Origin of the sequence: Photorhabdus sp. CRCIA-P01 (assembly GCF_003545805.1) — a bacterium.
In the GTDB taxonomy this organism is placed as follows: domain Bacteria; phylum Pseudomonadota; class Gammaproteobacteria; order Enterobacterales; family Enterobacteriaceae; genus Photorhabdus; species Photorhabdus antumapuensis.
Map to the genome: position 1 here is coordinate 173,014 of NZ_NMQR01000002.1, position 57,671 is coordinate 230,684.

Here is a 57,671-nt window from a genome sequence, read left to right on the forward strand (position 1 = left end):
ATGCTGATTCAGCGACGCCGGATCGCCTTTGACCGGGCAAAACAGCGGCGGGCAGAAATTCTGGCTCAACGAGCCAAAGGAGAGGACGATTCAACCGGTTCAAGCAGTATCGAAGGTGCCATTGAAGTTGAGGAACCCATTATTGATCTGGATGCAATCAGTGCTCAATCACTGGGATTAGTCCGTTCAATTCTCACTCTGCTTGCCTTGGTTTCACTCATTTGGCTCTGGTCAGAACTCCATTCCGCTTTCTCATTTCTAGAAAATATCCGACTATGGGATGTCACCACGACAATAAACAACGTAGAAACTGTTCAACCTATCACCGTAGGTTCTGTCTTGATTGCTATCTTGGTGATTATTATCACCACTCAACTTGTACGTAACCTACCCGCACTGCTTGAGTTGGCCTTATTACAGCATTTAGAGCTTACACCAGGCACCGGCTTTGCCATCACCACACTCACCAAATACACCATTACTTTGATTGGTGGTCTGGTCGGTTTCTCTCTGATTGGTATTGAATGGTCAAAATTGCAATGGCTTGTTGCTGCGCTAGGGGTTGGGTTGGGCTTTGGCTTACAAGAAATCTTCGCTAACATCGTTTCTGGCCTGATGATACTGTTTGAAAAACCCATTCGTATCGGCGATACCGTTACTATCCGCAATCTGACCGGTAGCATCACCAAGATCAATACACGAGCAACAACCCTTTCAGATTGGGACAGAAAAGAGATCATTGTTCCTAACAAAGCATTTATTACTGAACAGTTTATTAACTGGTCATTATCTGACACCATCACCCGTATCGTGCTGACAATTCCTGCTCCGGCAGAAGCTAACTGTGAAGAAGTCACCCAGATCCTGCTAACTGCGGCTAAACGTAGCACTCTGATCCTTGATAACCCGGCACCTGAAGCCTATCTGGTTGATCTTCAACATGGTATTCAGATATTTGAATTACGTATTTATGCCGCTGAAATGGGGCATCGCATGCCTGTCCGCCACGAAGTCCATCAGCTTATTTTGCAAGGATTCCGCGAACACGGCATTACTCTGCCATTCCCACCATTTCAAGCGAGTATTGATGTTATTGGTCGGGATATTCGCAGTGCGACGACAAATAGGTCAGGCCGCAATCCACCACGTCAACCGGGTAGTTTGTAAAAAGATAATGAAGCACTGAGCACCCATACTTGAATCAACTAACCCTATTTCAGGCAAAATATGGCCTTTTACCGCCATCCTATGCTTGAAATAGGCTTTGCGAAGCAATCAATGTCGCGCCACAAGAGGTTTTCATTCCCTCCAGTGCGTACATTTGTCTATACACGGATGTGGTGATCAGTCCTTATCCCAATGGTCTGATGATCCAGACCGGTCAATACCCAGATCTGACACCGCAGCCGGGTAGTGTCCCGGACAGGGCAGAACCGGATGCAACGGTCTGGCATCTGATTCGGGAAACGGAAAACAGAAAGAATTAAAAGAACGAGAAACAGTAAATGAATGAAAAAACAGCGCCAATAGCGCTGCAATTACAGTAGATAATAAATTAACCCTGATACATTTTGCACAAATAGTGGGAAACCGCATCATCAGCGTTTGAGCCAATCACTTCCATATCTGGCAGGATATCTTTCAAGCGCTGGTGAGCATCTTGCATAATACAGCCCTTACCTGCTACCGTCAGCATTTCAAAGTCATTCATGCCATCGCCAAAAGCAATACAATCACTCAGCTTATAGCCCATAGCTTGAGCTACCTGCTCAAGTGCATGACCTTTCGAAACACCACCCGCCATAACCTCCAGGCAATTGCGCAACGAGAAACTTACATTGACTCTATCACCCCAACGCGTTTTGATTTTCTCTTCCAACGTAACTAATAGATCATGATCTCCGCAGGTAAAATAAACTTTACATACATCATCGGTTTTAAAGTTGTTACGCTCAAAAAGTTGATAGTGGAACACTGATTCCTGAAAAAACTCTTTCTGCTCAGGGCATTCACGATTCATATACCAGTGATCATGGCAATAATAATTCGTCAGAATATCAGCGTTATCAAACTCCATTAGACACAAGTCATGCACAATCTCAGGATCAACATTGTGACTGAAAACCAATTCACCCATAGCATTGTGTACCCGAGCGCCATTGGAAGTAATCATATAGGCATCAATACCAAGAACATCTCGGATTTGCGCAACATCCACATGATGACGACCGGTCGCAAAAATAAAATGAATACCTTTATTGGTCAGTAAATTAAGGGTTTCCTTGGTGTAAGAAGTTAATTTGTGATCAGGAGACAGCAAAGTGCCATCTAAATCTGAAGCAACAATGTGATACATGGTTATCATTCCTATAATTGAATCAATTCTGGTCAAAAAAATCACAAATGGCGTTGAGTGCCTGGCTACGTAATTTATCTTTTTCAAATAGGATTTCATGATGCGCTCCCGGAATAATTAACGGTAACGGCCCTTCAATGAAACTCCTCTTTCTCCTACGTAATTCACAAAAAGCCCGTATTTTCTGATTATTAATGACTTTATCCTCACTGGCTTTTAAGACCATCAATGGTGTCTCAATTTCTCCGGCTTTTTCTATCAGCATATCACCAATCCAGATACTTTCCCGTATCCAGTGATATGTTGGGCCACCTATGCGTAATTCCGGATAATCCGCGTAATAGCGGAGGTAACGGTTATAACGCTCATAACTGTGCGTTAGGAGGTTAAATAAATAAGGCAACGGGTGCCATTTCCCAGTTAGTACTGCATAATGGTTGCGCATATCTGGCCGCTTTTCAGCCCGATTCACCAAGAAAGTTGCCAACCAACGCGGCATAGGAAAGTTAATACCAAACATAGGAGCACAAAGGGCCGCTGCATCAAAAACCTGGCTGTGACGTAATAAAAATCCCCCTAATATTGCCGCCCCCATTGAATGGGCTAATGCATAACAGTGAGAATAATGACGAGGAAGAATTTCTCTTTCTATAAATATCTCAACGTCAGTAATATAGTCATCAAATTTTTCTACATGTCCTTTTTGTGAATCTTCGAGCATCCTACTGGATCGTCCTTGTCCACGATGATCAATAATAAAAACATCGTAACCAAGGTGATAAAAATCAAATGCCACTTCCGAGTATTTAATATAACTTTCACTACGGCCAGGAAAGATAACGACCGCTCTATAATTTTTTATTGTTGTGCAAAAACGGACATAACGTATCAGGACATTATCGACACCGATAAAATCACACTCCTTCCTGACTTGCCAAAAATCTAACAGAGGCCCATTGGCAAAAGCAGAGAACTGTGTCTCACGATTGAGCCAACTTTCTTTTAGCATTTCTGGCGTCATAAGTTGCCCTCTGACTATCCAAACTCCTCTAGATGTTCACGAATTAAAGCCATAAAGACATTACCAAAACGTTCAAGTTTCCGTTGCCCTACCCCGTTGATTAATAACATTTCACCCTCCGTAACCGGGCATTGCTCTGCCATTTCAATCAGTGTGACATCGTTAAATACTACAAAAGGAGGGATATTTTCTTCGTCAGCAATAGATTTCCGTAATTTGCGTAGCTTGGCAAACAGTTTGCGATCATAATTACCGCTATACGATTTACTTTGCTGAGTGCGCCCTTTTAAGCTCTGTATTCGTGGAACAGCCAATTTTAGTGAAACTTCACCACGCAATATTGGACGTGCCGCCTCTGTTAATTGTAATGCAGAATAATTAGCGATGTTTTGACTGATAAAGCCTAAATGAATAAGCTGCCGCAATACACTCACCCAGTGTTCCTGACTTTGCTCTTTACCAATACCATAAACCGGCAAATGATCATGTCTCATATCACGGATACGCTGATTATTCGCGCCTCTAAGCACTTCAACAATATAGCCAATACCAAAGCGCTGCCCAACCCGGTAAATACAAGAGAGCGCTTTTTGGGCATCCACCAAGCCATCATAATTTTTTGGTGGATCAAGGCAGATATCACAGTTACCGCAAGAGGTTTGTTTGCTTTCACCAAAATAGTTCAATAACACCAGACGACGGCAAGTTTGCGCTTCGGCAAAAGCCCCCATTGCATTGAGCTTATGCCGTTCAATATCCTGCTGTGTACCCGCCTCTTTCTCTTCCAGACAACGACGAAGCCATACCATATCAGCAGGATCATAGAACAACACCGCTTCCGCCGGCAGACCATCACGCCCGGCACGCCCAGTCTCCTGATAATAGGATTCGATATTACGCGGAATATTGAAATGCACCACAAACCGAACATTGGGTTTATTAATTCCCATACCAAATGCCACAGTTGCCACTACAACCTGCAAATCATCACGCTGAAATGCATCCTGCACCCGCGCACGCTGGCTGTTATCCAACCCAGCATGGTATGGAGCAACACTCAAGCCACGTTTTTGTAAACGCTCTGATATCTCTTCAACTTTGCTGCGGCTGTTGCAGTACACAATGCCACTTTTACCTTTCTGACCGCGAATAAACAGCCACAGTTGATCTAATGGCTTATATTTTTCTATCAAGGTATAGCGAATATTGGGACGATCAAAACTGCTGATATGGATAAGCGGATTATTAAGATTCAGTAGTCGGACAATATCATTGCGGGTCGTTTCATCTGCGGTGGCCGTCAACGCAATGACAGGTAATGTCGGAAAGCGTTGCCTAAGCTGCCCCAACGCCCGATATTCCGGCCTGAAATCATGGCCCCACTGTGAAATACAGTGAGCTTCATCCACAGCCAGCATTGCAGGTTGCCATTCCAGAAGTTGCTCAAGGAAGTTATCCATCATCAAGCGCTCTGGGGCGATATACAGCAATTTAATCATGCCCTGACGGCAACGCCGAATCACATCAATCTGCTGTTCGCGGGCCTGAGTTGAATTCAAGCAATCCGCAGCAACACCATTTGCCCGCAATTGATCCACCTGATCTTTCATTAAAGAGATCAGCGGGGAAACAACCAAAGTGACCCCTTCCTGTACCAGCGCTGGGATTTGGTAGCACAATGATTTACCGCCACCAGTCGGCATAATGACCAGACAATCACGCCCTTCAAGAATGGTATTGATGACCTGTTGCTGACCAAGACGGAATTGCAGATAACCAAAGGTTTCCCGCAATACCTGCTCTGTCAGTGATATCGTATTAATGACCTCTGCGGTAGACACGCTTTTCCTCAATATTAAAAAATCACAGACGCCATGCAAAACGCCTGTGCATTATGCTATCTCACTCTCGAAATAATTACAGCATGTCATTGAACATCATCTCGATACAAAAGCAGGTTTACTCAAAGGTTATAGCCGATCAAAAATCCGCCCCTCATTTACCTTACTCATCCCAATGCCGCACCATAATGCCCCATTTTTGCCTGTAATTTAAACAAAACCAGAGCAAATCCCTACACTTACACAGTTGTTAATGATAATAATTTGTATTAATGTTATCAAAATTGAATACCCCAAAAGTTACCTGTCTAAGAGAACCGGAATGAATATCTGGAAAAAGGATGCTTATATTCGAAAATTTCAGAATTAAGCGTACCGATTTGTTTCCAGTGTACAACGACTATGTTGGATATGATTTTTGATTATGAATAGGGATTGTTATCACCATGAGTTCACTACATATTAACTCTGATAATCACACTCTGCATCTTAACGCAGAGAACTGGCTCCGTGCCAATCGCCATCTGGTGACAAAAATATTACGTGAGCTATGTCACGAAAAATTAATTAATCCTACCTATCATGGACAGCAGCAGTATTCTCTGACAATAGGTGACTACCAATACCATTTTCAAGCGGAAACTTATCAGCTCGATCATATTGATATTGATGCCGCTTCCGTAACCAAATTCAGGGATAATCAATCTCAGCCACTTGATGCTATTCAACTGATTATTGAGTTGCATCCGCAGTTGGAAATCCCGGAAAAAATGCTGCCGATTTATCTCGACGAGATATCCAGTACGCTCTACGGTCACGCTTTTAAATATCAGTACAACCGATTTACAGCCCAAGATTTAGCTCATGCCGATTATCAAGTCGTTGAAACGGCAATGAGTGAAGGTCATCCAGTCTTTATCGCCAATAATGGTCGAATTGGTTTCGATGCCGATGATTATCAGCGCTATGCGCCTGAAAGCGCCAGCCCCGTGACTTTAATCTGGATTGCGGTACATAAGAATAAAGCTACTTTCTCTGCACTATCCGATCTTTCATACCAACAATTAATAGAAGAAGAACTAGGGAAATACCTGCCAGCGCAATTTGAACGCCACCTTAATATGCTGGGATTATGTCCATCAGATTATTATCTGATGCCTCTCCATCCTTGGCAGTGGCAACACCGTATTGCTATCAGCTTTGCAGCAGATATTGCCAATAATCATATTATTTATCTTGGAGAAGGTCATGATCGCTACCTCGCACAGCAATCTATCCGCACTTTCTTCAACATTACTCAACCGAAAAAGAACTACGTTAAGACTGCCCTATCCGTATTGAACATGGGCTTTATGCGCGGGCTTGATCCACACAGCATGGTCAAAACCCCATCAGTCAACGAATGGCTCGGCAACTTAGTCCATAGTGACAGTTTCTTCCAACAGAAAGGTTTTACCGTATTACGGGAACGTGCTGCTCTCGGTTATTTCAATAACTACTTTGAATCAGCCATTAAGAAGGACAGCCCCCATAAGAAAATGTTGTCAGCACTGTGGCGCGAAAGCCCAATGGCACTGTTGAAAGATAACCAACGCTTGATGACAATGGCTTCGTTATTGCATGTTGATTATCAAGGTCATTCCGTCGTCGCGGCTTTGGTAAAGGATTCAGGATTAAATGCAGAAGAGTGGGTATCACGCTATCTTGATGCTTACCTTTCTCCATTACTGCGCTCTTTCTTCACCTATGATCTGGTATTTATGCCACATGGCGAAAACCTGATGTTGGTATTGGATAATAACAGCCCGACAAAAATGTTGATGAAAGATATTGGTGAAGAAATTGCTATTTTGAATGGTGATCTCCAATTGCCTGAAGAGATTAATTTCTTGCACGTCACTATCGAAGACGACATGAAAATTAACTACATCTTCCTTGATATCTTCGATTGCTTCTTCCGCTACCTGATTCCGCTGCTGCAAAAAGATCTCAATCTACCCGAAGAGCGTTTCTGGCTACTGGTTGCCCGTTGTGTCCATAATTATCAATCACAACATCCGCATCAGATTGAAAAATTCCGCAAGTTCGACTTGTTTAAGCGGGAATTTATTCGTACCTGTCTGAACCGTCTGCAAATGGCAAACAATCAACAGATGATCGATCTCGACGACCGTGAAAAGAATCTTAAATTCGCCGGAACTCTAGTTAATCCGCTATACGCTTTACGCCATGAATACTCGGTTGCTCTTCATCAGGCAGAGCAGCAATAAATAAAAATATCAACATAGATAAGTACTAAAAGACTTAATTTGGGGATGGGATGAATAATAAGAAAGTGATGTATCCGTTTTTGCAAAAGGATTCCATGATTAAAAAAACAACTCTTGCAATGACTATACAGTTAGTACTGATGGGAAATAGCTATGCAATCGCGGAAAGTGCACAGAGCAAAAGCGATAAAACCGCTACCCAAAATGAAAGCACGATTATTGTCACCGCTTCACGATCAGAAAATGAAGGGGTGACCGAAGATACCGGTATGTACAATACCACTTCGATGGTCACCGCCACCGGCCTAAATCTTTCAGCTCGTGAAACGCCACAAACCGTCAGTGTCATAACCAAACAACGTATGCTTGACGAAAATCTGGACAGTGTTAATAGCGTCATCGATAGCACAACCGGTATGAGCGTACGCCAGTTTGATAGCGATCGTTTCGGGTTTACTTCTCGTGGCATGTCCATCAATAACATCCTGCGTGATGGGGTTGCTACCTACTACGACACCCGCTTTAACTATGGCGACAATCTCCTAGACACTGACCTGTTTGATCGTATTGAAGTGGTACGTGGAGCGGCTGGTTTGATGGTTGGCCCAGGCAATCCTTCGGCAGCGGTTAACCTGACTCGTAAACGACCAACCCGTGATTTCCGTGGCGAATTCTCTGCCGGCGCCGGTTCTTGGGATAAATGGCGCACTGGCCTTGATCTCTCTGGCCCATTAAACGACAGTGGCAACCTACGCGGACGTTTTATCACAGCTTATCAAGGAGCCAATTCCTTTATTGATCGCAATAATCACGAAAAATACCCGTTCTATGGCATTCTTGAAGCGGATTTGACAGAAAATACGTTGTTGACTATAGGCGCTGATTATCAACGTAATCATACTCGTGGCGGTATGTTTGGCGGTTTTCCGATCTACTTTGCAGACGGCAGCAAAACAGATTATAAACGCAGCGACAGCTATGCACCTGATTGGACTTTTTCAAAGGTTCGGACCTTCTCTACTTTCACCAGCCTGCAACATAACTTTGACAACGGCTGGAGTGTGAAAGGCACCTTTACTTATGATAATAATACTCTGGACCAAAAAGTCCTGTGGGCAACAAGTTTTCCTAACCGCAGCACCAATATCGGTATGGTACCGGGTAACATGACACTTATTGATGGCAGTCGACGCCAGAAGAACTACGATCTACAAGTGAACGGTGACTACCAGTTGTTTAACCGAACTCATCATGTCAGCTTCGGTTTGAACCATCAGCAACAGGATTTCCAAAACGATTATTTTTATGCCACCTGTATGCTCAAGCGTAACTGCTCTGGACTAGGTGATTTCACCGCTTCTGGCTGGCAATATCCAGAGCCAGACTGGAGCAAAACACGATCCAATGGTTCAAAAGGCCGTAATGAACAGACCGCAGGTTATGCAGTCACTCAGATTTCTCTGGCAGATCCGCTGACACTGATCCTCGGTGGCCGAGTCACCAGTTGGCAAACACGCGGTGACAATTTCAATACTCCACAGAATGCCAGCTACAGTGACGAATTTGTTCCTTACGGTGGGTTGATCTACAACATTACTCAAGATCTGTCGGTTTACACCAGTTACACCGGGATATTCAACCCAGAAAACCGCCGTGACCGCAATAATCAGTTACTTGCCCCAGTATCTGGACAAAACTACGAAGCGGGTCTAAAAGGTGTTGCTTTCGATAACGGTATTGATTACTCGCTATCGGTGTTTGAAATCCGTCAGGATAATCTGCCACAGGCAGGTACCGTGAAGTTACCGGACAACTCCACTGCTTACTATGCAGTAGATGGCACCAAAACTCGCGGGTTTGAAGCAGAGATCAGTGGTCAACTGACGGATAACTGGCGTCTTTATACTGGTTACACGCAATTCCGCGCAACAGATCCTAATGGTGTGCGAATCAATACCAATACGCCAAACAGGTTGTTTAAACTGTTTACCACCTACACCCTGCCAGGTGCGATGAGTAACCTGACCATCGGTGGTGGTGTTAACTGGCAGGATAAAACCTGGTTGACTGTTGATGGGCCTAGGAAGACATCAATGCAAGCGGAACAAAACAGCTTTGCTGTGGTTAACCTGATGAGCCGTTATCAATTCACACCGGATCTCTCTTTGACGGTTAACCTGAATAACGTCTTTGATAAGACCTACTACACTCAGTTCGGCCAATATTCTCAGTATTACTATGGCGCACCTCGCAACATCGAAGCGATCCTGCGTTATAAGTTCTGAGTTTGTTATAGCACTACATAGCACTACGGGCGGCAAACCTTATGTTTCTATTTATTTGAAGGAAAGCAAACAATGAAATCGAAGCGTTACAAAGGGTTTGCCGTACTGTCAGTGCTGTTGGTCAGTCTGCTGGCTGGCTGTGATAAGCCAGTCAGCACAGACAATGTATCGTCAGATAAGCTTGGTTATCCTAAAGAAATAACTACCGCATTGGGTACGGCGGTGATTCCACATCAACCCCAACGTGTTGTTGCCTTGGGCGCAGGAGCGGAAGATATCGTACTGGATCTTGGTATCGTCCCCGTCGGGATTGAATCCCATCGTTGGGGCGGGGATGAACAAGGCTATCTGCCGTGGTTCAAACAAGCGATACAACAGCGTGGCGAGACTTTGCCTGCTGTGATAGATATGTACCCCGAATTAGACATTGAGAAAGTCATTAGCCTTAAACCTGATCTGATTGTGGCAACCCAATCAGGCATCACCCAAGAGATTTATGACCATTTATCATATTTCGCCCCAGTGATCGCTTATCCATCTGCCCCTTGGCTCACAACACCACAACAACAGATTGAATTAATTGCTCGTGCGCTAGATAAACAGCCGCAAGGAGCGCAACTCGCTACTGAACTGGATGTCATATTACGCGAATCAGGTAATACCATCCCGCATATCAGTGGCTACACTTTCGCCTATATCAAAGCAGGTATCAGCAGTAACATGCTATCGGTATACGTCAGAGGCGATCCTCGCGTCGATACTTTAATACACCTCGGTTTGACGCTATTACCATCAGTCAGCACATTAGCCGATCCCTTCGGCAGTTTCGCCGCTAATATAGGACTGGAAAATGCGGATTATCTTAATGGCGCTGATATCTTAGTAACTTGGTTCAATAATGAACAAGAACGTAAAGCCGTGGAAGCACAGCCACTGTTTCAATCCATCCGTGCCGTGCATCAGGGAGGTTATATCCCGCTAACTGACCAATCATTAGTTGTTGCTATGTCTTACGGTACACCACTTAGTTTGCGCTGGGGCTTATCGCAATTCATGCCCGTGCTGGCAGAGGCAATTAAATCATCATGACAAATCCTAAACGGCGATTCGTACTGCTACTTGGCTTGGGTCTCATGATACTGCTGACCTTGATTTGTATTACTGCCAGTCTGAGTCTGGGCGCAAAAACGTTACCGCTATCAACCATATGGCATCACTATTGGTTAGGCGACAGTGGTAGCTATAGCGATCTGGTCATCAATGCCCGCAAACCACGCACATTAATTGGCATCATGGCCGGCGCAGCCCTAGCGCTTTCCGGTGCCATAACACAGGGATTGCTGCGTAATCCACTAGCCGAGCCGGGTTTACTGGGTGTTAACGCCGGGGCTGCTGCGGTGGTTGTCAGTTTCTCTTTCATACCCATATTGGATGAGCTTCCGCGCTTCTGGACAGCATTTATTGGCGCTAGTCTGGCTACATTGCTGTTCTACCTGCTCAGTGGAGGACAACGTAATAGCAATCCAGCACGCATGGTATTGACTGGTGCCGCCATTAACGCCTGCCTATTTGCTTTTGTGCAAGGTTTCGTATTAATGAATGCGCATATACTGGATAGTTATCGCTTCTGGACAATTGGATCACTTAGCGCAATGTCTCTGGCAGAAGCGAGTTCACTGATACCCTATCTGTTATTTGCCTTAATATTGGCCCTTTCACTCAGCTCTTCCCTAAATGTGATGGTATTTGGTGAAGGCATTGCCAGCTCACTTGGCGCTAATGTTGCCCGCACCCGCGTGTTGTCGCTTATTACTGCTACTATGCTAGCGGCAGTGGCTACCGCGATGGCAGGCCCTATTGCCTTTATTGGCTTGGCTGCCCCCCACTTGATGCGGGCTTTAGTTGGCAGCGATTTCCGCTGGCTATTACCCTATTGCCTGTTCGCCGGGCCGTGCCTCTTGCTCACTTCCGATATACTGGCGCGGTTGGTGATAGCACCCGGGGAGATCATGGTGGGAATTATCACCGCAGGAATTGGTGGACCTTTGCTCTATCTGGTTATTAAAACCTATCGTGGAGTTAATTATGTCGCAGATTAACCCATCTAGACCGGCAAAAACTCGAACCTTCATGTTGGGAACTGCTGTTTTTCTTGTACCTCCACAACGGACCCAAAGAGCCATCTTAATGATATTACTACTGCTCGCTGTGCTGTTTTATCTCTCTCTGGCACTGGGTAAGCAAGGTATCGATAACCCCTGGCTAACAACCTCAACCCCTTATCAGGAATTTATTTTCACACAGCTACGTTTACCCCGCGCATTAGTGGCTATCGGGGCGGGTGCAACGCTGGCGCTCTCCGGTTCACTTTTTCAACTGACGACCCGCAACGCACTCGGGAGCCCGGATATTATCGGCGTCAATGCCGGTGCTGCCGCAGGTATCGTCACCACCCTGCTCATCTGGCCTGGAGTACTCCCCGTTGCTTTAGGTGCGCTGCTAGGAGCTAGCTTCGCTGTACTACTGGTATATGCCGGAAACATTAGCAGCTCCGGGCAGATGCAGACAACCAGAATTGTCATCTCTGGCATTGCTATCGCCGCTCTTTGTATGGCATTTGTTAATTTTGCTATCTCGAATGTGCGCCTTGAGCAGGCGCAACAACTTGCTTCACTGCTGCACGGTAGCCTCGCCAACCGACGCTGGCAAGATGTTGGGTTAATTTATGGAACGATGATACTGTTTGTCCCCTTTCTACTCTGGCTAGGCCGACAATTAAACTACGTCAATCTCGGCTATGAAGTTGCTAATACACTCGGTGTATCAGTACGTATAATTCAGCTTATGAGTTTGTTACTGGCGGTCATACTGGCCTCAATGGCGGTACTGGTTATCGGGCCGGTGGCTTTTATCGCACTTTCTGCTCCGCAAATCGCCCGCCGCTTAGTACGGGCCAAAGGCACTGCACTGTTCTGCTCAGCACTGGTGGGAGCATTACTACTGCTTGCTTCCGATTTAATTACTTTGCTACTTCCTACTTCGGCGCGTCTGCCAATAGGAGTTATCACCGCAGGGGTAGGCGGTGTCTATTTGATGTATTTGCTGTACGCTGAATTAAGGAGAACAAAGTCATGTCATTCGATATAAATTCCTCAACCACCATCTCACGACTAACAGCCCAAGCGCTTTCGCTAGCATACGGCAAGAAAACGATTGTTGAGTGCCTAAATATTTCTATTCGTGATGGTGAATTCAGCGTCATCATTGGCCCGAATGGTTGTGGAAAATCGACCCTACTACGCGCCATTAGCCGAGGTATAACGCCACAGCACGGTGAAATCCTGCTTGATGGGAACAATATTCGACATTACAAGCCAAAAGCGGTAGCACGTGAGCTGTCTCTGCTAACACAAGGGGCAACCATCACCGAAGCGTTGACAGTATACGATTTGGTTTCACGTGGACGTTACGCTCACCAATCCTTTTTACGACAGTGGTCAGCAGAAGATGAACGAGCAGTTAACGACGCTTTATATGCGGTCGAACTCCAGGAGATGTCGCAACGGTTAGTGAGTGAGCTTTCCGGTGGTCAGCGCCAGCGCGCCTGGTTTGCCATGACATTAGCACAACAAACACCCATTGTACTGTTAGATGAACCAACCACTTATCTGGATATCACTCATCAGATTGAAATGCTCGATCTCTGTCAGCGTCTACATTTACAGGGGAAAACGTTGGTGCTAGTACTACACGATATTAACCTGGCACTACGTTACGCCTCACATTTAATTATGATGAAAAATGGCAAAATTTACGCCGAAGGTGTGCCAGAAGAGATTATCAACGAGCAGAGTATCACTGATGTGTTTGGTCTGGCCTGCCGTATTATTTGCGATCCAGAGTCTGGTAAACCATTGATTATCCCAAGATACAATCCTATCTGAACGGGAAATAAGCTGCCTATGGTTTTGTCGTATTAACAAGCAATATAGGCACCCAAAAGACTTACTACTTGATAATAACAATGATAATAATAATAATTATCATAATTATATTTACAATGATTAGTCATATGTAAGATACTACAATCAGCTAGTATGAACATGTAAACAGGGAGTTGGTGGTGTCAAATACAAAGCATTCAGTTACCCCTTTAACCACAGTGGTAATTGAAGATATCATCCAGTTATTTGAACAAACATTTAGTCATTTTACTGCCACAATGAGAGTAAATGCAGATAATATCCCTGCTACCAGCATGAGTTTTCCCCAGTGGTCAGATACAAAGAAGTTTCCAGTATTAATTCAGCGCTACCAAGATGAATATTACGGTACCAATGATATAAAGCCTAACCAGAAAGCTCTTTATTCCTTATGGACACAATGGTATTTTGGTTTGGTTATTCCCCCGATGATGCTAATGTTACTAGAATATCCACAAGCAGTGGATACCCATTACAATCTTTTTCAAGTTGAATTCCATGACAGCGGCAGGCCAGATATTTTTTACTATAATTTAACCTGGCTGAATGAAACACCTTCATCATTACTGCATCGCCATTATTCTCTATTAGATCGCCATATCATTCCCGTATGCGAGAAGATTGAATCATATCAAAGGATAAATGGACGACTCCTGTGGAATAACATCGGTTATCTCATGTATTGGTATCTTGCCGAATTTAGCTCAAGAATAAATAGCAAATTATATCAAGAAATTATAAATGGTCTTTTTATGGAACCACAACTCCCTGATGGTAGAAATAATCCACTTTACCGTACTGTTATTTTGCGGCATAACAATATGCAACGTCGCAGTTGTTGTCAAAGGAATAAACTACCTAGCGTCGGTAATTGCCATGATTGCCCTTTGGAATCCAAAGCAGAAATAAAAAATTAACATTCTATTCCATGAATTTTAATTCTTATCTGCTCCAGCAGAAAGAGATTATTATGATTTAATCCAAACAAATATTACACATAATAAAATCAATTATATTGGGCAATAACCAAACTATAACCTATATATGAGATGACAAGGATATATAATGTACGGCGACACTCTGCTATTAAACCATGAACTCACAGAAAATAATCATATCACGGACGAAGATTTTTCCAGATATTTCTTAAATATGAATAGTGCTGAAAATTATCTTGATGACGCTTATAATGTCATTACTAGGATAAAGAGAATATTACAACGGGTAGATAGACCTTTCAGTGGGATATTACCCCATGAATTATCTCCACTATTTTCTAAAGTGAATTTAGATCTTCCTCTGACCTCTTTAAACCTGGCCTTAGATGAGCTACAGCAACTTTATCTTAAAGATGCTGTTTATTTTCATCATCCAAAATATGTTGCTCATCTTAATTGTCCACTAGTATTACCTGCTGTTCTGGCAGAAACCATTATAGGAGCGATTAACTCATCATTGGACACCTGGGATCAAAGTGCTGGTGGGACATTAATAGAGCAGAAGGTTCTCGACTGGACACGAGATAAAATGGCATTGGGTACAAATGCCGACGGTATCTTTACCAGCGGTGGTACTCAGTCAAACCTGATGGCAATGTTACTGGCAAGGGACCATTTTTGTCATCAACGCGATCCTGAACATAAAAATCAGTTACATGGTCTGCCGGCGGATTTCCATAAACTGCGTATTTTTACCTCGACAGTCAGCCATTTCAGTACACAAAAAGCCGCTGCTATCCTTGGTTTGGGATATAACGCCGTTGTCTCTGTTCCTCATGACAGTGAGTTCCGCATGGACCCTGAAGCATTGGAACAATGCATTAACCAATGTGTCGCACAGGGCAACATTCCTTTTGCCGTTGTCGCTACGACCGGTACCACGGATTTCGGCAGTATTGATCCACTTCATCCTATCGCTGCTATCGCCAAACAGTATGGCACCTGGCTACATGTGGATGCGGCATACGGATGCGGTTTACTGGTTTCACCTCGTCGCTCTCATCTACTGGAAGGCATTAATTTGGCGGATTCTGTCACTGTGGATTACCATAAATCATTTTTCCAACCCGTCAGTTGCAGTGCTTTCTTTGTCAAAAATAAGAAGCATTTATCCCATCTGACTTATCATGCCGAATATTTAAATCCACTCAGTGCCTCACAAGAGGGTACACCCAATCTGGTCAATAAAAGTATCCAGACAACTCGCCGTTTTGATGCATTGAAAATGTGGCTGACATTACGAATTATGGGCGCAAAACAACTTGGAAAAGCTTTTGATAAAGTTGTCGATACAGCTCAAGATGCCTATCGATTAATGGCACAGAATCCCTATTTTGAACTGATTCATTATCCAGAGTTAAGTACTTTAGTTTTCCGTTTTATTCCTACACAAAAATTACCTGATGCAGATATTGATGCCGTCAATGCAGCCATTCGTAAATCGCTATTCCGTGAAGGTAATACCGTTATTGCGGGTACCAAAGTCAATGGCCGACAATATTTAAAATTTACGTTCCTTAACCCAACAACGAGCCAACAACACCTACAAGAAATTGTGCATAACATCGTAATGCACGGAAATGATTTTCTGGCAACCCATAATAACAATTAATGAGATTAATACTGTCTACCAGGAGAAACTTTTATGACAACTCGCCCTTATGATTTTATCGCCATTGGAATAGGTCCTTTTAATCTCGGACTGGCTTGTTTAACTCAACCACTAAAAGATGTTCATAGCCTGTTCATTGATCAAAAACCGGGCTTTGATTGGCATCCGGGAATGATGTTGGAAAATTCCACCATGCAGACCCCTTTTATGTCAGATCTGGTGACCTTGGCATCACCCACTCATCCACTCAGCTTCCTTAATTACATTAAGCAAAAAGGAAGAATATATTCCTTTTATATCCGGGAAAGTTTTTTCCTGATGCGTAAGGAATACAACCAATATTGTCAGTGGGCGGTAGAACAGTTATCCAATTTACGCTTTAACACACGCGTTGACAGCATTAGCTATGATGAACATGCCTCGCTATATACATTACATTGTTCAGATACGTTAACTGGGCAGCAACACCAATTTGTTTGTAAAAAATTGGTATTGGGTACCGGACCTGCACCTTATATTCCAAAGTGCTGCCAACCCTTCTCTGATCAGATGGTGACATCTGGTAATTACTTGAAGAACAAAGCAGCCTTACAACAAAAGCAATCCATTACTGTTCTGGGTAGTGGACAAAGTGCCGCAGAGATTTTCTACGATTTGCTCAGTGATATTGACAGATTCGATTATCAACTTAATTGGCTTACTCGTTCACCACGTTTTTTCCCGCTGGAATATACCAAGCTGACATTAGAAATGACCTCACCAGAATATGTAGATTATTTCTATAACCTCCCGGAAGAAAAACGGGATGCATTAAATCTGTCCCACAAACAGCTTTATAAAGGCATTAATAGTTCATTAATCAACGATATTTTCGATTTAATGTACACCAAAAGGTTAAACGGCAAATTAAACGTTAACTTATATACCAATAGTGAATTACGACAAATTAGCCATGCTAAAAATGAGCGCGACCTGACATTAATGTTATTCCAACATGAGCAGGAGCAACCATTTTCTCTGGATACCGAAGGGGTCGTTCTGGCAACTGGCTATCAGTATCAGGCTCCAACTTTTATTGAAGGTGTACGTCACCTTATCCGTTGGGATGAAAAAGGACGTTATGGTGTACAGCGTAATTACAGCATTGATCGCAACAATACCATTTTCATACAGAATGTGGAATTACATACCCACGGTTTTGTTACACCGGATCTGGGGATGGCCTGTTATCGCAATTCCTGTCTGATTTATGAAATTACCGGTATTGAACATTATCCGATTGAGAAAAGTATCGCTTTCCAGCAGTTCAGCGTTGACACCGAAGGAGCATACTAATGTCCGTCTTTAATCCTACGCTGTTTGAAAAATCCTTACCTGAAATAGGTACCTTTGCATTACGTCCATTGGATCTGGAACGGGACATTCCCGTATTAACTGACTGGGTTAATCGGGATTACGCCCATTATTGGGGAATGCAAAACAATACTGAGCAACAAGTATGGAAATTTTATCATGATTTAGCATCCCGCCATCCGGGAAGTGTATTTATTGGAATATATCTGGGGCAACCTGCTTTTCTATTAGAGTGTTATCGTGCACAAGATGATCTGATTGGAAAATATTATCCGGCACACCCAGATGATATGGGAATGCATATTCTGGTTGCACCACCGCAAGAAAAAATAAGGCATTTCACCTGGGGAATTTTCCAAACCATCATGGCCTTTATTTTTAGCGATCCTACTGTGGCTCGCATTGTGGTTGAACCCGATATACGTAATGAGAAAATTCACAAGCTTAATTTGCAGGCAGGTTTTGTTTATCAGAAGGCATTGGTATTACCTAATAAAACCGCCAAATTAGCTTTTTGCACCAGAGAGCAACATCAGATCGCGTTACAGCGGGAACACCAAGCGACAACATCCACCCCCTCAGGCTCATTGATGACAAACTCTACACACTTACAACCGGCGGTCTGGCAGAAAGTTAATCGTCTGCACTTGTGTAAAGCTATTTCTGAATTTTCACATGAATGTTTACTCGCGCCTCAGCAGTTAACTGAAAAAGCAGATAGTGACGGATATCACCATTACCGTTTGGATAGTGCTGACCACCTGGTCAGCTATACTTTCCGGGCACGGCGTATGGCACTGGATCACTGGCTGATTGATGCCAATTCGTTACAGAAAAATGCCAGCGGAGGAGAAGCAGCTCTCGATTCCTTGCTATTCATTATTGAGTTTAAACAACAACTTGGCATTAGCGACGTCGTGATGCCTACCTATCTGGAAGAAATTACTAGCACTCTCTATAGCAGCGCTTTTAAGCATAACAGAGTCGGTATCAGTGCAATGGATCTGGTGAACACTGATTTTCAAGCGCTGGAAGGGGAGATGATGGAAGGACACCCTTCTTTCGTCGCCAACAATGGCCGGATTGGTTTTGATATTGGTGATTTTCAGAACTTTAGCCCCGAAGCCGCCTCTGCCATGCATTTAGTATGGCTGGCCGCACATAAGAGCAAGGCACATTTTGCTTGTATAGAGCAACTCAATTATCAACAGTTGCTGGAACAGGAGCTAGGCACAACCACAATGGCTGAATTTGACCAACGGTTGATCGCGCTTAACCTTAATCCAGAGGATTACTTACTGATGCCTGTTCACCCTTGGCAATGGCAGAACAAGTTAGCATCAGTGTTTGCGCCTGATATCGCTAATCAGAAATTGGTCTACCTTGGTATTGGTGCTGATACCTATCAGGCACAACAGTCAATCCGCACCCTATTCAATCGCAGTCATCCTCAGCGATATTATGTAAAAATGGCGCTATCCATTCTGAACATGGGATTCATGCGCGGTTTATCACCTTACTACATGGCAACGACGCCAGGCATTAACGATTGGCTATTCGATTTGGTAACACAAGATCCCATCTTGCAACATTATCGTTTTAAAATTTTACGAGAAGTCGCCAGCGTTGGCTTCAAAAACAGCTATTACGAACAAGCAATCAGTAGCGATACGCCTTATAAAAAAATGATGGCGGCACTATGGCGAGAAAACCCATTGCAATTAATTGAGCCTGGGCAACAAGTGATGACAATGGCTGCGTTATTACACAGTGATCAGCAAGGGAATGCCCTGTTGCCCGCGTTAATTTCAGCATCCGGCCTGTCTACTCAAGAATGGTTACATCGCTATTTAGAGCGTTATCTTGCTCCGCTGTTACACTGTCTGTACGCTTATGATCTGATGTTTATGCCACACGGCGAAAATATCATCCTGGTATTGGAAAACCATGTTCCACAGCACATCTTTATGAAAGATTTAGCAGAAGAAATTTTGGTCATGAACCCCGATGCCGATTTACCAGAAAAAGCCAGTCGAGTCAAAGTAGACATGCCAGAAGATATGAAAACACTAACCATCTTATCTGATGTGTTTGACGGTATATTCCGCTATCTGGCTGCAATACTGGATGAACAGGATAACTACTCACAGGATCTTTTCTGGCAAGCCGTAGCAGATTGTATTTTAAACTATCAGCACAACCATCCCGAATTGAGTGAGCAATTTGTGCGTTACGATCTGTTTACACCGGAGATTAAACGCTGCTGTCTAAATCGTCTGCAAATAGCGAATAACCGCCAGATGCTTGATTTAGCTGATCCGGCTCAAAGTTTACAGTTTGCTGATAATCTGACTAACCCAATTGCCAAATTTAGTCATTTGTAAAATAGAGCTATACCTAATAGATTTCGAGTTGCAGCGCGGCGGCAAGTGAACGAATCCCCAGGAGCATAGATAAACTATGTGACTGGGGTGAGTGAAAGCAGCCAACAAAGCAGCAGCTTGAAAGATGAAGGGTATAGATATGAATGGAGAATAGTGAGTAACATACTCACCATTCTATAAGGCAGCACTGACTACAGTACTACCTTCTTTTTTACATATATACGCGATTTCAATCCCTTGAGGATGAAATAACCTACTTTCAGTACGTAAAATTCCAGCACAAATATTATTTCCCGTTTCAACTTACCTATAGTTGTATTCAATTATCCATTCAGATTATTGCCAGAAATTCCTTACAAGCTGGCAAGATTAGCAACAAAAGCACAACATTAACAATCTATTAACTATATAAAGTCACATTGATAACACATACCTTTATTTGGGAATAAAATTAAATGTCCACAACGCTATTAACCTTGGAAGAAGCCCGACAAGTGATCGGTAATGCTTTTGTTCACGATATGCCCTTTAACCAATTATTAGGACTTGAACTAATCCGATTTGAACCGGATTACGTAGAAATACAATTTCGTAACCAAAGTAAATTAGTAGGTAATATTGCACAGGAGATTCTACATGGCGGCGTAGTTGCATCAGTGCTGGATGTATGTGGTGGATTAGTCTGTATCGGTAACGCCTTGCCCCGTCTGGTACCCGCATCACGAGAAGAATTAGCAAAGCGATTATCAACAATGGGGACGATTGATTTGCGAGTGGATTATCTACGCCCCGGCCGGGGTGAATTATTCACTGCCACCAGTAGTATTATCCGCAATGGCAATAAAGTTTCTGTCGCTAGAGCTGAACTTCATAATGAGCAGAGAGCCCATATCGCCAGTGTAACAGCGACCTATCTGGTAGGATGACAATATAATTTTAATCGCTTGCGTAATATTCAGCCCGGTGACATATTATTTTCATGTTAACGGGCTAAAAACCCGTAACACTTTTTCCACCTTCTATTTAACATCAGGACAATATGAACAAGCCACAAACGACTAAAGGAGTTTTGTACGCCTTCGGTGCCTGTTTTATCTGGGGAATCGCGCCAGTTTATTTTAAACATATCCAGCAAGTACCTGCTGACGAAATCCTGACCCATCGGATTATTTGGTCATTTTTCTTTATGTTGCTACTGCTAACATTGAACCGTCACTGGTCACAGGTAGTCAAAGTTTTCCATCAACCTAAGAAAGTGCTATTACTGGCAGTGACGGCTACTATCGTTGCCAGTAATTGGCTGATTTACATCTGGGCGGTAAATCACGGCCATATGCTGGAAGCCAGCCTGGGTTATTTCATTAGCCCACTGGTTAACGTTTTGTTTGGTATGTTGTTTTTGAGTGAACGTTTCCGCCGTACGCAATGGGCAGCTGTTATTCTGGCCTTCACCGGTGTGTTAATCCAATTATGGCAATTTGGTTCTATACCGGTCATTGGATTAAGTTTGGCGGTCACTTTTGCCCTGTATGCCCTACTTCGTAAGAAGATGAATGTTGACGCTCAAACGGGCATGACGATTGAAACGCTGTGGTTACTGCCGGTTGCCGCCATTTACCTATTTGGTTTTGCCAACACCCCAACCAGTGATTTAAGTCATAACCCAACGACTCTCAATTTATTGCTGATTGCGGCGGGCATTATCACTACTGTGCCACTACTGTTATTCACCGAAGCCGCTGCCCACCTGCGTCTATCCACACTGGGATTCTTTCAGTATGTCGGCCCAACGCTGATGTTCCTGCTAGCAACCTTGGTTTATGGTGAACAAATAGGCACTGACCGTCTGATTACTTTCGGCTTTATCTGGGCTGCATTAGTGCTGTTTACACTAGATGCCGTGTACACACAGCGCAGATTGCAGAGATAGTAAAATAATGAAAATAACCATCAGATTAGCCAATACAACCGAGCAAATCTCCACATGATAGAACTGCCTATGAAACATATTGAAGCAGGATATGTTCATATTGCGAAGCAAACTGATGGAATTTTGTGTTGTATTGCCACTATCTGATGGAGATGCAGAACTTGATGGATTATTTGTTGAACCGACCTTTTGGCATCAAGGTATTGGCAAGCAGTTGGTGCAAATCGCATTGGATGATCTTCATATAAAAGGCAAAGCATCATTACAGGTGCTAGCTAATCCGCAATCAGAAAGGTTTTATACCCGTTATCTTTCACGTTGCCTCTTTGTTGGCTGCACTCGCTCACCCCGGTCACATAGTTAGCTATGCTCCAGGGGATTCTCTCCCTTGCCATCGCGATGCAACTTGAAATCCATAGGGTTTTATATTGCCCTTGGCTTTGAACGTTTGGGAAAAGAATACACTCAATTAGGGACAGCGATTCGTATGATTAAGTACATACGATAAAATAAGCTAATTCTATTTTGTAAATTAATGCCTTTTATCGTCACATCTACTTTATCTTTAATAATTAAATACTGTTTTTTAATAAAAATCCCAACTACATTAAAGATATAAAATAATAGCAAAAGCTTATTTTAAAATAAAAAACACCCCAAGTTATATATCCAATCAGAGATTATATAAACCCTATGGAATATTTACTTAAGCATTTTATAATAATGTTAATATCGTTTCCACTCAATAATCAACTTTTTAAAATAATAATAAAACCCAATACTGCACAAACAGATGATTAAACTCTTAACGTATTATTTTTATGTCTCTATTATGACCACCGCAATACAACTATTACGGCGGTCATATAGTGACCTGCTTCCGCCACTAAGTCACAAGTGACTCAGGCGGGGGCTTCCCATGATCCCTATTAGCAAAGGATAACAACTTTCGTTGCAGCCCCTGCTCTGACAGCAACTGCCTTGAACCATAATTTCACATTAGGTCATCCGATGGTAAAATGCATCCCATCCCTCGCTCTTTCTGACCATGCGTTCAGAAACGTAAGAAGCTTACGCACAACCACTTTTTGGGCTTTCCGGCAGCCACGAGGCTTTAAAATCTGTGACACCTTTTCGTGGATGAGAACCGCTTTTTGTTTCTACTTTTTACGTGCTGAAAATGGCGGTCTTTTACGGGACAGTATTCACTGGGCAACTTGCAAGCAGTGTATGCCTGAACTGAGAAACCGGGAATTATTTTCTTTATGTCCATTAGATAAGATGCATACAGGTGACAGATATAAATCAATACCTACGCTTCTGTCTGCACTGATTGTGTCTGGGGTTAATTTGCCTTCAAATCATCAAACAGGCACACAAGCGTAATATTTTCCCGATAGAGCTTTTTATAGTGACCATCTTTATCTTCCCGTCAATGACACAATGCAAAACCGCTTTTAGGAAACTAACCCATTTGGCGAAAAAGTTTTTGAAGACAGCCTCTAGATTAGCCAATACAGCCAACAAAGACTGACTATTGACTTCACAAACGTGTATTCAATAAACGAACAACTTACCATAACAACAAGAATTACATTAAAATAATAAATTGACACAACACCTAACATTAGCAATAATAATGTTAATTTTTTTTAACATGACAAAAACAAATGATCAAAATAGCAACAGGACTTGCGGCGATCACAGTACTTTCTCTTTCTCACACTGCATTTGCATCTTCTCTTCCACAAGAAAGGGATATACTGGATAAAGAAAAACCAAAGAATATTTTAAAAATTGACGATTTTCTACCTGAAAAGAAAAAATGGACTCTCTCGACTGGAATCTCCATTTTAAATAAATCAGGTGATGGAAGTTCACCTTTATTTTATTTAAACGAGATATCCCCCGGCCACTATATTTTGAACAAAGGAACACAAACATACCAGAAAGAAACTAACGGTGTCTCTGCTCATTCATCACTAATATATGGTATTACTGATGAACTTGCAGTAGGAGCTACTGTCAATGGCCAATGGCCAATGGCAGAATAATCAATATACTTTTGATGATGGCAAGAAAGCCGTTAATGACAAATATCAATTTAATGGTGTTGGACTAGGAGGAAGCTATCAAACCTACTTATTCTCCGATTATACTGTTTTCTTTGGTGGAATAAATATAAAAGAAAGCAAAATAAAAAGCTATACATTAGGAACATCACTAAACTGGATTTATGATCCTTTAGTCCTTACCCTGTCTTTAGGATATTTAGATGGCATATCTAGAGAACGGTTTTCAAACAATTATACAGCTTATACTACAGGTGGTTCCGTCATCTTCGCTGTTAATCCTGAAGTAAATATTCGTTGGGGTTTTTCAAAAGACTTTATCTATACACAAAATAACCTTTTATCTCAAAAATCCTGGAGCAGTAATACATCTCTATTAATTGGAACAATAGTAAATCTGACTGATAGAGTTTCTACTGATATTAATATCAAAGGTGGTGTCGGTAATAATAAAATATCTACCGTTTCTGTTTCTTTATCTTACAAAATCTGAGGACTCTGACAATGTTAAGAATTTTTTGTACTTCATTACTCATTTTGTCAACATTAATAACTACATCCTATGCTGTAATTCCTGAAAATAATGATAAATCTATATCTATAAATGATGATCTAATGAAAGAACTTGGATATAGCTCATTCAATCAGCTCAACTCAGAAGAAATGTACGAAACAAAAGGCAAAGTTGGACCAGTAGTGGTTGGCGCTATCGGCGCTATTGGTGGAGCGAGCTTATCCGTAGGACTTGATAAATCTAACGGAGATCCTGTTAATTGGAGAAATGCAGCTACCGCAGCATCAGCCGGGTTTGTTACCGGATTTAGCAGTGGTATTATGGGCCCAAGCACACTTGGAGTAGCGACTAGCACTACACTAGGAGTCAGTGCTGGTGGAGCAACCAATGCTCTACTCAAAGGTATAAGTAAAGGGTCGGCAAGCTCAGGATGTGTCTCTTGTCATTCGAACATATAATGAACATTAATTTCATTGTATTTTTGTTACTGATTTCTGGTTATCTATATTTGGGTACGAGAGCTTTTCCCGGCCCCAAATGGAGTGTACGCCTCTTATCAACATTTATCATGTTATTTTCTGGATATGTTAATGAATACAATACAGTAACACTTATTTTTCTAGTCATATTATTAGGTTATGCCATAATGATTTTTTTCCTAAAAAATCTTGGCATATTAAATACCACTAGGAATCTGGATGTTCTCTATTTATTGGGACCTGCTATTTACTTAATGATTTTTATCATAAGATGGGCTGAATAATATGATAACACTTAAAATTCACCTAAGAACCACACTGATTTTCGTAATTTTGGTTCTTTTTGCAGGCCAATCTTCTGGGAGGGAGTTAAAAGTAAGTAACTATATGGACTTGAAGTTCAAAAATATAGTAAGACAAGAGTATGACTTTACCTGTGGGCTCGCCTCATTAATAAATATACTTGCAACAAATTATCAAATCAATATAGAGGAAGAGGATCTCATTAAAATAATAGGAATAAAACCAGAATATTCATTTATAGATCTACAGAATACACTCAAGAAATTTGACATTTTATCTATGGGAGTAAAGATATCATTAAAACAACTTGAAAAGGTAAATTCACCAACAATCCTTTATCTGAAAAGAAATGGAACCAATCATTTCGTTATATTTAATGGAATAGACTCTTCTCTCATCCAAATTATTGATCCGGCTTGGGGAAATATTAATTATACTCGATCTCAATTTGAACGATATTGGCTCCAGGATAATCAATTAGGACGAGCATTAATACTAATGAAAAAAACAGTCATGCATATTAATCATGATTATGTCTATAGAAAATCACTTTTCTAAATAGTTGATCTGAATAAAGTACAAACTATATACAATATAACATTTATACTATGGTTCAACACCCCAAAAAGAAAATATGAGTTCCTTAATGCTGGAAGCGAAAAATTTGAGTTATATCTGTGATGAACGCTCTCTGTTCGTTGGGTTGAACTTTACAGTAACCCCAGGTGACATAATTCAAGTTGAAGGGCCAAACGGTGCAGGCAAAACCAGCCTACTACGTATTTTGGCCGGATTGATACGTCCAGACACTGGTGAAGTGCGCTGGCAGGACAAAAACATTCTGAGTCATTATAAGCATTATTACCATAATTTGCTTTTTATCGGTTATCAACCAGGGATAAAAATCGTACTGACACCGTATGAAAACCTGAAGTTTTATCAATCGCTTAAGCAGCAGAAAGACAATCAAGCAATTTGGCAAGCGCTGGAACAAGTCAGTTTAATCGGTTATGAAAATTTGCCAGTAGCCCAGCTTTCTACCGGTCAACAACGCCGTGTTGCTTTAGCACGTCTGTGGCTAAGCCACTGCCCGTTGTGGATTCTTGATGAACCTTTAACCGCCATTGACAAAAAAGGTGCGACAAAATTGATAACGCTTTTCAAACAACATACACAACAGGGGGGAATGATATTACTGACTACCCATCAGTATATGGCAGAAATAACACCATCTGTGAAGAAAATCCACCTAGTAGGTCAAGAGGTGATCTAATGTTTATCACTATACTACGCCACGAATTGAAAATTGTTTTTCGCAAAAGATCAGAGATCGCCAATCCTCTATGGTTCTTCTTAATCGTTATCGCATTGTTCCCATTAGGTATTGGACCGGAACCACAGTTACTAACACGCATTGCACCAGGAAATATCTGGGTCGCCGCACTACTAGCATCGCTACTTTCGCTAGAGCGACTGTTTCGAGACGACTTTCTCGACGGCTCTTTGGAACAATTATTCCTACTATCCGCACCACTACCGCTCATAGTGTTGGGTAAAGTATGCGCTCATTGGATGGTGACGGGTTTACCATTGTTGATCCTATCACCAATAGTAGCCCTACTACTGTCATTAAGCTTTAGCACCTGGACCGCCATAGCATTAACCCTACTACTAGGTACACCGATATTAAGCCTGATAGGGGCGATCTGTGTGGCTCTGACCGTTAAGACACGCAAAGGTGGCATATTGCTTAGCCTGTTGGCTCTACCGTTGTATATTCCAGTACTGATATTTTCCACCATAGCTATCGATGGATACTTGGCGATTTTGGGCGCTATGCTGATAAGCAGCGTAACTCTGGCACCTTTCGCTACCGCTGCCGCTCTGCGTGTAAACATACACTAGGGGATTACTAATCTATCGAACCAGACTATACAGATGAGAGCTAATCCTGAAAACAACAAATAATTTCATTGATCTGAAGAACGATCAGAGTTTCAATTTTGCAGTGAGCAATGACAACTATGTGGAAATGGTTACATCAATTTGCCAAGCCAGAGAAGCTATACCAAATGTGTGGCTACTTTATTCCTTGGCTAGGGCTAGCCAGTATACTGTGCCTAGGACTGGGATGGATATGGGGTTTTGGCTTTGCGCCATCAGACTACCAACAAGGTGAAAGCTACCGCATTATGTATATCCACGTGCCAGCCGCAATGTGGTCAATAGGAATTTATGCCTTGATGGCGATAGCAGCATTAATAGGTCTAGTATGGCAAATGAAAATGTCTAATACCATAGTCGCGGCAATGGCACCAGTGGGAGCTGTGTTCACTTTTATCGCTCTGATGACCGGATCTGCTTGGGGTAAACCAATGTGGGGTACCTGGTGGGTATGGGATGCACGCCTGACCTCAGAACTAATACTATTATTCCTCTATATTGGTACCATCGCGCTGTACAACACATTTGAAGATCATCGCCTAGCAGGACGCTCAATTAGCATTCTAGTGTTAATTGGAGTAGTAAATTTACCAATTATCCATTTTTCCGTTGAATGGTGGAATACCCTCCATCAAGGTTCAACCAATCTGCAACAAACCGTTGCTCCAAATATGCGCCTACCACTGCGTTGGACAATTCTCGGCTATCTACTGTTCTTCATCACCTTAACCCTAATGCGCTTGCGTAACCTGATCCTATTCCAAGAACGCCAACACCCATGGGTAGTTGCACTGGTCAATAAGGAAAATTAACCATGAATACAGCATTCAGTTCTTGGCAGTCATTCTTTGCCATGGGTAGCTACGCTTTCTATGTATGGCTAGCGGTAGCAGCTACGTTGATCTCAATGCTCGCTCTGGTAGTACATACACTGTGGCGACGTAAACAACTATTTGATGAAATCATTCGCCGACAAACACGCGAACTACGCATCCACCAGTCAAAACGGACCTCTCTACCAATGAAACGACATACCATCCAGCAACGGGAGAGAAACTATTGTGAATCCTCGTCGTAGAAACCGTCTTTACCTAGTAATAATAGCGTTGATCAGCATTGCACTGACCGTTTCACTGGTTCTGTATGCGCTACGTTCAAATATCGACCTATTCTATACCCCAAGCGAAGTCCTACTAGGCAAAGGAAAAAATCATAAGAAACCGGAAATCGGCCAGAGATTACGTATCGGAGGCACAGTAATGCCCGGCTCAGTAAAACGCGATCCACAAACCTTGAAAGTGAATTTCAAGATCTATGATGCGCAAGGCACTATCAATGTCATTTATGATGGAATCTTGCCCGATCTGTTTAGAGAAGAGCAGAGTGTGATAGCACAAGGCGTACTGGAAAAACGTAATGTCGTAAATGCGCACGAAATACTGGCGAAGCATGACGAAAAATATATGCCGCCTGAAATAACCGAGGCAATGACGGAAAACGATAAAGAGGCAACTTCAGCCTACATCACCCCACAGGAAAGGAACAGAAAGTCATGATGCCAGAGTTAGGAAATTTTCTGCTGTGCCTAGCATTAGCAATTTCCGTGCTGCTGAGCGTTTATCCCCAATGGGGTGCAGTGCGCCAAGACGAACGCATGATGGCCGTTGCTCGCCCGCTTACCTACGGCCTATTCATCACCATTGTATTAGCATTTTTCTGCTTGGTGCATGCATTTGTGGTCAACGACTTCACTGTAACCTATGTGGTCAACAACTCCAACAGCCAACTACCAGTATATTACCGTATTGCTGCTACTTGGGGGGCACATGAAGGTTCTCTGTTACTGTGGGTACTACTACTAAGCAGCTGGACTCTGGCGGTAGCACTATGTAACCGCCAAATGCCACTGGACGCCGTGGCATACGTGTTATCAGTAATGGGAATAATCACAGCAGGCTTCCTGCTGTTCATCATTATGACTTCCAATCCATTCACTCGTACACTGCCAAATTTTCCTACCGATGGGCGAGATCTCAATCCTTTATTACAGGACATTGGACTAATTTTCCATCCTCCGCTGCTATATATGGGCTATGTCGGTTTCTCCGTGGCCTTTGCCTTCTCCATCGCCTCATTAATATCTGGACGGCTGGATACTATCTGGGCACGCTGGTCACGCCCCTGGACTATAGCCGCTTGGGTATTTTTGACCTTAGGGATAGTACTCGGCTCTGCTTGGGCCTACTACGAATTAGGCTGGGGTGGCTGGTGGTTCTGGGATCCGGTAGAAAATGCCTCTTTCATGCCATGGCTGGCCGGTACAGCACTGATACACTCTCTGGCAGTGACAGAAAAACGTGGTACCTTCAAAGCTTGGACAATATTGTTAGCAATTACTACCTTCTCACTATGCCTACTTGGTACGTTTCTGGTACGTTCTGGTATGTTAGTATCAGTCCATTCATTCGCTTCCAACCCAGAACGCGGCATATTTATCTTGGCCTATCTGGTGATCATCATTGGTGGTTCTTTGTTGCTATATGCAGTGAAGGGTGACCAAATGCGTAGCCGCATACAGCACAAAGTATTCTCACGCGAGACATTCTTGTTGGGTAACAATGTGCTGCTGATCACCGCAATGATGGTAGTACTATTAGGTACACTACTACCGTTGATCCACAAACAATTCGGCTTTGGCAGTATTTCTATCGGAGAACCATTCTTCAATATTATGTTCACCTGGCTGATGGCACCGTTTGCATTACTATTAGGCGTTGGACCTCTGGTACGCTGGCGACGCGATAAACCATCCAATCTATGGAAGCGCTTATGCGTGGCAATAGTATTAACACTACTACTCTCTATCTTGCTACCCTGGCTATTGCAGGATCGAATAGTTGGGATGACTGTGGTCGGACTAATCATGGCACTATGGGTAATTGTACTGACGCTGGTAGAACTTCACGAACGCGCCACCCATCGACACAGCTTTTGGCGTGGTTTGACACAATTCTCTCGTAGCCATTGGGGAATGATATTCGGCCATCTCGGCTTAGCGGTAATGGTTATCGGAATCACCTTCAGCCAAAATTACAGTATCGAACGCAACGTACGCATGAAGATAGGCGATATAGTAAATATCCATGATTACCACTTCATCTTCCGTGACATACACGGCATCTACGGACCTAACTACATTAGTGGTGTGGGTATTATCGACGTTACACGCAACGGAAAACCAGAAGCGACGCTACATGCCGAGAAACGCTATTACAACATAGCCCGTAGCATAATGACTGAAGCGGCTATAGATGGTGGCTTTACCCGCGATCTGTATGCTGTGCTAGGTGAAGAATTAGAAGATGGCTCCTGGACAATACGTCTGCATTACAAACCGTTTGTACGCTGGATCTGGTTCGGTGGCATATTCATGGCAATAGGCGGGATACTGTGCATCTTCGATCCTCGCTATCATATGGGCAGAAAGCTAACGGGCAAAGGTAAAATGAAGGAGCCAACATGAGACATAGGCTATTATTTATCCCGCTAATCCTTTTTCTTCTCCTAGTGGTGGCGTTCATAGTGCAGCTGACACGTAACATCTACAACGGTGAAGAGCCTACCATGCTAGAGTCAGCTTTGATCGGCAAATCAATACCTATATTTAAGCTAGAATTGCTTAATCAACCAGAAAAAACCTACAATCAAACAATATTGCACAACGGCAAACCAATACTACTCAATGTTTGGGCGACATGGTGCCCAACCTGCTGGGCTGAACACGAATATCTGAATACCCTAGCTGCGAAAGGAATACGTATAATTGGCCTAAACTATAAAGACGATCGTACTAAAGCTGTGGCTTGGCTCAATAATTTAGGAACCCCATACATCTTGAGTCTATACGATGGCGACGGCATGTTTGGCCTCGATCTTGGTGTATATGGTGCACCGGAAACGTTTCTAATTGACGGACAAGGCGTTATCCTCTATCGCCACGCCGGAGCCATGAATAAACGAGTTTGGGAGCAGAAAGTACTACCGCTATACAAGAAATATGGGGGTGACTCATGAAGCTAGTAACACTATTGTTGGCAGGGCTACTGAGCTACAGCACTTGGGCAACAATTGACACATATCAATTTAAGTCAGCAGAACAAGAACAACAATTCCACGAACTGACAAAACAACTGCGTTGTCCAAAATGTCAGAACAACAACATCGCAGACTCCAATTCAATTATTGCAGCAGACATGCGCACCAAAGTGTATGAGTTAATAATACAAGGGAAAAACAAACAACATATCATCGACTATATGGTGGAACGTTACGGTAATTTCGTAACCTATAAACCACCTATAACGCCTATAACACTGATCCTTTGGGTCAGCCCACTACTGTTTGCACTGATTGGTGGTGCTATAGTAATTGTACACTTCCGCCGTCATCAAGAAACAGACGATGGATTTACCAAACAGGAGCAACAACATTTAGTGATGTTACTAAAAGAGACTGACAGGAACAAACCCTAATGATTTTTTGGTTAATGATTATTATGCTACTAGCTAGTGCCTCAGCGCTACTGGTAGTACCTGCAATTCTCCAAGGCAAAGCAAACACCAATACCAACCGCGATACGCTTAACAAGATACTTTATCAGGAGCATCTGAGAGAGTTAGAGCAGAATGAAGCACAGGGTGTGGTAAATGATCGTTTGGCGCTGGTACAAGAGTTACAACGAAACCTTCTGAGTGACATACCTATACAACCAATAGTGCAAAAAAAGCCCATTAATCGCTGGGCGTTAGTGCCTGGTGTATTAGTTCTGATCATAGTAGCTGTCGGGTTCTACCTAAAAACTGGCAGCCTAATGCAAGTGCTTGACTGGCAGAATCAAGAAAAACAATGCGAGAGCTATCAACCAACAAGCACACCAAGAGTTTGCTCACACCTACCATCAACTTGAACCAAATAATCAGGGAGTCACCTAGACTATATGCCGAAATCTTTATGCAATTACACCAAGATAAAGAGATAACAAACATCACTGATTTTGGCGCCTGTCGCTTCCTTAATGCTCCCATAATTAAAGATATCGCCAGCGCCCAAAAAACAACTGTTGCCACTCAAGCTGTCTGGCGTTTTCGACCCAGCTAGCCGCAAAGGTTTTGGATCAGTTCAGCGATGTGTAAATACCTATGCTACATTGGGCAAGGGTTTACAGCAGTTTTTACTAAAGCCAATTCTTCCGCTTAAAATAGAGATATGGTGCAAGGCCAGCAGCAATCATTAAACCAATTGCGCCCGGATAACCAAATGTCCAGTGCAACTCCGGCATAAATTCAAAGTTCATGCCATAACTGGAAGCCACCAGCGTTGGCGGCAGGAATACCACAGAGACAACCGAGAAGATTTTGATAATTCTGCTCTGTTCAATATTGATAAAACCCATTGCTGCCTGCATCAAGAAATTAACTTTCTGAAACAAAGATTCATTATGTGGCAACAGCGATTCAATATCGCGCAAGATTTCACGAGCCTGCTCCAGTTGATCCCCCGGCAAACGGGCCCGTCGCACCAAGAAGTTAAGCGCACGCTGAGTATCCATAAGACATAAGCGAACCTTCCAGCTAATATCCTCCTGCTCAGCAAGACTAGACAAGGCAATATCAAACTCATCACCCTGTTTCCCTTCCATAATGACTCGACTCAGGGATTCCAGCACGCTATAAATATTTTCGATAACATCAGCCAACTGCTCGATCTTGGTTTCAAACAGATCCATCAGCACTTCATAAGCATTACCATCAACTAATGTCTGATTACGAGCACGCATACGATACAATCGGAACGCAGGGAGCTCCCGCTCTCGCAACGTATAGAGACGACCATCACGAATAGTAAATGCAACTGTTGCGTTGCCAGCATGGTCTTCCGCGTCTTCAAAGTAAAAAAATGAGTGGACATGTATCCCGTCTTCATCTTCAAAAAAACGCGCCGACGCCTCAATGTCATCCAGTTCCGGTCGGGTTGCCAGAATTTGGCCTAATTCATTTTGAACTTGCAGCCTATCTTGCTCTCCTGGTTCAACCAAATCTACCCATAAGGAATCAGATAACTTTTCTCCCTCTTCAAACTCAAGACGGAGCAGGCGATTATTCTCTAACTTAAATGCGCTCAGCATGTATCATAAGTCTCCTTTACTCCCTACGTGATCGTAAGGCGCGAATGTTACGCTTAGAAGAAAAAGCCTGTCAACATTCAACCTGGATATTATTTTCAGACCATTTCAAGTCTGGCATAAGCAGCAACCAGCCACTTAATCCCTTCCCCTTGAAACGCAATTTGCAATCGGCTATGTTCACCACTCCCCTCCATATTGACAATGGTTCCTTCACCAAATTTAGGATGACGAACACGTTGTCCTAGAGCATAACCGCCATCATTGGCACTAATGGGTGTACCCAACCGACCATGGCTAACTGGACGAGATATTGTCGCACGTAACCGAACTTCTTCAATACATTCTGACGGCAGTTCCCCAATAAAACGAGATGGCCGATGATAAACCACTTTGCCATATAAACGACGACTTTCGGCATAAGTGATTGTCAGCTTTTCCATTGCACGTGTCAGACCCACATAAGCCAAGCGACGTTCCTCTTCCAAACGTCCACCTTCTTCAATCGACATCTGGCTTGGGAACATGCCTTCTTCCATGCCAACAATAAATACCTGTGGGAATTCCAGTCCCTTAGCCGAATGTAATGTCATTAGTTGCACCGAATCCTGATAGGCATCAGCCTGCCCTTCTCCCGATTCCAGCGCAGCATGGGAAAGAAACGCCTGCAATGGCGTCAAATCTTCATCCTCTTCCTGATAGCTAAACTGGCGAGTCGCCGTGACAAGTTCTTCAAGGTTTTCAATACGCGCCTGCGCTTTTTCACCTTTTTCCTGTTGATACATTGCTCGCAGGCCAGAATCACGGATAACCCTGTCAGTCTGCACATGCAATGGCATATCTTCAGTTTCTGTCGATAATGCGTCAATCAGTTCAATAAAACGTTGTAAGGAAGCAGCGGCACGCCCAGCCAGCACTTTCTCTTGAAGCAATATCTGACAACAGTCCCACAACGTTTGCTGCCGTTCACGAGCCGCTTGGCGCACAATATCTAAAGTTCTGTCACCAATACCACGGGTAGGCGTATTCACCACACGTTCAAATGCCGCGTCATCATAACGATTGGTGATCAAACGTAAGTAAGCCAGTGCATCTTTAATTTCCTGACGTTCAAAGAATCGTTGACCACCATAAATACGGTATGGCATTGATGCCTGTAACAGCGCCTCTTCCAGTACACGGGACTGAGCGTTGCTGCGGTAAAGTATGGCACAGTTTTTCAGGGCGCCACCATTTTCAAGCCAGTTTTTTATCCGGCTAACTACATAGCGGGCTTCATCCAGTTCATTAAATGCACAATAAAGGGAGATGGGTTCACCCTCTACACCATCAGTCCACAGATTTTTACCCAGACGATCACTGTTATTAGCAATCAATGTATTGGCAACTTTCAGAATATTACTGGTGGAACGGTAATTCTGCTCCAAACGGATAGTTTCAGCACCGGAAAAATCTTTCAGGAAACGCTGAATATTCTCAACTTGCGCCCCACGCCAACCATAAATAGATTGATCATCATCCCCAACAATCATCACTTTGCCTGTTTCCCCCGCCAACAGGTGGATCCAAGCATATTGAATACTGTTAGTGTCCTGAAACTCATCCACTAGAATATTAGTAAAGCGGCCACGGTAATGTTGCAGAATCTGAGGTTTATTCAGCCACAATTCATGCGCTCGCAGTAAAAGCTCGGCAAAATCCACTAGCCCGGCCCGATCACAAGCCTCTTGGTAAGCCTGATAAATTTTCTGCCATGTCGCTTCAACAGGATTGCCATAACTTTCAATATGCTGTGGCCGCAATCCTTCATCTTTTTTACCATTGATGTACCACATGCCTTGACGAGCTGGCCATTGCTTATCATCCAGATTCATCGCTTTGATAATGCGTTTAAGCAGGCGATGTTGATCTTCGCTGTCAAGAATCTGAAAATCCTGTGGCAAATTAGCATCCAGATGATGGGCTCGTAACAAACGGTGAGCCAAACCGTGAAACGTACCAATCCACATTCCACCTTGACTGGTACCGATCAAGTTTTCAATCCGATGGCGCATCTCCGCCGCCGCTTTATTGGTGAAGGTCACGGCCATAATGGAAAATGGCGAAGCCTTCTCCACCGACAACAACCAAGCAATTCGGTGTACCAGAACCCGGGTTTTACCACTCCCCGCGCCAGCTAATACCAACATATTAGTCCGCGGAGCAGCTACAGCTTCCCGTTGTTTGTCATTCAGACTTTCTAGCAGATAGGAGACGTCCATAGTTACCATCAATTGATTAGACAGCGCCCAGAGGTTGCTGTGTTTTTATACAGAATAATTTCTTGATTATATCAATGCTGTCAAAGAAGCCAAATCGTAAATCTCTATGTGAGGCAGTAAGCGGCTTTCCATCGTCTGCAATAGTTTTTTATTCTTAGTATTCATCCAGCAAGCTTGCATACCACTACGCAGTGCCCCTGCCACATCAGTATTCAAGTCATCACCGACATGTAAGATTTGCCCAAGCGCTAAACCCAGGCGATCCGCAGCCAAACAGTACATATCGCTGCAAGGTTTTGAGCGCCCATCAGGGCCAGCTTTCAGCACAAATTCAAAATAAGGGGCAAGACCACAGGCGGCAGGTTCTGCATTACCATTTGTAATGGCTACCAGTGGCATCTGCTCAGCAAGTGCCGACAGGGTTTTATGTGTTGATTCAGGAATATCAATCCGATTACGCCAGAGTGCGAAATGCGCCATGACATCATCTGCCCCTCGATCAGCGTCTTCACGGCTAAAACCGTAATGGCGAAACATCAACCTTGAGGAGTGCCAACGCCATAAAGTCATGTCGTGATAAATTTCAGGATACTGCTCAAGTGTCAATTCACGGAAAACATATAGATCCTGATGATTAAGATGACTGAACCTAGGATCATATCGCCGTACAAAATTCAGTACTTCCTCTTCTGTCTTATCCATGACTGGATGATTATCATACAGCGTATCATCCAGATCAAATGTCATCGCTAACACTGGCGCAAGAGGCCGGTAAAAACGCATTACGATTTCCCCCGTTTAGCTCTGGGATGGGCTACATCATACACTTTTGTCAAATGCTGGAAGTCCAAATGAGTATAGATTTGTGTAGAGGATAGGCTGGCATGACCAAGTAATTCCTGAACTGCACGCAAATCACCACTGGATTCCAGAATATGAGTGGCAAAAGAGTGGCGCAATTTATGAGGATGAATATGACTGCTCATTCCCTGGCGTATGCCCCACTGCGCAAATCGTTTTTGTACATTGCGGGTCGATATCCGCCGCCCACCCTTTGAGACAAAAACAGCATTATCCTCTGGCTCAAATAATTCCCGCATCTCCAACCAACGATTAAGCCATTCAACCGCAGTATGCCCCAAAGGTACCTTCCGCTCTTTACTGCCTTTACCTGAAACCCATACTTCTCCACTTTCAAGATCCAGATGCCGACAATCAAGACCTACCAATTCTGACAAACGTAACCCAGCACCATACATCACTTCCAACATCGTCCGATCACGTACTGATAATGGATCATTAAAATTGATATTCAGCAGTTGGTTCACTTCATCCACATCTATATTTTTCGGCAAATGACGTTTGGTTCCCGGCGTGCTGACGGTTTTACTCGGGTTAACGGAAATTTTCCCTTGAGTCACCTGCCAATCAAGGAAACCGCGCAAGGCAGATAAACGCAACGCCAAGCTAGCTGACTGTAAGCCAGCCCGACGACTCCGTGTTACCAACACTCTTACTTTCGCTGGATCAAGATCTTTCCATTGGCTGACACCCATTTCTAAAACCATCTCAGCCAATGTGGCAAGCTGACGACGATAATTGGTGATAGTCACTGGACTTAACCGACGCTCTACCCTGAGATACCGCAAAAATGCCTCAATCGGCTCCAGTAACCGGTCAATTTCCTGCATCATATTCGTTTAATCCAACGAGACAATATATCCGGCAATAACTTAGCCAGATGCTCAAGCATGTCAGTTCCCATGCCTTCTTGATAATGTTGATGATTCCGACTGTTAAATATCACCATACCCAGCTCGCCCCTCGTTCCCAGTAGAGAGATGGCAACCGAACCGACATGCCGAACTTGCGGCAACAACAATAGAATTTCCGGCCCATTTAGCATACCGAGATAGTGGTTTTTATTACCAAAACGCTGAATGCGGATTGGTTCAAAAGCATTGCGAGAAAGCGCTAGATCAGGCGCATCAAGTGGTGCACCAATATGCCATTTATCATTGAAAAGACGGATACTGGCACTATTTAGTCCCATATTCTTAGCCCATGAACTTAACCGACTAAGCATATCTTGCAAACTCTCTGCCGCAACCAAATTAACAAGTAATTTAAGCAACTGTTCAAACAGTTGTTCATTCACTCTAGCTTGCTCCATGAGCAGAGTGATATCTTCTTCCAGATAAGCAATACGCGTTCTCTGGCGGCTCATATACCATTCAACCAAAGAAATCGTTTCTCTCACCGGGTGAGGAACCCGCATCTGTTCAACGACACATGCATTACGGATAAAGAAATTGGGGTTTTCCAATAAATAATCCACAACAGTCTGATCATCAAGTATGCCATTGATGTTTAACTGCTCTTCTTTTTTCTCCATCTCCGATGCTCCGTAGCTCAAAACAGAATCGATTACAGATGAATTGTGCCATCATAAACATGCATCGCTGGCCCCGTCATATAGAGTGGTTTTCCCGGCCCATCCCAACAGATAAACAGTGCACCTCCCGGCAAATCCACCCGAACATGATTGTCGAGCAATTGCTGCTGAATACCTACTGCTACCGCTGCACAAGCACCACTGCCACAAGCTTGGGTTTCCCCAACGCCACGTTCATAAACCCGTAAGCGGATATGACCACGGTTTAAAATTTGCATGAAACCAATATTCGCCCGTTCAGGAAATCTTTCGTGGTTTTCCAAAGCTGGCCCCAAAATTTCTACTTCGGCCGTTTCCACGTCTGACACTTGAATCACACAATGAGGATTCCCCATAGAGACAACACCACAAAGAACGGTTCTCTCTATTACCCGTAAAATATAGGTTTTTTCCGCCCTTAACGCACGAAATGGCACATGATGCGGCTCAAATTCAGGTTCCCCCATATTAACGCAAACCTGATCATCATTGGTGATACTCAGCACCATCCGTCCCGATTGCGTGCTGACTTTAATATCACGCTTATTAATTAATCCTTTAAGACGGACAAAACGGGCAAAACAACGCGCTCCATTGCCACACTGTGCAACTTCACTACCGTCGGCATTAAAAATGCGATAGTGAAAATCCATATCCGGATCATAAGGTGCTTCAACAATTAATAATTGATCGAAGCCCACACCAGTATGTCTATCTGCCAAACGGCAGATCAGTTCTGGTGAGAAATAAACATTTTGGGTCACAGCATCAACGACCATAAAGTCATTACCCAGACCATGCATTTTGGAGAACTGCATATAATGCTCCACCGTAAACCGTAGCCACCGACTATCGGCTTATCTCGCTTATTTCTGAGAGGTGCTATCCACTTTCTGCCCTTGCTGCCCAGTATTCACGGGAATCTGAGACGCAGTTGTCGCCTTCTCCGTTGATGGTTGTTCTGGAGGAAAATAGAGAGGACCTTTCAGTCCACAGCCGGAAAGTACAAATAAGGTTATGATAGCCAGAAATCCGCGTAATTTTTTCTTCATTGCATTAATGCCTGTAATTCATACGTCAATATTCTCTATAATCGCAGTTAGACCTCGAAAAGCAAATAGGAAATGAAGATGAACGACAGTGAATTTCACCAGTTAGCCGACCAACTGATGCTTTATATCGAAGGGCAGTTGGATAATTATGATGGCAATGCCGATATCGACTGTGAAACCAATGGTGGTGTCATGACCCTGAGCTTTGATAATGACAGCAAAATTATTATCAATCGCCAGGAGCCTTTCCATCAAATCTGGCTGGCAACCAAAAGCGGGGGTTATCATTTTGACTACAAAGAAGGTCAGTGGATTTGTGACCGTAGTGATGAAAATTTTTTAACCATGCTAGCGCACTCCATCACCGAGCAAAGTGGCGAACAGTTCAGTTTCTCATAATTGAACCTACCCCGCATCGCGGGGTAAATCAGTAATGTGACACAGAACGATAAAGTTCTGGCTGCTCTTCATTTTCCCCATCATGAGCCACACACAAATGTGAAAAAGATGATCCGCTAAATGGAATCACCTGAATCTGGCCTTTCATTTGCACAATCTGATAAAACTGTGGCAAGTTAAAGTTGATAAAACTTGATCCGTAGGTAAACCGATCATGAGATGAAGAATAAAACCGACTGACGTCACGTACCAACTCTTCCTTACTTCCCTCACAATGAGAATAGATTTCTACCCGGTTAGTTTCATCCAGAATATAAATATTAAAACTTTTATTATCTTGCGTATTTTCAAAGAAAAACTGAATAATACCCTCACTGGCAAAACCATCAACCACTGCGGGCAAATGTGTCTCTTTGGTATTAATTTTCACCGGCAACCCATGCAATTTGTTATTAGAAATTGCCCCATAGAATTCCACGGCATTTTCCAATTTCTGCACAGATACGTTAAGACGTTCAAAGAACAGCCCCCAAGTCTGGCCGGCAATACGTAACGCTTTAAAACGACCTGGGTCCTGACGATTGCTGGATAAACGTAATTCAATACATTCAGATACCAGTTGCTGGATCCGGGTTCGGATAAGCCCTCGTAAATGTTCACTGTAACAGAACACTTCAACAGCCGCTGGCGGTGCAGCATCTTGATGCATTTTGCCCAGTATGGTCTTCAACGCTTCCAGCACAGATTGCTCACCACTAAAGTGTAAGGTCCTCACTTCATTCCATGAATTACGGTAAAGTAAGTCAATGCTCTCCACCAAACACTGTTGCGATTCACCAAAACTGAATACATCAAGCTTACGGAAATCAAAATGTACAACCTGATTGGAAAATTCAGCAGTCGGATCTTTCTCCAGATTGACAATAATTGCCAAATGGCGAATTTCACACGGGCTATAAAGTGCTTTCGGTGTCGGTGCTGGCAGACGGATGGGGAAATGAGCAGAAATATCATTAATCAATTCATGCAGTTTCAGTTCATCACATTGAGTTTCGCCATGATGAATATGGATACACGATTTTTCTGTTAACAAGCCGTTAAAGTAGGTCCACGATACCAGTTTATTGAGATAACGATTATATTCCAGAGGTTGATGACCAATGATCGATCCAATAGTCGGTGCCTGATTGTAGAGATACCAACCGCTGCGGTTTGCACGTCCTTGAGGGACATAGATAAATGTTAAATTTTTCTCTGATAGGTCTGGCGAAATTTGCGGATTAACCAGCGTTACTTTCCCTGGCAATGCTTCAAATGCAGCATAAAGTTTACGCGTCAGCACACCAATATCCTGTGGACTGGCACTGACACTCAGATTATTACGGCGGGCAAAACGGATAAGATTACGATAGCTCTGCATCATGGTATCGAGCAGTTCATTATGCGCATCACGAACCTGTTCAATTTTCCATGAGTTGCGGTTATCCAAAATTTTCAACCGTTCTGGATCCCACTTCCATTCATAAACTAGTTGAGTCAAAACCTGGCGTCGCCAGCCAATGCAGCCTTTATCCTCTTGATTAAGAGAAAGCTTTTCACAAACTTTTAAATAAAAACATCGACGTATTAGATCTAAACGAGTCGTATCATTAATTTCTATCAGATAACGGGTAACACGCTCAAGCATCATGCTGTATGCATCAAGGCCAAAAGAGACTATTTCACCCGCATGTAGGCGCTGTTTCATCTCCATTGCCAGTAACTTACCATTGGGATATTCCCAAGAATAGGCTTCCAGTAACAAGCTTTTTAATACGGCTTTATAAGGGGAATCGATACTTTTGTAGAGTTGCCATAAGCTAGCGCCAAAGTACTCTTCAGCAGATAGTTCACCCAGTCCACCGAGATCAAGCCACTCATTTGGCGTCAGAACACCTTGCGCATAAAGCGATAAAACATATTCATCATAATGGCGTTCTTCTTCTACGGGCACCATTTCCCATAACAAACGCTTACCCGCCATACGTACAGCGGTACGATAAAATTCATCAAGTAACAGAATATGCTGAGTAGAACCGCAGTCCTCACCACCGAGGCTACCACTCGCATTATGGCGAAAGCGGTTTTCATCAATAAGAAAAAAATTGACTTCAATACCAAGCGCTGCTGCCCACTGTTCAATAAGCGTACACTTACGTTGCAGCAAAAGGCGCTCATCATTATCAAGCCATGACTGATGACATACCCAGATATCCAAATCAGAACAACCGCTCTGCCCGATTGATGAAGTACTGCCCATTGAGTAAATACCGGTAATAGGAAGTTCACCATTGGCAGGCTGTTTTATAAAGTGATCTAATTTATTTTCTAAATCATTAAGATAAGATTTTTGTGCTTCATCATGCACGAAAAAACATACGCCATAGGGAACATTACCGTTAATGTAACCTGGCATCATCGGATGATGATAATGCAATAATACTGGCAGTAAACTGTATGCCTGTTTAAATTCCGCACTCATGGCGGTAGAGGCGCGTTCTAACCTGAGTTGGTTTATCGCATCCAGTCTCTGCTTCAGTGTTTCGATATAAAGGTACAAGACGTCTCGCCCAATTGAGTTCCAGTGCCCAGGTAAATCCCCCGTTTCCGGCTGTTATAGCTCGATGGAATTATTTAGAATGATTTTTACCAATTTATTACCGGAAACGTGATCAATTTAACACCTTGTCGATAAACCGTAAAGTCAGTAGAGCAATTGAATTCGATGCCTTATCGTACAAAAAATCAAATAATACATTGTTATATATAGAAATAATCAAAAAACCCATACCGTTTATACTTTCTTATACGAAAGAAATTTTCTCTGCCCATTTTTTCAAGTTAATGCGCGTAATACCTTGTTATCATCAACCCGATAAAAATGACTCCGTTGGCTATATTTTAATTAATGATTTTTTCCATTCGGAATTCTTTAATTACAGAAATAATTTACTGGAAAAGTTAATTCATAATTAAATCAATCTATTTTTATCGATATAAAATAATTTAAAAATTAAAATTTATTTTATGCTTTAACATAACCGGCATCTCTTCTTCTCAGCCCCTAACTGGAAAAAAAACGGCTGAAGTGTTAAAACGAGTGTTATGTTTTTCATTTATATGACGGCTGAAAAGCCTGAGAAATACAAACATCCATGTCAACTAAAACCATCCGTATCGCAACCCGCCAAAGCCCTCTGGCTATGTGGCAAGCGCTGTATGTTCAGAAAAAACTACAACAATGTCACCCAGATCTGGAAGTTCAACTGGTTCCGATGGTAACCCAAGGCGATGTCATTCTGGACACTCCTCTGGCAAAAATTGGAGGAAAAGGGCTATTTGTCAAAGAGTTAGAGTTAGCTCTGCTCGAAGGCCGAGCCGATATCGCCGTCCATTCAATGAAAGATGTCCCGATCTCCTTTCCCGAAGGGTTAGGTCTGGTCACTATTTGTGAACGTGATGATCCACGTGATGCTTTCGTCTCTGTCAAATATCACTCTCTTGATGAATTGCCAACAGGCAGCATCATTGGCACATCAAGTTTACGCCGCCAGTGCCAACTCCGTGAATTACGCCCTGATCTGATTGTCCGTGACCTTCGGGGCAATGTTGGAACCCGCCTGAACAAGTTGGATAATGGTCACTATGATGCAATCATCCTCGCCGTTGCAGGGTTGAAAAGGTTAAAACTGCATGAGCGTATCCGTACGCCATTGACGGCAGAACAATCATTACCCGCCGTCGGTCAAGGCGCGGTAGGAATTGAATGCCGTCTCGACGACCAACAAACACAAGCTCTACTCGTACCATTAAACCACTATGATACAGAAGTCTGTGTTCTTGCAGAACGTGCGATGAATACCCGGCTGGAAGGAGGCTGCCAAGTACCAATAGGTAGCTATGCCATCTGGCAGGAAGGGAAAATCTGGTTACGGGCATTGGCTGGCGCACCTGATGGTAGCGTTATTATTCGCGGTGAGAGAACGGCTTTACCAAAAGATGCCTGCCAGGCAGGGGTTGAACTAGCAGAAGAGTTGTTGGAACAGGGAGCGCGGGAAATTCTAACCAAAGTTTATCGAGGAAATCCCCCCACATGAGTATTCTGGTGACTCGCCCTGCTCCTGCCGGAGAGGAACTAGTCAGAAAGTTACAGGCTGCGGGAAAAACAGCTTTCAGCGCACCTTTAATCAATATTCACCCAGGTTCAGAGCTGCCACGGCTAGCTGAGAAGCTTCACCATCTAAATACCCGTGATATGGTATTTCTATTGTCAAAAAATGCAGTTTATTATGCAAACTATCAGTTAAATAAAATTAATCTATCATGGTCCAACAAGCTGATTTATTATGCTATCGGCAGATCAACCGCTCTGGCTTTTCATCAACTAACGGATATGAATGTTATCTGGTCATCAGAGGGTGAGACCAGCGAAATCCTGCTAAAACTACCCTCACTATATCAGGTTGAAAATAAACAAGCTTTGCTGCTCAGAGGAAATGGCGGACGTGAACTTATTGCCCGGACGCTAACAGAAAGAGGCGCCACAGTTAATTATTGTGAATGTTATTTCCGCCAGCCAGTAGACTACCCGGCAGCAGAATTCAGTGCCCACTGGCAAAAGTATGGAGTACAAACTTTAGTTGTAACCAGTGGCGAAATACTACGACTGTTATATAACTTAATACCCGAAAGTGATCGAAACAGGTGGTTATTGCATTGCCACCTGATTGTGGTAAGCGAGCGTCTTGCACATACCGCCCGGCACTTGGGCTGGCAGGATGTTAAAGTTGCAAAAAGTGCAGATAACGATGCCTTAATTCAGGCACTAGAATAAACTGACATGGGATGCCCACTATGACGGAGCAAAAACAGTCCGCCGAGACAGTTGAACAAACAAAAACTACGGTTGAAAACTCTCAACAGCCCGAAACCGCGCCTCAAAAGCAAGAACGTTCTGGCACGCTAAAAAACATTAGCGCTCTTGCAATCATGCTGGCAATCGGTGTCGGTCTTTATTATTACGGACAGCAACAAAGCCATTTACTGAGTGCAGAAAACCATGAGCTACGCCAACAGCTGGAATCACTGAAACAACAGCAATCACAGGATAAACAGCATATTGAAGCGCTGTTTAAAGAACAATCACAGACTTTAAGCCATTTCGCCGCACAAAATGATCAACTAGGTAATAGCCTACAAGAGTTACAGGCCAAAATCTCTGCGTTATCCAGCTCTGATGTAAAAAGCTGGCTACTGGCACAAGCTGATTTTTTGGTCAAAATGGCAGGCCGGAAATTATGGAATGATCAAGATATAGTCACCGCCGCTGCTCTGCTGAAAAATGCAGATGCCAGTCTCTCTGAAATGAATGATCCAAGCCTGATTGAAATCCGTCGTGCAATCACACAAGACATCAGTACATTATCTGCCATTAGTCAGATTGATTTTGACGGCATTATCCTGCGAGTTAATCAGCTTTCTAACCAGGTAGATAACCTGAGTCTGGCTGACAATACAATCGATGGTTCGCCAATGGACGAAGATAACGATGAATTAACCGGTACATTATCTGAATGGCGCCAGAATCTGAGCAAAAGCTGGAAGAGTTTCATGGATAATTTCATTACCATCCGTCGCCGGGATGCCGCAGCAGAGCCATTACTGGCACCAAATCAAGATATCTATCTACGAGAGAATATCCGAGCCCGTCTGTTGATTGCCGCTCAAGCAATACCGCGTCATCAAGGTGAAGTTTTTAAACAGTCACTGGAAACGGTTTCAACTTGGGTTAGAGCTTACTTTGATATCAACGATCCCAATACCAAAGCATTCCTGGAAGAAATTGATTCATTAAGCCAGCAGCCTATTTCCATCACTGCGCCAGACCACCTTTCAAGCCAACCTTTACTGGAAAAACTGATGCAAACCCGGGTTCGTAGCTTACTTTCCCAATCTTCTGAAACCAATCAGGAGGGTTAAGTTATGCTGAAAGTTCTATTACTGTTTGTAGTACTCATTGTTGGTATTGTGCTCGGTCCGATAGTTGCTGGCCATCAGGGATATGTGCTGATTCAAACTGACAATTACAACATTGAAACCAGTGTTACCGGTCTGTTCATTATATTTGTTCTTTTACAACTGGTACTCTGCCTCCTTGGCTGGTGCTACCGCAGAGTTATACACACAAGCTCACGTACCCGTGGCTGGTTCCTTGGACGCAAACGCAGCCGTGCCCATGCTCAAACAAAAGCAGCACTGATCAAACTGGCAGAAGGCGATTTCAAACAAGTTGAGCAATTACTGACCCGTAATGCTGATCATGCGGAACAACCTGTCGTCAACTACTTACTGGCGGCTGAAGCAGCCCAACAACGCGGAGATGAATTTCGTACCAATCAGTATCTGGAACGCGCAGCAGAAGTCGCAGACAATAATCAGTTGCCTGTGGATATTACCCGTGTACGTATTCAACTCGCTCAAGGTGAAACTCATGCCGCCCGTCATGGCATAGACAAGCTGCTAAATCAGGCTTCGCGCCATCCAGAAGTCTTACGCCTGGCTGAACAGGCTTATATGAAGTCAGGAGCTTACCAGTCACTGATCGATATACTACCGGTAATGGAAAAAATCCATCTACATGATGAGTTACAAATTCACAAATTGCGCCAGCAAGCCTATATCGGTCTGATGAATCAGTACATGGCAGAACAAGGCAGCGAAGGCTTAAAACGTTGGTGGCACGATCAAAGTCGGAAAATTCGCCATGATGTGGCTTTACAAGTTGCAATATCTGAACATTTAATTGAATGTGATGACCATGAAACTACACAAAAGATCATCCTGGAAAGTTTAAAACGTCAATATGACGAACGTTTACTCTTATTGATCCCACGCTTAAAAAGCGAAGATCCAAAGCCGATACAAAACGCGTTGGATCATCAGTTAAAACAACATGGTTCAACTCCTCTGTTAAACAGTACGCTTGGACAGGTTGCTTTGCGCCACGGAGAATGGGAAAAAGCAGTAAAAGATTTTAAAACCGCATTAGCCCAACGTCCTGATGCACATGATTATGCCTGGTTAGCAGATGCATTGGATAAACTGCGTAAACCAGAAGAGGCAGCACAAGTTCGTCGCGAAGGATTAGTACTCACTTTAAAACGTGAGAGTAATGTCGTGAAGAGTGATTTAGTTAATCTGAGTTCTGGATAAGAAATTGACGAGAAGCCTGTTCCGGGAGCAAAGTTTTGGTGAACGCCGAAAACAGCTCCGGGGAGGAACAGGCTATGGATAAGTTAGTGGAAATTTTCTGCGATGTCAGTCAGTTAAGCAACTGACTGGCTGTTTTTCTGAGCTTTTCTGTACTTATTATGGCCTTTCCTTTACCACTATCGGGAAGGCCCTTTCCCCCCTTGTCGGCAACTTCACTAACTACGCTATACTTTCCAGACCTAGCATCAGTTCTGGGATTCTGCCCGGCGAAGCACCCTGTAACATAATCAGCATTCTCATTACCATGCCGCACGATTCTGAGAAGCTCAGTTGATTCGGCTAATAACGCGCCCCATAGCTCCTGCTCCACCAGTTCCGGTTTTTTACTCCTCAGGGTTAATCTGTTCAGTAACATAGTCTGTTTGATTTCGCGATAACCCAGCTCTATTTCCCACCGGTGGCTGTAAAGATCTACCATCTCATCTCCCGGATAACGCATGGCGTGAGTCATGGACGTCAGCAGTTTTTTCCTTGCATGGAGCATACGACAAAAGGTCAAGAACCTGAGCAATACGCATAAGGGGAGCATTTCCGGATTATTACACTGCCATTGGATCAGTCAACTGATCCTTAACTGATTGGCATTAGTCATGGTAAGGCCATTTTTCTTTCTTTGCCACAATCCTGCACGATGACCAGAATCGCTGCCCATTTTGTATGAATCCGTGTTTATCTGACCAGAATTACTGACTAAGTGTAACGACCGACAATTAATGATGGTTTTTAACCCACATTACATGATTCTCACTGGGCCTCAAACCCAGATTACATGATAATGAATTCATGCTATTTGCCTCCAGCCTATATTCCATCAATCAGATTGCAAAAAATCGGCCTGAATTCCTTTCAAATGATCACAACTTTGAAAATTTATTAAAAAGATGTTACGTGACGTAACACAGATGGTACAAAGCACTAAGATATAAAAATATAAAGTGATGTTTATAATGTTCTTATGTCGAAATAATCTTGATTAAAAAAATATCATGAATAAATCTTCCGACACTATTTCTAGAAATGATACATTTAATAATTATTTTTAACTCATATTCTATAAGGAACATATTATGAGATTTCCTATCTATGACGTTAATGGCAATCGTCTATATGATGAACATGGAAACATTGTGATTACCATCACTGGTGGAGTCGAAATGCCAAAGAATCTAGGTACATTAATCGATATACCACCTAATTGGGGAGCAAACTTAATTAATGGAATTGATAATAGCTTTAATATCCCCTTCACCAAGTTTGATGATTTTAAGGTAAATGTTGATTCGATAAGCTCTTCCAGAATTATTAATGGTATTTCTGGTTTAAATCAGGAGCAAAAAGATAAACTAGAACACATTATTAATGAACAAAAAAACTAGCTGACGAAGATCTTCAAGCAGCTAGCAGAAATTTTATGAGTATGACGCATGAAGAACTTGTTTTATATCAAAGTTATATTTCAGAACTTCAAAAAACTAGATCTAAAAAATTAATTGAGTTAATTAATAAAACGATTGGTATTATTAACAACACACCGGAAGGAAGAACGCTAAGTGATGTCAATAAATACCCTTACGAGAAAACGCATCGGGTAAATGTGGGTATCATTCAATATACAATCCGTATGATAATTGTCAATGAAAAAGAATTAAATGAATTGTTAAATAACAAACCAAGGACATCTTTTAACAGTAATTCTGTTCCTCTTGATAAGATGGTTTATTCTAAACTTTATGGATCAGTTAGTAATCTATTTTTATATTATCAAGACCTGAAAGATAAATTAAATAACGCATTGGACAGAGAGTTAGAAAAAATAGAATATCTTGAGCAATTATTAACTACAGATAATAAAATGAATGGACTTGATATGTTTTCTCATTTTACAGGAAAATCAGGCCAGGCACTCACACTCTCTGGAATCGGTGTACATGATAAAGTTCGCGAATTAATGCATAAACCAGGTGCATTTGGCAAACCAGAGGGCAGCATTCAATCTCGTTTTATTTCACAAATTCAAAGTGGCGAACGAATTTATTTTGAAAATAATTATGATTTCGCTAAGGAAGCAAAAATACAAGTTGTCGATCCTCTGTGGGCTATTGGAGGTGCAACAGTAAGCGGAACTTTGAAAGATACTAAGACTGAAAATATTGGCGATAAATATAATATATCTGGCGTAATAAATTATAAATTTTATGACGAATTTACAGACCCATACGATATGAAAGATTTAATTGATAAAGAATGGAATCCTAATGGAACTCCGTTTGATATCACAGGGGAGTGGAAAGAAAATGTAAATTTTCAGGTCGATAAAGATGTTTATGAAAACAAAGTCAAGCCATTGATTGAAAAGCAATAGCATTAATATCCATCATCAAAGGTCGCACATTAAATGCGCGACCTTATACAATAAAACAATTAAAAAAACCATTGATACATAATCATAGGAGAAACATGGCTGAATATTGCAATAATAGTCATTAATAACGACACTAATATGGTTTTTTTTAAATTTTTTCCTAATATAAAATAATTAGCTACCATAGATAGCATAAAAAAAATCACAAATATCGACAAAAGAAGAGCAATTAATAACATAACACAATCCATTATTGAAGAAATTGTCTGTAATATTACATCAAATGAGGATCAATTTTTAGTGGGAAAAATTGAGACTTATGTCGCATCTATTGATATTTCAGATAAATTTTTCTGGTCTATTAGCGGAAGTGGCCAAGGCCAATTTTTTATCACCACATCAGTAATACCAAAAACGACCGCTCGTCAAGTGAGAGCGTTTCTGGTGGGAAAGTCTGAGGAGGAGGTGTTCTTAACATAGCAGCAAGCTCCGTTTGGTGAACAGGACTCAATTAAAACAAAGTGCCGGATAAAAAACCAGCACTTTGTCAATAATCTGAAATGCCCCGCACGGGGCATTTTTCTAACCATATTTTTTGGCAAAATCTTCATCGGAAGTGCAAAGATAAATAATAAATTCAATAAATGAGATAAGTGCCGGGATAAATGTCCAGCAAAATAGCAGATATAAAATCCCCATACCGATTTTGCCCAGATAAAATTTATGAGCACCAACGAAACCAAGAAAAAATGCCAACAATGCAGCAACAATTCTGTTTTTACTACCAGAAGAATATGCCTTTATCATCGCGCCACAATGTGGGCATGATCGTGCAGATTCATGCAACATTCGACCACAACCAAAGCATCCAATCATTTTTGACATCAATATTTCCCTTAAGATAAGTTTAGGAAGAAGTAACTCAATTTGCTTTACAGTAAAAACCAACCATCATATTTCCAGTTCTGTTTATATTAGATAGTAATATCTAAACAGTATATAAACCTACCAGATATATCTCTTAGAAATAAAAAAAAACACCTACCTTAGACACAAAGATAGGTGTACAAATACAATCAGGTCTACAGACGGATAGTGCCTCACTCAACGTTGAGTCCGGTCGGCGATGAAAAGAAGGTTATATCTTACTCATCTGTGACATGGACAATAGGCACCGATAATCGGCTCTGCATCATCCCTGGGTTTATGAAGCATACGCAATCATAAGAAATAGGATGAGCATCTACGTTTATAATAATGCATTTAGTGTGCCAACTTTTATTCAAATGAAAGCTGCCTCGCTTCATCAGCTATTTCTCTATTTATTACAACAAGAAATCAGAATCATCACAAAATCCATTTTATACACTGTCTCTTATTTGAGACAAAACATGAGGTATTTATTATTTTCATTACAATTCAATTTGTTATAAGTCTCTTATTTGAGACAGTTAATATATTAATTGTCGTCAAAATACAGAAAATAAGAAATTTACATATAAAACAAATAGTTATTTTTAAAAAAACAATCCTCTAAATCTGAATCAACAGAACACAACTTGAAGGTATATGGATAGAAAAGGAAATAAAAAGTCAAGGGGAACAAAAAAGGATAAAACGCAAAAAACCCTGCATTGCAGGGTTCTTTTAGAATTTGGTCGGCGAGAGAGGATTCGAACCTCCGACCCACTGGTCCCAAACCAGTTGCGCTACCAAGCTGCGCTACTCGCCGAAATTTTCTATTCTTTCTTTTTTCTTTTTTATGGTGCGAAAGGGGGGACTTGAACCCCCACGTCCATAAGGACACTAACACCTGAAGCTAGCGCGTCTACCAATTCCGCCACCCTCGCGTATCACAAAAAAGATGGGGTGGCTAATGGGACTCGAACCCACGACAACTGGAATCACAATCCAGGGCTCTACCAACTGAGCTATAGCCACCATAACAGCTATTTACTGCTAAACACTTAACTTACCAACAGCGTAATACATCACCGCAGCTCTTGCACGCAAATAATGGCGCGCCCGACAGGATTCGAACCTGAGACCTCTGCCTCCGGAGGGCAGCGCTCTATCCAGCTGAGCTACGGGCGCTTAACGCCGTTTCGGGGGGGGATAGTACGGATTTAATGATATACTGTCCAGTGCTTTTTTAAAGAAATGATGCGTTTGATTACACCTTGCTCATTTCGTAGATAAAGCCAGCTCTTAATTTCCCTCCTCACTACCACCGTGACAGTAAATCAATCTATCAGGCTTTTGGTTTTTTACCGTTAAAAAGCTTCACCAACCAATAAATCAGCGACACTATCGACAAAAATCCCCCACCTACCAGCAATGAAAAACGAGTATCCGGGTTAATTGCCATCCCTACCAACACACAACATAAGAATGCTAATGTCAGGTAATTTACATAAGGGAACAAAATAGATTTAAAACCATGTTGTTTCAGCGCCTGCTGATGATACTGACGAAAACGCAATTGGCTCACCAGAATAACAAACCACGGTACCATTCCTGGCAATACGCTGGCACTGTAAACATAAACAAAAACCGCCTGCGGATTTGGGATTAAGTAATTCAAACTAGAGCCCACAATCAAACACAGAATAGTGATGGCAATACAAATTACCGGCACCCCATTCTTTGACAATTTAGTCAGTGATGAAGGAAGCTGATGGTTTTGCGCTAACGCATAGAGCATCCGTCCACCACTGTACATACCACTGTTACAACCGGAAAGCGCGGCCGTCAATACAACAAAGTTAATCACGGCTGCCGCAGAAGTGATACCCACTTTGGTAAATGTCATTACAAACGGGCTGCCCTGAGAGCCCACTTCTGTCCATGGAAATAATGTAACGACAATAAAGATCGCACCCACGTAGAAAATCAGGATACGCCAGAGAATATTGTTAATCGCTTTTTTCAATGTCACCTGAGGGTTCTTCGCTTCCCCCGCAGTGATACCAACCAATTCCACACCCTGATAAGATGCAACCACAATACAGAGTGCAAACAGAAACCCTTGCCAATCACCAGCAAAGAAACCACCATGCACAGTCAGATTATCCAATCCAATAGGCTGCCATTGATTACCAATACCGAAAAATATCAATCCCAAACCAATCAGGATCATGACGATAATTGTGGTTACCTTAATCATGGCAAACCAAAACTCCAGCTCACCATAAAGACGTACCGCCGCAAGGTTCGCCAAAGCGACCAATGCCACCGCAATCAATGCTGATACCCACTGAGGAAGTTCAGGGAACCAGAACTCGGCATAAACACCGATAGCCGTTATTTCTGATATCCCTACCGCCACCCACATAAACCAATAGCCCCAAGCGGTGAGGCATCCCCAGTATGGGCTGAGATATTTATGTCCAAAAGAGGCGAAAGAACCCGTGACAGGTTCAAGAAATAGCATTTCTCCCATCGATCGCATAATGAAAAAAACAAAAATTCCGGCAATAATGTAAGCCAGCAAAACGGAAGGACCAGCCCATTTCAGTGTGCTGGCCGAGCCCATAAACAGACCGACACCAATTGTGCCGCCTAATGCGATCAGCTCTATATGACGGGCTTCTAAACCCCGTTGCAAGCTATGTTGTTGATCTGCCATAAATTCCCTGTCCATTGTTATATGTTGTAATGTGTAATAATAAAAACATACAAGACTGATGTTGATCAGCCATAAAAAGGTCAGGGATCAAAACATGTTTTTCCACTGAGTGGAATAAAAAATTATCCAATAATTAACTACAAATAGTGAAAATCTGGCAGGATCAAACTGTTAGATAAATATTGTGGAATAAATTCATTGTATCACCTGACGAAAGTATCACCTGACGAAAGTTTACACGACAGGCAAAAAAGCAGATTTACAGACGGCCACTGTAATAATATCCAATAAATTTCAGTAAGTTGAACTGGCGACGAATACGACTTGGTTGTGATAACAGACGATAAAGCCATTCAAGCCCCAAATTCTGCCATGCTTTTGGTGCACGTTTTACATGGCCAGTAAATACGTCATAAGTACCGCCGACCCCCATATACAACGCATCCGAATGAATTTTACGACAGTCACGCATGAAAATTTCTTGTTTAGGTGATCCCATTGCAACTGTCACAATCGCTGCACCGCTGGCATGAATCCGCTCAAAAACAGCATTACGCTCTTCTGGCGTGAAATAACCGTTCTGGTTACCAACAATATTGACGTTCCACTGAGCCCGTAATTTGCTTTCCGTCTGTTGCAATATCTCTGGCTTACCACCAACTAGAAAAACCGGTGTACCTTCTTTGCCAGCACGTTCCATGATGGCTTCCCATAAATCAGCCCCCGCTACACGGGAAACTTCAGCAGTAGGGTATTTACGGCGAATAGCTCTTACAATGCTGATACCATCAGCATACAGATATTCTGCGTCACTCAACAGTGTACTTAAAGCTGTATCTTCCTCTGCCGTCAGAACTTTTTCCGCATTAATCGCCACCAGAGTACCCGTCTTTACCTGTCCGCGTTGAAAAATATGGTCAAGAAAGTGAGCCATATCGCGGAAGCCCCAAATATTCAGGCCACGAATACTATATTTAGGAATATTGCTTAGCTCCATTTTCTTTCCTTACATTGTAACGGACGGTTTTGTGATACAACCAAGTTGCTAGTCAGATATTTTCTAATAAGCCCCACGCTCTCAAATAGCCAATACAACAGTTTAGCAATCACCAGACATAAGCCAAAAATAATACAGAAAAACACCACACGAGAAACAAATGAATCCACTCCCTCACGAGCCAGTACTATCATATTGAAAATCGCGCCAAAGCAGAATGCCTGCAAGATAGCGGCCTTATAACGATTAGCCTCCTGTTTTCCTAATTCATAAATCCAGTCAAACCACTTAATTATCAATCCAACAACAATCGCACCAACCGGAATAAACAGCACGCCACCCATCACAACCAGAGAGCCTATCAGAGTTGGGGAGATTGCCAGACCAGAGTGGTTATCCAGTACTTCCCAGGTAAAATAATTCGCAGAATTCAACACCGCATCAGGGCGTCCCGGCCAGAGCCAACTTGGAATAAAGACATAGAAATCACGGATAATAGGCGCCAACCCCTGAAAATCAATTTTGTCATAATTATTCAGCAGTAACGCAAGATTTTCCCACGGGGAAAAAGTATCCCTTGTAAGGTAGAGGAAAGTATAAAATGCTTCTGCACCACTGACATCCAAACTATAACGTTTGAGTGCCAACCAAAACATGCCAACAATCCCTATTACACCCGCCGTTACCAACATCCACAAGGTTATCCAGCCACGCACAATGCCAATAAACAGAAACAACGCGAACGCAATGATAATATTAGCCCGTGTTCCGCCAACAATGACATAAGTCAGTATCCCAAAAGCAACCGTGCTAATCAGAAAAAACAGCCAACGTAACTGTGTCGGCTTCAAGAAATAAACCACCAACATGGCAGGAATAAAGAAGTAAAAGAACCGCTTCAGGGCAACACCGGAAACCTGACTGGAAAAAATTTGACTGTACGACTGTAACTTAAACAGTAGAAAACCGTTTTGCATAAAGAACAGACCCACTGTCACCACTGCAACCAATGCCAGTAATAACCATGTAAAGTGAGTTTCTACCCGGTTCATGGTGAATACAGGTGCTTTAGGCTGCATAGACGGCTTTCTTAGCCGTGTTTTATAACTGACGTAATAAATACCATAAAAACAGGTCGAAGCCAGTAAAGTATGTAGTAAGGCGTCTACAGGTACCACCTCAACATCAAATTGGAAAACCAACAAACACGTCAGTGGGAAGCCAAAATAGAATGTCAGCAAATAAAGCAATGAGAAGAATATATTAAAATTAAAACGTACACGCTGGAATTCCTGATAAGTCAACGTCAGGATGAAAACCAGTGATATCAAGTAAACAACAAATAATCCGCTAAACTGAGTTAAAGTCATCGCTGCTCTCCTGCCGCTTTCGCCAGCGCCTGCCGCCAGCCATCAATAAAGTTCGGGCTAAAGAAAGCTATCGCGTTTCTGTCCAGAGAGAACATCTGCCGTTGTGCTTCCGCAATCAGTTGGTTATCTAAAGGATCACCAGAGAAAAATACCGGCACTTGCTGTTCTGTCAGATCCCGCCAAAAAAGATTCTGACGACTGAGTACAAATGGAACACCAAATTGTATCAACAGACAAATTGTTCCAATCCCCTGCTGGCGATTAAACATGAAATACCCTAAATCACAACGGCGCAGTAATGCCAGATAATCATCAAACGCCATATTTTGCTTAATGATGTTCAAATTTTCTGGCCGGAACAACGATAAAGCAGCCTGTTCGACCTGATTAATATAAACCTGATTGTTTTCAGGATAACCCATTGGGATAATGATTCGTACCTTATCGCCAAACTGCTTATGAATAGTTTTCAATGCCGTAATATGGCGGTTCGATCGATCACCGGAATTCCCCAACAAAATTGTCATCTTGCCATCTTCAACAGGTATTCTTTCTGCAATTGTCAAAGCAGGATCCATTCTGGTTGGAAAATAGAGCAATGATGTTGGTACGTCCGGATGATGTTGAGAATAAAAATAGAGATCTCCACGAACTGCAAACACATGCCCTACCCGACGCTGCGCCAAACGACGCAAGAAATAGAATAGACGAAATTTTAACTGATTGGAGTCTTCATACAGATCAGCTCCCCAAGCATGCCACCAAAACTGATTACGCTTGATTTTTCCTGACAACAACGTCAACCACAAACTCACATTAAATTGGCCGTGAAAAAAAAACCGACAATCTCTATCTGAACGCGCTTGAGCAATAACCGCCTGCGCCAGAGATTTTTTACTATCGAAGAATGCCATATCCAATGCCGGGCAATCATCCAATAAAGCGCGATTTTTGGTCACTACCATAAACTTCGGTTTGGCTAAAAAACCAATTTCTTGTACTAAGACGTCATTAAAAAAGCGCAATACCGTTCGATTATGATGGGGGATATCAGATCCCAGAACGTGAATTAGGGTTGTCATGCTCGCCTGCGATAAATAAGAAATGCACTACAACAAAGGGTAAAATAAACAATATAAGTTGCCATATAAGCTTGCGCTGCACCTAACGATCCATTAGCCGGAATCAGCCAGTGGGCAAAACCAGTGAGCAACAAAAACTGGCTGACTTCAGTCAGCACATAAAAACGCAACGCCGCTTTGGCAATGACCAGATAACCAAAAACGTAAGCGCCCACTTTCAATACATCACCAATCAATTGCCAAGCAAACAAATCACGCATAGCAGTAAATTTGTCAGAAAATAGCAACCAGATGGCAAAATCGCGCAACAACCATACAGTAAAACTTGCAAATGCCACTGCTGGCAAAACAAATTTCAACGCTTTAACTATTTCATTTGATATTTCGTCTTTACCCTTCAATCGTGAAAGCGTTGGCAACAGATAAACGCTGAAAGAAGCAGTAACAAATTGCAGGTAAGCATCGGAAATACTGCTTACACCTTGCCAGATACCCACATCGTGCCAACTATAATGCGCTGCCAGCAGATTTCGCATCATAATGTAGGCAACCGGTAAGGTAATAGAAGTCAGCAGAGCCATAAGAGTAAACTTGCCAAGCTGACCAACCAGTACTTTATCCCACATGGGCTTAAAACTTGAAATCGATACCACTTTGAGACGCCAAACCATCAATCCGGCAGGAAATATGATTAATGCTGGCACTAAAGCCAAACCCGCCAAAGCACCTTCATACCCACCAAAGACAAAACAGAGATAATAGGCCATCACGCCAATCACGCTACCAAAAATAATCGCCAGCGCATTCCTCTGTGCATCTCGGTATCCCTTCAAAATAGCCAAAAAATAGTTGGCAAAAGCAATCCCCATTTGAATAAAGGCAAGTGCCTGCACAACTGGCTCATAATCTTGATGACCAAATAATCCAATACTGATAGACCCGCTAAACAGCAAAAAAATTACCGCCAACAGCGTGGAAAACCCAAGGATAATGACAGAAGATGTCCCCAGTACCGCACGCAATCTTTCCGGCTGCTGCTGATACTCAGCAACATATTTAGTCACACCATTAAAAATACCGGCACCAGCCAACACTCCAAGCACAGTGATAAACTGACGGAAATTACCCGCCTGCCCAACCCCACTGGGACCAAAAGCAACCGCCAGTAATTTAACGATTAAAAGCCCCACACCAATTTTTATCAGTGTGGAGCCCGCAGTCCATATTGATGCTCTAGCTAACGACATAA

Annotated in this window: 52 protein-coding genes, 4 tRNA genes and 1 pseudogene (1 of these 57 running past the window's edge); 35 read left to right on the forward strand and 22 right to left on the reverse strand. The window is 42.7% G+C overall.

Features of this window, described 5'->3' with window-relative positions; translation table 11 throughout:
* Together mscM and D3222_RS24930 are read left to right on the forward strand one after the other, a co-directional pair.
* A protein-coding gene (gene mscM / locus D3222_RS02225; RefSeq protein WP_118984649.1) for a miniconductance mechanosensitive channel MscM crosses the window boundary here: on the forward strand, positions 1–1,167 show its 3' end. The gene continues 2,169 nt to the left of window position 1, outside the view; only the last 1,167 of its 3,336 coding nucleotides appear in the window; the start codon falls outside the window, past its left edge; its stop codon occupies positions 1,165–1,167.
* A 173-nt stretch (positions 1,168–1,340) separates the two neighbouring features.
* Complete coding sequence (locus D3222_RS24930; RefSeq protein ID WP_157975273.1) at positions 1,341–1,487, forward strand: hypothetical protein; 147 nt, start codon at positions 1,341–1,343, stop codon at positions 1,485–1,487.
* 68 nt (positions 1,488–1,555) lie between these two features.
* Here the strand turns inward: D3222_RS24930 and yigL are convergent, their stop codons facing one another.
* Genes yigL through recQ form a run of 3 tightly spaced genes read right to left on the reverse strand, consistent with a single transcriptional unit; the run spans position 1,556 to position 5,218 of the window.
* Positions 1,556–2,356, reverse strand: a complete 801-nt coding sequence (yigL, locus tag D3222_RS02230; protein WP_118984650.1) for a sugar/pyridoxal phosphate phosphatase YigL — start codon at positions 2,354–2,356, stop codon at positions 1,556–1,558.
* Positions 2,357–2,378: 22 nt separating this feature from the next.
* Positions 2,379–3,377 carry a lysophospholipase L2 gene (gene pldB, locus D3222_RS02235; protein WP_118984651.1) on the reverse strand — a complete coding sequence of 333 codons (999 nt, stop codon included), beginning with the start codon at positions 3,375–3,377 and terminating at the stop codon, positions 2,379–2,381.
* Between the two features lie 14 nt (positions 3,378–3,391).
* Positions 3,392–5,218, reverse strand: a complete 1,827-nt coding sequence (gene recQ, locus D3222_RS02240; RefSeq protein WP_118984652.1) for an ATP-dependent DNA helicase RecQ — start codon at positions 5,216–5,218, stop codon at positions 3,392–3,394.
* Between the two features lie 446 nt (positions 5,219–5,664).
* Here recQ and D3222_RS02245 point away from each other — a divergent pair, with 446 nt between their 5' ends.
* The 26 genes from D3222_RS02245 (at position 5,665) to ccmI (ending at position 32,311) form a co-directional block, all read left to right on the forward strand.
* Positions 5,665–7,488: an IucA/IucC family protein gene (locus D3222_RS02245; RefSeq protein WP_118984653.1), complete on the forward strand. Its 1,824-nt coding sequence runs from the start codon at positions 5,665–5,667 to the stop codon at positions 7,486–7,488.
* Between the two features lie 50 nt (positions 7,489–7,538).
* Complete coding sequence (locus tag D3222_RS02250; RefSeq protein WP_118984654.1) at positions 7,539–9,773, forward strand: TonB-dependent siderophore receptor; 2,235 nt, start codon at positions 7,539–7,541, stop codon at positions 9,771–9,773.
* 72 nt (positions 9,774–9,845) lie between these two features.
* Positions 9,846–10,862 carry an iron-siderophore ABC transporter substrate-binding protein gene (locus tag D3222_RS02255; RefSeq protein WP_118984655.1) on the forward strand — a complete coding sequence of 339 codons (1,017 nt, stop codon included), beginning with the start codon at positions 9,846–9,848 and terminating at the stop codon, positions 10,860–10,862.
* A complete protein-coding gene (locus D3222_RS02260; RefSeq protein WP_118984656.1) occupies positions 10,859–11,872 on the forward strand; it encodes a FecCD family ABC transporter permease in 1,014 nt (337 codons plus the stop codon). The genes D3222_RS02255 and D3222_RS02260 overlap by 4 nt, the downstream gene beginning before the upstream one ends.
* Positions 11,859–12,920 (forward strand): FecCD family ABC transporter permease, encoded by a 1,062-nt coding sequence (locus D3222_RS02265; protein ID WP_118984657.1) that lies wholly within the window; start codon positions 11,859–11,861, stop codon positions 12,918–12,920. Before D3222_RS02260 ends, D3222_RS02265 begins: the two co-directional genes overlap by 14 nt.
* Positions 12,905–13,717, forward strand: coding sequence for an ABC transporter ATP-binding protein (locus D3222_RS02270; protein ID WP_118984658.1), 813 nt, complete (start codon positions 12,905–12,907; stop codon positions 13,715–13,717). Before D3222_RS02265 ends, D3222_RS02270 begins: the two co-directional genes overlap by 16 nt.
* A 179-nt stretch (positions 13,718–13,896) precedes the next feature.
* Positions 13,897–14,673: a siderophore-iron reductase FhuF gene (fhuF, locus tag D3222_RS02275; RefSeq protein ID WP_198672726.1), complete on the forward strand. Its 777-nt coding sequence runs from the start codon at positions 13,897–13,899 to the stop codon at positions 14,671–14,673.
* A 148-nt stretch (positions 14,674–14,821) separates the two neighbouring features.
* A complete protein-coding gene (locus D3222_RS02280) occupies positions 14,822–16,366 on the forward strand; it encodes a pyridoxal phosphate-dependent decarboxylase family protein (RefSeq protein ID WP_118984660.1) in 1,545 nt (514 codons plus the stop codon).
* Between the two features lie 33 nt (positions 16,367–16,399).
* Positions 16,400–17,701 carry a lysine N(6)-hydroxylase/L-ornithine N(5)-oxygenase family protein gene (locus D3222_RS02285; RefSeq protein ID WP_118984661.1) on the forward strand — a complete coding sequence of 434 codons (1,302 nt, stop codon included), beginning with the start codon at positions 16,400–16,402 and terminating at the stop codon, positions 17,699–17,701.
* Positions 17,701–20,103, forward strand: a complete 2,403-nt coding sequence (locus D3222_RS02290) for a GNAT family N-acetyltransferase (RefSeq protein ID WP_118984662.1) — start codon at positions 17,701–17,703, stop codon at positions 20,101–20,103. The genes D3222_RS02285 and D3222_RS02290 overlap by 1 nt, the downstream gene beginning before the upstream one ends.
* Before the next feature lie 455 nt (positions 20,104–20,558).
* Positions 20,559–21,029 (forward strand): thioesterase family protein, encoded by a 471-nt coding sequence (locus D3222_RS02300; RefSeq protein ID WP_118984664.1) that lies wholly within the window; start codon positions 20,559–20,561, stop codon positions 21,027–21,029.
* Positions 21,030–21,142: 113 nt separating this feature from the next.
* Positions 21,143–22,033, forward strand: a complete 891-nt coding sequence (rarD, locus tag D3222_RS02305) for an EamA family transporter RarD (RefSeq protein WP_118984665.1) — start codon at positions 21,143–21,145, stop codon at positions 22,031–22,033.
* Positions 22,034–22,133: 100 nt separating this feature from the next.
* A complete protein-coding gene (locus tag D3222_RS02310) occupies positions 22,134–22,397 on the forward strand; it encodes a GNAT family N-acetyltransferase (RefSeq protein ID WP_157975274.1) in 264 nt (87 codons plus the stop codon).
* A 1,306-nt stretch (positions 22,398–23,703) separates the two neighbouring features.
* The gene (locus tag D3222_RS02315) at positions 23,704–24,087 is read left to right on the forward strand and encodes a hypothetical protein (RefSeq protein ID WP_118984667.1); all 384 of its coding nucleotides are present in this window, start codon (positions 23,704–23,706) and stop codon (positions 24,085–24,087) included.
* A complete protein-coding gene (locus D3222_RS02320) occupies positions 24,062–24,598 on the forward strand; it encodes a hypothetical protein (protein ID WP_118984668.1) in 537 nt (178 codons plus the stop codon). Before D3222_RS02315 ends, D3222_RS02320 begins: the two co-directional genes overlap by 26 nt.
* Positions 24,599–24,609: 11 nt before the next feature.
* Positions 24,610–25,077: a hypothetical protein gene (locus D3222_RS02325; protein ID WP_118984669.1), complete on the forward strand. Its 468-nt coding sequence runs from the start codon at positions 24,610–24,612 to the stop codon at positions 25,075–25,077.
* Positions 25,078–25,383: 306 nt separating this feature from the next.
* Positions 25,384–25,959, forward strand: coding sequence for a C39 family peptidase (locus tag D3222_RS02335; protein WP_118984671.1), 576 nt, complete (start codon positions 25,384–25,386; stop codon positions 25,957–25,959).
* Positions 25,960–26,047: 88 nt separating this feature from the next.
* The gene (ccmA, locus tag D3222_RS02340) at positions 26,048–26,674 is read left to right on the forward strand and encodes a cytochrome c biogenesis heme-transporting ATPase CcmA (protein ID WP_118984672.1); all 627 of its coding nucleotides are present in this window, start codon (positions 26,048–26,050) and stop codon (positions 26,672–26,674) included.
* Complete coding sequence (gene ccmB / locus D3222_RS02345) at positions 26,674–27,306, forward strand: heme exporter protein CcmB (protein WP_118984673.1); 633 nt, start codon at positions 26,674–26,676, stop codon at positions 27,304–27,306. Before ccmA ends, ccmB begins: the two co-directional genes overlap by 1 nt.
* A gap of 119 nt (positions 27,307–27,425) precedes the next feature.
* Positions 27,426–28,157, forward strand: a complete 732-nt coding sequence (locus D3222_RS02350) for a heme ABC transporter permease (protein WP_118984674.1) — start codon at positions 27,426–27,428, stop codon at positions 28,155–28,157.
* A 2-nt stretch (positions 28,158–28,159) separates the two neighbouring features.
* Positions 28,160–28,423, forward strand: a complete 264-nt coding sequence (gene ccmD, locus D3222_RS02355) for a heme exporter protein CcmD (protein ID WP_112877278.1) — start codon at positions 28,160–28,162, stop codon at positions 28,421–28,423.
* The gene (gene ccmE / locus D3222_RS02360) at positions 28,407–28,901 is read left to right on the forward strand and encodes a cytochrome c maturation protein CcmE (RefSeq protein ID WP_112877279.1); all 495 of its coding nucleotides are present in this window, start codon (positions 28,407–28,409) and stop codon (positions 28,899–28,901) included. The genes ccmD and ccmE overlap by 17 nt, the downstream gene beginning before the upstream one ends.
* A complete protein-coding gene (locus tag D3222_RS02365) occupies positions 28,898–30,868 on the forward strand; it encodes a heme lyase CcmF/NrfE family subunit (RefSeq protein WP_118984675.1) in 1,971 nt (656 codons plus the stop codon). The genes ccmE and D3222_RS02365 overlap by 4 nt, the downstream gene beginning before the upstream one ends.
* Positions 30,865–31,419, forward strand: coding sequence for a DsbE family thiol:disulfide interchange protein (locus D3222_RS02370; RefSeq protein ID WP_118984676.1), 555 nt, complete (start codon positions 30,865–30,867; stop codon positions 31,417–31,419). The genes D3222_RS02365 and D3222_RS02370 overlap by 4 nt, the downstream gene beginning before the upstream one ends.
* Complete coding sequence (locus tag D3222_RS02375) at positions 31,416–31,877, forward strand: cytochrome c-type biogenesis protein (RefSeq protein WP_118984677.1); 462 nt, start codon at positions 31,416–31,418, stop codon at positions 31,875–31,877. The genes D3222_RS02370 and D3222_RS02375 overlap by 4 nt, the downstream gene beginning before the upstream one ends.
* Before the next feature lie 14 nt (positions 31,878–31,891).
* Positions 31,892–32,311 (forward strand): c-type cytochrome biogenesis protein CcmI, encoded by a 420-nt coding sequence (ccmI, locus tag D3222_RS02380; protein ID WP_255417003.1) that lies wholly within the window; start codon positions 31,892–31,894, stop codon positions 32,309–32,311.
* A gap of 267 nt (positions 32,312–32,578) precedes the next feature.
* On the opposite strand, the gene corA is transcribed toward ccmI, so the two are convergent.
* The 7 genes from corA to lptM form a co-directional block, all read right to left on the reverse strand.
* A complete protein-coding gene (gene corA / locus D3222_RS02385) occupies positions 32,579–33,529 on the reverse strand; it encodes a magnesium/cobalt transporter CorA (RefSeq protein WP_118984679.1) in 951 nt (316 codons plus the stop codon).
* A 95-nt stretch (positions 33,530–33,624) separates the two neighbouring features.
* A complete protein-coding gene (gene uvrD / locus D3222_RS02390) occupies positions 33,625–35,796 on the reverse strand; it encodes a DNA helicase II (protein ID WP_118984680.1) in 2,172 nt (723 codons plus the stop codon).
* Between the two features lie 57 nt (positions 35,797–35,853).
* Complete coding sequence (yigB, locus tag D3222_RS02395) at positions 35,854–36,570, reverse strand: 5-amino-6-(5-phospho-D-ribitylamino)uracil phosphatase YigB (protein ID WP_118984681.1); 717 nt, start codon at positions 36,568–36,570, stop codon at positions 35,854–35,856.
* Entirely contained in the window at positions 36,570–37,481 is a 912-nt protein-coding gene (gene xerC / locus D3222_RS02400) for a tyrosine recombinase XerC (RefSeq protein WP_118984682.1), read from the reverse strand. Before xerC ends, yigB begins: the two co-directional genes overlap by 1 nt.
* Entirely contained in the window at positions 37,478–38,182 is a 705-nt protein-coding gene (locus tag D3222_RS02405; RefSeq protein ID WP_118984683.1) for a DUF484 domain-containing protein, read from the reverse strand. Before D3222_RS02405 ends, xerC begins: the two co-directional genes overlap by 4 nt.
* A gap of 32 nt (positions 38,183–38,214) precedes the next feature.
* On the reverse strand, positions 38,215–39,039 hold the full coding sequence (gene dapF / locus D3222_RS02410; RefSeq protein ID WP_118984684.1) for a diaminopimelate epimerase: 825 nt from the start codon (positions 39,037–39,039) through the stop codon (positions 38,215–38,217).
* Between the two features lie 48 nt (positions 39,040–39,087).
* Complete coding sequence (gene lptM, locus D3222_RS02415; RefSeq protein WP_118984685.1) at positions 39,088–39,273, reverse strand: LPS translocon maturation chaperone LptM; 186 nt, start codon at positions 39,271–39,273, stop codon at positions 39,088–39,090.
* A gap of 78 nt (positions 39,274–39,351) precedes the next feature.
* On the opposite strand from lptM, the gene cyaY reads away from it, so the two are divergent.
* On the forward strand, positions 39,352–39,672 hold the full coding sequence (cyaY, locus tag D3222_RS02420) for an iron donor protein CyaY (RefSeq protein WP_118984686.1): 321 nt from the start codon (positions 39,352–39,354) through the stop codon (positions 39,670–39,672).
* A gap of 28 nt (positions 39,673–39,700) precedes the next feature.
* On the opposite strand, the gene D3222_RS02425 is transcribed toward cyaY, so the two are convergent.
* Entirely contained in the window at positions 39,701–42,271 is a 2,571-nt protein-coding gene (locus D3222_RS02425) for a class I adenylate cyclase (RefSeq protein WP_118984687.1), read from the reverse strand.
* A gap of 595 nt (positions 42,272–42,866) precedes the next feature.
* Here D3222_RS02425 and hemC point away from each other — a divergent pair.
* From hemC to hemY, 4 genes are read left to right on the forward strand one after another with little or no spacing between them, the layout of a single operon-like run.
* Positions 42,867–43,808, forward strand: coding sequence for a hydroxymethylbilane synthase (gene hemC / locus D3222_RS02430; protein WP_118984688.1), 942 nt, complete (start codon positions 42,867–42,869; stop codon positions 43,806–43,808).
* On the forward strand, positions 43,805–44,545 hold the full coding sequence (hemD, locus tag D3222_RS02435) for a uroporphyrinogen-III synthase (RefSeq protein WP_118984689.1): 741 nt from the start codon (positions 43,805–43,807) through the stop codon (positions 44,543–44,545). The genes hemC and hemD overlap by 4 nt, the downstream gene beginning before the upstream one ends.
* 20 nt (positions 44,546–44,565) lie before the next feature.
* A complete protein-coding gene (hemX, locus tag D3222_RS02440; protein ID WP_118984690.1) occupies positions 44,566–45,690 on the forward strand; it encodes a uroporphyrinogen-III C-methyltransferase in 1,125 nt (374 codons plus the stop codon).
* A gap of 3 nt (positions 45,691–45,693) precedes the next feature.
* Positions 45,694–46,923: a protoheme IX biogenesis protein HemY gene (gene hemY, locus D3222_RS02445; RefSeq protein WP_118984691.1), complete on the forward strand. Its 1,230-nt coding sequence runs from the start codon at positions 45,694–45,696 to the stop codon at positions 46,921–46,923.
* A gap of 113 nt (positions 46,924–47,036) precedes the next feature.
* Here hemY and D3222_RS02450 read toward each other — a convergent pair.
* A pseudogene (locus D3222_RS02450) lies at positions 47,037–47,446 on the reverse strand (transposase); the annotation flags it as partial.
* Between the two features lie 604 nt (positions 47,447–48,050).
* On the opposite strand from D3222_RS02450, the gene D3222_RS02455 reads away from it, so the two are divergent.
* Together D3222_RS02455 and D3222_RS02460 are read left to right on the forward strand one after the other, a co-directional pair.
* Complete coding sequence (locus D3222_RS02455; protein ID WP_118984692.1) at positions 48,051–48,359, forward strand: hypothetical protein; 309 nt, start codon at positions 48,051–48,053, stop codon at positions 48,357–48,359.
* A 35-nt stretch (positions 48,360–48,394) separates the two neighbouring features.
* Positions 48,395–49,345, forward strand: coding sequence for a hypothetical protein (locus D3222_RS02460; RefSeq protein ID WP_118984693.1), 951 nt, complete (start codon positions 48,395–48,397; stop codon positions 49,343–49,345).
* 582 nt (positions 49,346–49,927) lie between these two features.
* Here D3222_RS02460 and D3222_RS02475 read toward each other — a convergent pair.
* The 10 genes from D3222_RS02475 to wzxE all read right to left on the reverse strand — a co-directional run bounded on the left by D3222_RS02475 (position 49,928) and on the right by wzxE (position 57,669).
* Positions 49,928–50,230: an NINE protein gene (locus D3222_RS02475; protein WP_118984696.1), complete on the reverse strand. Its 303-nt coding sequence runs from the start codon at positions 50,228–50,230 to the stop codon at positions 49,928–49,930.
* A 770-nt stretch (positions 50,231–51,000) separates the two neighbouring features.
* A tRNA-Pro gene (locus D3222_RS02480) sits at positions 51,001–51,077 on the reverse strand.
* A gap of 31 nt (positions 51,078–51,108) precedes the next feature.
* Positions 51,109–51,195: transfer RNA gene (locus tag D3222_RS02485), tRNA-Leu, on the reverse strand.
* Positions 51,196–51,210: 15 nt separating this feature from the next.
* Positions 51,211–51,286: transfer RNA gene (locus D3222_RS02490), tRNA-His, on the reverse strand.
* Between the two features lie 76 nt (positions 51,287–51,362).
* Positions 51,363–51,439 (reverse strand) — tRNA-Arg (locus D3222_RS02495).
* Between the two features lie 157 nt (positions 51,440–51,596).
* On the reverse strand, positions 51,597–52,973 hold the full coding sequence (gene thrP / locus D3222_RS02500; RefSeq protein ID WP_118984697.1) for a bifunctional threonine/serine APC transporter ThrP: 1,377 nt from the start codon (positions 52,971–52,973) through the stop codon (positions 51,597–51,599).
* A gap of 259 nt (positions 52,974–53,232) precedes the next feature.
* Entirely contained in the window at positions 53,233–53,970 is a 738-nt protein-coding gene (gene wecG / locus D3222_RS02505) for a lipopolysaccharide N-acetylmannosaminouronosyltransferase (protein WP_118984698.1), read from the reverse strand.
* Complete coding sequence (gene wzyE, locus D3222_RS02510) at positions 53,961–55,340, reverse strand: ECA oligosaccharide polymerase (RefSeq protein ID WP_118984699.1); 1,380 nt, start codon at positions 55,338–55,340, stop codon at positions 53,961–53,963. The genes wecG and wzyE overlap by 10 nt, the downstream gene beginning before the upstream one ends.
* Entirely contained in the window at positions 55,337–56,422 is a 1,086-nt protein-coding gene (locus tag D3222_RS02515; RefSeq protein WP_118984700.1) for a TDP-N-acetylfucosamine:lipid II N-acetylfucosaminyltransferase, read from the reverse strand. Before D3222_RS02515 ends, wzyE begins: the two co-directional genes overlap by 4 nt.
* Complete coding sequence (gene wzxE, locus D3222_RS02520; protein ID WP_118984701.1) at positions 56,419–57,669, reverse strand: lipid III flippase WzxE; 1,251 nt, start codon at positions 57,667–57,669, stop codon at positions 56,419–56,421. Before wzxE ends, D3222_RS02515 begins: the two co-directional genes overlap by 4 nt.
* Positions 57,670–57,671 lie beyond the last annotated feature (2 nt).

Coding starts and splice junctions, on each gene's coding strand:
- D3222_RS02315 (WP_118984667.1), top strand. CDS start 23,704: ATGATCAAAATAGCAACAGGACTTGCGGCGATCACAGTACTTTCTCTT.
- D3222_RS02405 (WP_118984683.1), bottom strand. CDS start 38,182: ATGGAGAAAAAAGAAGAGCAGTTAAACATCAATGGCATACTTGATGAT.
- wzyE (WP_118984699.1), bottom strand. CDS start 55,340: ATGACTTTAACTCAGTTTAGCGGATTATTTGTTGTTTACTTGATATCA.
- ccmB (WP_118984673.1), top strand. CDS start 26,674: ATGTTTATCACTATACTACGCCACGAATTGAAAATTGTTTTTCGCAAA.
- thrP (WP_118984697.1), bottom strand. CDS start 52,973: ATGGCAGATCAACAACATAGCTTGCAACGGGGTTTAGAAGCCCGTCAT.
- D3222_RS02270 (WP_118984658.1), top strand. CDS start 12,905: ATGTCATTCGATATAAATTCCTCAACCACCATCTCACGACTAACAGCC.
- D3222_RS02375 (WP_118984677.1), top strand. CDS start 31,416: ATGAAGCTAGTAACACTATTGTTGGCAGGGCTACTGAGCTACAGCACT.
- D3222_RS02455 (WP_118984692.1), top strand. CDS start 48,051: ATGAGATTTCCTATCTATGACGTTAATGGCAATCGTCTATATGATGAA.
- D3222_RS02280 (WP_118984660.1), top strand. CDS start 14,822: ATGTACGGCGACACTCTGCTATTAAACCATGAACTCACAGAAAATAAT.
- D3222_RS02285 (WP_118984661.1), top strand. CDS start 16,400: ATGACAACTCGCCCTTATGATTTTATCGCCATTGGAATAGGTCCTTTT.
- hemC (WP_118984688.1), top strand. CDS start 42,867: ATGTCAACTAAAACCATCCGTATCGCAACCCGCCAAAGCCCTCTGGCT.
- corA (WP_118984679.1), bottom strand. CDS start 33,529: ATGCTGAGCGCATTTAAGTTAGAGAATAATCGCCTGCTCCGTCTTGAG.
- D3222_RS02370 (WP_118984676.1), top strand. CDS start 30,865: ATGAGACATAGGCTATTATTTATCCCGCTAATCCTTTTTCTTCTCCTA.
- hemY (WP_118984691.1), top strand. CDS start 45,694: ATGCTGAAAGTTCTATTACTGTTTGTAGTACTCATTGTTGGTATTGTG.
- uvrD (WP_118984680.1), bottom strand. CDS start 35,796: ATGGTAACTATGGACGTCTCCTATCTGCTAGAAAGTCTGAATGACAAA.
- D3222_RS02290 (WP_118984662.1), top strand. CDS start 17,701: ATGTCCGTCTTTAATCCTACGCTGTTTGAAAAATCCTTACCTGAAATA.
- D3222_RS02460 (WP_118984693.1), top strand. CDS start 48,395: ATGAGTATGACGCATGAAGAACTTGTTTTATATCAAAGTTATATTTCA.
- D3222_RS02365 (WP_118984675.1), top strand. CDS start 28,898: ATGATGCCAGAGTTAGGAAATTTTCTGCTGTGCCTAGCATTAGCAATT.
- D3222_RS02245 (WP_118984653.1), top strand. CDS start 5,665: ATGAGTTCACTACATATTAACTCTGATAATCACACTCTGCATCTTAAC.
- D3222_RS02255 (WP_118984655.1), top strand. CDS start 9,846: ATGAAATCGAAGCGTTACAAAGGGTTTGCCGTACTGTCAGTGCTGTTG.
- wzxE (WP_118984701.1), bottom strand. CDS start 57,669: ATGTCGTTAGCTAGAGCATCAATATGGACTGCGGGCTCCACACTGATA.
- rarD (WP_118984665.1), top strand. CDS start 21,143: ATGAACAAGCCACAAACGACTAAAGGAGTTTTGTACGCCTTCGGTGCC.
- D3222_RS02335 (WP_118984671.1), top strand. CDS start 25,384: ATGATAACACTTAAAATTCACCTAAGAACCACACTGATTTTCGTAATT.
- ccmA (WP_118984672.1), top strand. CDS start 26,048: ATGCTGGAAGCGAAAAATTTGAGTTATATCTGTGATGAACGCTCTCTG.
- lptM (WP_118984685.1), bottom strand. CDS start 39,273: ATGAAGAAAAAATTACGCGGATTTCTGGCTATCATAACCTTATTTGTA.
- pldB (WP_118984651.1), bottom strand. CDS start 3,377: ATGACGCCAGAAATGCTAAAAGAAAGTTGGCTCAATCGTGAGACACAG.
- D3222_RS02350 (WP_118984674.1), top strand. CDS start 27,426: ATGTGGAAATGGTTACATCAATTTGCCAAGCCAGAGAAGCTATACCAA.
- hemX (WP_118984690.1), top strand. CDS start 44,566: ATGACGGAGCAAAAACAGTCCGCCGAGACAGTTGAACAAACAAAAACT.
- yigB (WP_118984681.1), bottom strand. CDS start 36,570: ATGCGTTTTTACCGGCCTCTTGCGCCAGTGTTAGCGATGACATTTGAT.
- D3222_RS02475 (WP_118984696.1), bottom strand. CDS start 50,230: ATGTCAAAAATGATTGGATGCTTTGGTTGTGGTCGAATGTTGCATGAA.
- D3222_RS02320 (WP_118984668.1), top strand. CDS start 24,062: ATGGCCAATGGCCAATGGCAGAATAATCAATATACTTTTGATGATGGC.
- dapF (WP_118984684.1), bottom strand. CDS start 39,039: ATGCAGTTCTCCAAAATGCATGGTCTGGGTAATGACTTTATGGTCGTT.
- D3222_RS02260 (WP_118984656.1), top strand. CDS start 10,859: ATGACAAATCCTAAACGGCGATTCGTACTGCTACTTGGCTTGGGTCTC.
- ccmD (WP_112877278.1), top strand. CDS start 28,160: ATGAATACAGCATTCAGTTCTTGGCAGTCATTCTTTGCCATGGGTAGC.
- hemD (WP_118984689.1), top strand. CDS start 43,805: ATGAGTATTCTGGTGACTCGCCCTGCTCCTGCCGGAGAGGAACTAGTC.
- D3222_RS02300 (WP_118984664.1), top strand. CDS start 20,559: ATGTCCACAACGCTATTAACCTTGGAAGAAGCCCGACAAGTGATCGGT.
- D3222_RS02250 (WP_118984654.1), top strand. CDS start 7,539: ATGAATAATAAGAAAGTGATGTATCCGTTTTTGCAAAAGGATTCCATG.
- D3222_RS02515 (WP_118984700.1), bottom strand. CDS start 56,422: ATGACAACCCTAATTCACGTTCTGGGATCTGATATCCCCCATCATAAT.
- yigL (WP_118984650.1), bottom strand. CDS start 2,356: ATGTATCACATTGTTGCTTCAGATTTAGATGGCACTTTGCTGTCTCCT.
- cyaY (WP_118984686.1), top strand. CDS start 39,352: ATGAACGACAGTGAATTTCACCAGTTAGCCGACCAACTGATGCTTTAT.
- ccmI (WP_255417003.1), top strand. CDS start 31,892: ATGATTATTATGCTACTAGCTAGTGCCTCAGCGCTACTGGTAGTACCT.
- xerC (WP_118984682.1), bottom strand. CDS start 37,481: ATGATGCAGGAAATTGACCGGTTACTGGAGCCGATTGAGGCATTTTTG.
- wecG (WP_118984698.1), bottom strand. CDS start 53,970: ATGGAGCTAAGCAATATTCCTAAATATAGTATTCGTGGCCTGAATATT.
- D3222_RS02325 (WP_118984669.1), top strand. CDS start 24,610: ATGTTAAGAATTTTTTGTACTTCATTACTCATTTTGTCAACATTAATA.
- D3222_RS02265 (WP_118984657.1), top strand. CDS start 11,859: ATGTCGCAGATTAACCCATCTAGACCGGCAAAAACTCGAACCTTCATG.